Origin of the sequence: Mariniflexile aquimaris (assembly GCF_042676825.1) — a bacterium.
In the GTDB taxonomy this organism is placed as follows: Bacteria; Bacteroidota; Bacteroidia; order Flavobacteriales; family Flavobacteriaceae; genus Mariniflexile; species Mariniflexile aquimaris.
Window position 1 is genome coordinate 633884 of the sequence record NZ_JBHTIB010000008.1, and the last position, 57671, is coordinate 691554.

General features: G+C 34.3%; 27 protein-coding genes (2 of these 27 running past the window's edge). 25 read left to right on the forward strand and 2 right to left on the reverse strand.

The genetic code is table 11. The annotated features are described in order from the left end of the window. The 4 genes from ACFQ0I_RS07615 to ACFQ0I_RS07630 form a co-directional block, all read left to right on the forward strand. A protein-coding gene (locus ACFQ0I_RS07615; protein ID WP_379940912.1) for a SusC/RagA family TonB-linked outer membrane protein crosses the window boundary here: on the forward strand, positions 1–926 show its 3' end. It extends 2227 nt beyond the left edge of the window; the window shows 926 of its 3153 coding nt (coding positions 2228–3153); the start codon falls outside the window, past its left edge; its stop codon occupies positions 924–926. A 21-nt stretch (positions 927–947) separates the two neighbouring features. Beyond that, positions 948–2465, forward strand: a complete 1518-nt coding sequence (locus ACFQ0I_RS07620; protein ID WP_379940914.1) for a RagB/SusD family nutrient uptake outer membrane protein — start codon at positions 948–950, stop codon at positions 2463–2465. Between the two features lie 10 nt (positions 2466–2475). Then, complete coding sequence (locus tag ACFQ0I_RS07625; protein WP_379940916.1) at positions 2476–3606, forward strand: IPT/TIG domain-containing protein; 1131 nt, start codon at positions 2476–2478, stop codon at positions 3604–3606. A 63-nt stretch (positions 3607–3669) separates the two neighbouring features. Beyond that, on the forward strand, positions 3670–5070 hold the full coding sequence (locus ACFQ0I_RS07630; protein WP_379940917.1) for an endo-1,4-beta-xylanase: 1401 nt from the start codon (positions 3670–3672) through the stop codon (positions 5068–5070). Between the two features lie 552 nt (positions 5071–5622). Here ACFQ0I_RS07630 and ACFQ0I_RS07635 read toward each other — a convergent pair. After that, entirely contained in the window at positions 5623–7845 is a 2223-nt protein-coding gene (locus tag ACFQ0I_RS07635) for a beta-glucosidase (RefSeq protein WP_379940918.1), read from the reverse strand. Positions 7846–8915: 1070 nt separating this feature from the next. Between ACFQ0I_RS07635 and ACFQ0I_RS07640 the strand changes: the two genes are divergently transcribed. The 18 genes from ACFQ0I_RS07640 (at position 8916) to ACFQ0I_RS07725 (ending at position 51340) form a co-directional block, all read left to right on the forward strand. Next, a complete protein-coding gene (locus ACFQ0I_RS07640) occupies positions 8916–9956 on the forward strand; it encodes a GntR family transcriptional regulator (RefSeq protein ID WP_379941057.1) in 1041 nt (346 codons plus the stop codon). Positions 9957–10083: 127 nt separating this feature from the next. Next, positions 10084–14130, forward strand: a complete 4047-nt coding sequence (locus tag ACFQ0I_RS07645) for a hybrid sensor histidine kinase/response regulator transcription factor (RefSeq protein WP_379940920.1) — start codon at positions 10084–10086, stop codon at positions 14128–14130. Between the two features lie 451 nt (positions 14131–14581). Continuing rightward, a complete protein-coding gene (locus tag ACFQ0I_RS07650; protein ID WP_379940922.1) occupies positions 14582–17755 on the forward strand; it encodes a SusC/RagA family TonB-linked outer membrane protein in 3174 nt (1057 codons plus the stop codon). 12 nt (positions 17756–17767) lie between these two features. Beyond that, positions 17768–19639 carry a RagB/SusD family nutrient uptake outer membrane protein gene (locus ACFQ0I_RS07655; protein WP_379940924.1) on the forward strand — a complete coding sequence of 624 codons (1872 nt, stop codon included), beginning with the start codon at positions 17768–17770 and terminating at the stop codon, positions 19637–19639. A 43-nt stretch (positions 19640–19682) separates the two neighbouring features. Further along, positions 19683–22721, forward strand: coding sequence for a SusC/RagA family TonB-linked outer membrane protein (locus ACFQ0I_RS07660; protein WP_379940925.1), 3039 nt, complete (start codon positions 19683–19685; stop codon positions 22719–22721). Between the two features lie 26 nt (positions 22722–22747). Continuing rightward, the gene (locus ACFQ0I_RS07665; RefSeq protein WP_379940926.1) at positions 22748–24466 is read left to right on the forward strand and encodes a RagB/SusD family nutrient uptake outer membrane protein; all 1719 of its coding nucleotides are present in this window, start codon (positions 22748–22750) and stop codon (positions 24464–24466) included. Positions 24467–24504: 38 nt separating this feature from the next. After that, entirely contained in the window at positions 24505–25641 is a 1137-nt protein-coding gene (locus ACFQ0I_RS07670; RefSeq protein WP_379940928.1) for a DUF5627 domain-containing protein, read from the forward strand. Positions 25642–25844: 203 nt separating this feature from the next. Next, positions 25845–29366, forward strand: coding sequence for a sulfatase-like hydrolase/transferase (locus ACFQ0I_RS07675; RefSeq protein ID WP_379940929.1), 3522 nt, complete (start codon positions 25845–25847; stop codon positions 29364–29366). Between the two features lie 95 nt (positions 29367–29461). Next, the gene (locus tag ACFQ0I_RS07680; RefSeq protein WP_379940931.1) at positions 29462–30829 is read left to right on the forward strand and encodes a family 43 glycosylhydrolase; all 1368 of its coding nucleotides are present in this window, start codon (positions 29462–29464) and stop codon (positions 30827–30829) included. A 46-nt stretch (positions 30830–30875) separates the two neighbouring features. Further along, positions 30876–33149: a glycoside hydrolase family 3 N-terminal domain-containing protein gene (locus ACFQ0I_RS07685; protein WP_379940932.1), complete on the forward strand. Its 2274-nt coding sequence runs from the start codon at positions 30876–30878 to the stop codon at positions 33147–33149. 1 nt (position 33150) lies between these two features. Next, positions 33151–34284 (forward strand): glycoside hydrolase family 88/105 protein, encoded by a 1134-nt coding sequence (locus ACFQ0I_RS07690; RefSeq protein ID WP_379940934.1) that lies wholly within the window; start codon positions 33151–33153, stop codon positions 34282–34284. 21 nt (positions 34285–34305) lie between these two features. Continuing rightward, entirely contained in the window at positions 34306–35877 is a 1572-nt protein-coding gene (locus tag ACFQ0I_RS07695) for a T9SS type A sorting domain-containing protein (protein ID WP_379940936.1), read from the forward strand. Between the two features lie 300 nt (positions 35878–36177). Beyond that, positions 36178–39156 carry a carbohydrate-binding protein gene (locus ACFQ0I_RS07700; protein WP_379940938.1) on the forward strand — a complete coding sequence of 993 codons (2979 nt, stop codon included), beginning with the start codon at positions 36178–36180 and terminating at the stop codon, positions 39154–39156. Positions 39157–39335: 179 nt separating this feature from the next. Beyond that, a complete protein-coding gene (locus ACFQ0I_RS07705; protein ID WP_379940940.1) occupies positions 39336–40202 on the forward strand; it encodes a T9SS type A sorting domain-containing protein in 867 nt (288 codons plus the stop codon). Between the two features lie 307 nt (positions 40203–40509). Then, positions 40510–43917, forward strand: coding sequence for a T9SS type A sorting domain-containing protein (locus ACFQ0I_RS07710; protein ID WP_379940941.1), 3408 nt, complete (start codon positions 40510–40512; stop codon positions 43915–43917). A gap of 30 nt (positions 43918–43947) precedes the next feature. Beyond that, the gene (locus ACFQ0I_RS07715) at positions 43948–47406 is read left to right on the forward strand and encodes a glycosyl hydrolase (protein WP_379940943.1); all 3459 of its coding nucleotides are present in this window, start codon (positions 43948–43950) and stop codon (positions 47404–47406) included. A gap of 160 nt (positions 47407–47566) precedes the next feature. Further along, on the forward strand, positions 47567–49123 hold the full coding sequence (locus ACFQ0I_RS07720) for a T9SS type A sorting domain-containing protein (protein WP_379940945.1): 1557 nt from the start codon (positions 47567–47569) through the stop codon (positions 49121–49123). A gap of 564 nt (positions 49124–49687) precedes the next feature. Beyond that, positions 49688–51340 (forward strand): GH39 family glycosyl hydrolase, encoded by a 1653-nt coding sequence (locus tag ACFQ0I_RS07725; protein WP_379940947.1) that lies wholly within the window; start codon positions 49688–49690, stop codon positions 51338–51340. A 96-nt stretch (positions 51341–51436) separates the two neighbouring features. On the opposite strand, the gene ACFQ0I_RS07730 is transcribed toward ACFQ0I_RS07725, so the two are convergent. Continuing rightward, on the reverse strand, positions 51437–52309 hold the full coding sequence (locus tag ACFQ0I_RS07730) for an AraC family transcriptional regulator (protein WP_379940949.1): 873 nt from the start codon (positions 52307–52309) through the stop codon (positions 51437–51439). A gap of 197 nt (positions 52310–52506) precedes the next feature. Here ACFQ0I_RS07730 and ACFQ0I_RS07735 point away from each other — a divergent pair, with 197 nt between their 5' ends. From ACFQ0I_RS07735 to ACFQ0I_RS07745, 3 genes are all read left to right on the forward strand, one after another. Beyond that, positions 52507–55755, forward strand: a complete 3249-nt coding sequence (locus ACFQ0I_RS07735) for a family 78 glycoside hydrolase catalytic domain (RefSeq protein WP_379940951.1) — start codon at positions 52507–52509, stop codon at positions 55753–55755. Positions 55756–55768: 13 nt separating this feature from the next. Then, positions 55769–57178, forward strand: coding sequence for an L-arabinose isomerase family protein (locus ACFQ0I_RS07740; protein WP_379940953.1), 1410 nt, complete (start codon positions 55769–55771; stop codon positions 57176–57178). A 170-nt stretch (positions 57179–57348) separates the two neighbouring features. Beyond that, positions 57349–57671: the 5' end (the start) of an alpha-L-rhamnosidase-related protein gene (locus ACFQ0I_RS07745; protein WP_379940955.1), read on the forward strand. It continues 2053 nt past the right edge of the window; the window shows 323 of its 2376 coding nt (coding positions 1–323); its start codon is at positions 57349–57351; its stop codon lies beyond the right edge, outside the window.

Consider the following 57671-nt stretch of genomic DNA (forward strand, 5'->3'; position numbering starts at 1 on the left):
GTGAAATGCTAAACAAGGGTATCGATATAACTTTGAATACTAGAAATTATCAAACAAAAGATATATCATGGAATTCTACTTTCATATTCTCAACGTTTACTAATAAATTGACAAAATTTTATGATGGTACAAAACCACTAACCGCCAATATTCCGCAATCTGATGGAGAATTGCTTTATAGTTACGTGGAACAAGGAAAATCTCTGGGACAAATTTACGGATTTGTTACAGATGGTATTTTTAGAACCCAACAAGAAGTTAATGAAAGTGCTATTCAGGTGCCAGGTAAAACCAGTGTAGGAGATATTAAATTTAAAGATATAGATGAAGATGGAGAAATTACACTAAAAGACAGAACTTACATTGGGTCTGCGCTTCCAAAATTTACCTTTAGTGTCAACAATAATTTTAGTTATAAGAATTTTGACTTAAGTGTTGTGTTAAACGGTTCATACGGAAACAAAATATACAATCAAAATAGATTTTATACAGAAGCATTACGTTTCATAGGAGAAAATCAAACTACAGATGCACTAAACCATTTCGTTGTAAACTATTTACCAGATGGTGTTACTTTAGACGACGCTGCCAATTTAGCTCAAAACACAAATATTCCAAGAATTGATTTAGGAAATGGAAATGCCAACACTCGTGTTTCAGATCGTTTTGTAGAAGATGGGTCTTATATTAGAATTCAAAATATTACGATGGGATATAATATAAGCTCTGATATTTTAGATCAAACTAATTTCTTTACTAAAGCTAGAATTTACATTTCCGGACAAAACTTATTTACGTTCACAAAGTACTCCGGTCTAGATCCTGAAATAGGAAGTAGAAATTCAGATATTCGATATGCAGGACTAGACGTAGGTAGATATCCTTTGGCTAAAACAATAACATTAGGGGTGAACCTAACATTTTAATAACATTAAAGTTTAATTATTATGAAAAAGCTATTAAATAAAATATTAATGCTAGCTACCATGATTCTTTTCTTAGGATCGTGTTCAGGAGATTTTACAGATTTGAGATCTGAGAATTCACTATGTACAGATTGTTTGCCTCCTGGAGCATCTCCTTATGAAGGCATTCAAAATGGTTTATACACTAAAGGTTGGTTTGATTATAATTTTAAGGGTATGATAACCCAAGGTGATACATATGCAGGTAATGTATGGGCAAATGACGGTGAATTTAGACCCTTTGCAGAAGCATCTGTATTAAACGACAATGCCGTTTTAAATAGCAATTGGACCGGATTATTTTCTGTAGTAAACCAATCGAATTCTTTAATCCAAGATTTAATTAAGGACAAGGAAAATATCCCTGAAGATGCTTATATTCAAGGGGTTGGTGTTTCTAAATTTATGCGAGCTACTGCCTATTTTTATTTAGTACGAATTTGGGGGGCTGTTCCAATTTATGATGAAAACTCTTCGGGTATCAATGCGTTTAGAAATTTAGAATCGGATGTTTACAAATTTATTGAAATGGATTTGGAAGATGCCGCGGAAAAATTGACAGCGAATCCAAAGGTAGGACGAATTGGAAAATACTCGGCAATGGGTATGTTGGCAAAAGTGAAATTAAATTTAAAAAAATATGATGAAGCTGCTCAATTATGTCGAGAAGTTATAAATAGTGGAAAGTACGATTTATTAGAAGATTATGGTAATTTATTTAATAATCCTAATTATAACAATAGTAAAGAAAGCTTGTTTTCTTTACAATGGACCGTTAACTGTAATGAATGGGGCACTCAAAATACCGAACAAGCTTTTATCGTGCCATCAGGCTCTGGTATTACTGGTGGGGGTGATGGCTGGGGTTCTTACATGCCAACCATTGATTTACCGGGATTGTATGAATCAGGTGATAAAAGAAGAAAACCGTCTATTATGGTTGATGGTGATGTTTATCCAGAGTTACTAAGTAAAAAAGGAGGTTATACTTTTGATAAATTACCTTCCCAAACAGCCTTGAATTTTCGAAAATATATAGTGGGTTCAGCAGATGATGGATATAATGTTTGTTTTATGCGAACAGATCAAAACACCAATATGTTACGTTATGCAGATGTGCTGTTAATGATGGCCGAAGCCAAATTAGGTGCAAATGCCTCTACATCAGATAGTGAGGCGCTGTTGGCTTTTAACAAAGTGCGTTCTCGCGCAGGTTTAGGCTCTGTTAGTACCATTACACAATCTAGTTTGTTTAAAGAACGCAGAATTGAATTTTTATTAGAAGGTCAATATTATTTCGACTTACAACGTAGAAATAGACAAGATGCATTGGCAGAAATAGCTGCCCAAGAAAGAGGTTTTTATGGCGATGGAGCTAGAACTCAATTAGTTTCTATCAAAATTGCACCAACAAATGATTACTTTACTTTACCACTTCCAGCAGGTGCTATAAGTATTAATGTTAATCTTACTGCCGCTCCAGTACCTTTTAATTTTTAATTATTAAATTATGAAAAACATTTTTAGAATAAACACAATATTAATAGTACTCATTTTTGTATTATTCGCATGTTCAGAGGAAGAAGCTGGGGTGCCAACTATAAATTCTTTTGTTTCACAAACTAATCCTAATGCCTCTGGAGTCCCTGGCGAATTGCTTAAGATTGAAGGAACAAATTTGTCTGGATTAAAACAAATAATTTTAGATAATAAAATTGAAGTGTCTTTTAATCCTAATTTGAATTCTAGCGTAGCGATATTTTTCAATATACCTAACTACGATTTTGATAATCCTTATAATTTTGGAGTTCAACCTATCAAGTTTATAACTGCTAATGGGGTGATTGAATCTCAAATTAATATTATACAACCTGCACCCGTATTTGGTAGTTTTAGTGCGCTTCATCCAAAAATAGGTGATAAAGTTACCATAAAAGGACGTTGGTTTGTTGATATTGTTTCAGTTACATTTGGTGGAGAACCATTAGCTTACACTTTAGTTTCAGATAAAGAATTATATTTTACAGTACCTACCAATGCCACGGCGGGTGCAGATGTTGTTATAACAACTTCAGCAGGTAGCACGCCTCTTGTCCCTCCAGGTCCTGGGGTAGTAAACACAACGTTTTTAGATATCAATTTTGGTTTTATCGATTATTTGTTTGAAGATTTTGACGGTAATGGTTTGTACACTAGTACATGGGGATATTATGGTGATGCAGGTGCTTTTACAGCAACAGCATCAGGTCAAACCGGTAATTGTGCACAATACGATTATAATGGAGCCACAGCAAATGGATATAATGGATGCCAGAATAATGAAGCAGGGGTATTTTTGCCAAGTACAGCAACTGCCGCTTCTAAAGTAACATTTAAAATGATGGTAAATGCTAGCGCTGGTTCTTCATTTGATGTGATTCTTGATACTTGGGCATATCACTTTACTATTACTACAAGTGGATGGCAAGAAGTTTCAGCAGTCTTAGATCAATTTGGATCTGGTTATAATCCTGGAAATGCCGCAACAGATACTAAAAAAGTAGATCCGTCAGGTATATTACAAGTTAAAGTTTCTTTGCCTAATAATGGTACAGCTTCAACCTTGAAATTTGATGATATTAAATTTAGAGTCGAAGAATAAGAAAAAAATGAATTTTATTAAATGATACTATTCATAAACAATAACGGTTTTAAAAAATATTAAATGAAACTAACTAATATAAAAATGGGAATCGCTCTTTTGTTAGTAATGACATTGTTAAGTTGCAGTAAAGATGATGGTAATGGTCCAGATCCAATTGAAGTGTTAGGGATTCCCTTTGCTTCAACGGCTAGTAATATTACAGATACTTCTTTTCAGGCAAATTGGGTTTTGGTGGCTAAAACCGATGGTTATTTATTAGACGTATCAACAAATAGTAGTTTTTCTACTTTTGTTGCAGAATTTAATGCATTATCAGTAACAGGTAACACATTTGTAATTACTGGACTTTCGCCAGCTACTTCCTACTACTATAGAGTAAGAGCCAAAAGAGGTGTTGAAGTATCTAATAATTCTAATATTATAGCGGTTACAACTACAGGTATCGTAGCTGAGGATCCAACGTTTCTTAAAGTGAAGGCAAACGCATTAGCTAATCCTTTTTTTGTAGGAGTAGCGGTAAAGTCGCAACAATTAAGTACTGGTAGTGCGTATGATGTAGTTCTTAAAAACGAATTTAGTAGTCTTACAGCCGAATATGAAATGAAAATGAATCCCATTTCTACAGGTAGCGGATCTTATAATTGGGTGGCAGCAGACAAAATAGTTAAATATGGAAATGATAATGGCATAAATGTGCATGGTCATGCTTTAGTTTGGCATAATGCCGTTCCTAATTGGTTAACTAATTTTTCGGGTACTAATGCAGAGTTCACGATGGAAGTAAAAAAATACATCACAGATGTGGTAACTCGCTATGCTGGAAAAGTAAAATCATGGGATGTTGTAAATGAGGCTGTTAATGATAATGATGGTGGTTTAAGAAATACTATTTTTCTTCAAAAGATGGGGCCTAATTATATTAAAGACTGTTTTCAGTGGGCTAGAGATGCAGCAAATGCTGCTGGGGATACAAATTTATTGCTTTTCTATAATGATTATGCGACTTCAACTAATATTAATAAACAAAATAAAGTTTATACAATTGTAGAAGATTTAATGGCAAATAACCTTATAGATGGTGTTGGTTTTCAAATGCATAACACATATCTGAGTCCTACGAAAATACAAATGGAGACCGATATTAATAGAGCTGTTGTTAAAGGCTTAAAAATTCATGTTTCTGAGTTGGATATTCAAGTGAACCAAAACAATGATATTACTTACCTCACTGAAGAAAGAAATTTGGCTCAAAAAGCAAAATATTTAGAGATTGTTAAAATCTATAATGCTCTTCCTGCTGCTAATAAGTATGCTTTAACAGTTTGGGGATTTAAAGACAATGAATCTTGGATTCCTTATAGTACAGATTTGAATCATCCAGGGAATGACTGGCCCCTATTATATGATAAAGATTTTAAATTAAAAAGTGCACATACAGGATTTTTAGAAGGATTAAATTGAGTTAGTTTAGTTGTTTAGTTAAGGACATCGTTTAAAAAGCAATATTTGAACGATGTTTTTTTTTATGTATTTTAGGTTTTAATCGACTGAAAATAAATGAAAATTTTGCTAGTTATTTAAAGGGTTAATGGGTGTTTTAGAAGTAATTAAACCTTTGTTTTGTATAGGTTTTCATGGTGTGATTTGTAATATTGACGGGGAAATTTTTAAGAATTACAATACCTCTTTTTAATTAAGTTAGCGTTATTTTTGGCTGTAACAATAAATGAAGGGAGATAATTACTCGGTTGTTATCCTGTAGTATAGTTGTTTTGCGAAGATGTGTTTTTGGATTGTATTACGAGAGTTGCCTTAATTTTTGCCTTCAACTTTATAAAATGACTATGAAGGAAATGCATAAATTGGTACTTATTTATATTAGGTTTATTTAAATAACTTAACTTAGGGTTGCATTATTTCTTATTATAACGAAAAAAGCTATTTAAAAAGTTTGGGTTAACGTGATTGACGTTCGAACCTCATTTAAATAGCTTTTTTTTAGTGTATTTAAATTTACTTTATAGTTATATTAATTGTTTTATTAATATTATTAGAAGCGTTCCCTAGATAAACCATGTATTCTCCTTTTTCAAGATTCCAATCAGAAATAGATTCATCATAAAATGCAAGATCCGCTGCGTTAATAATGATTTCAGTAGTTTTTTGCTCACCGACTTTTAAGTAGATTTTTTGAAATCCTTTAAGTTCCTTTAATGCTCTTTTTACTTTAGATTTTGGTTTACCTACATATACTTGAATAACTTCGGCACCATCTAAATTACCAGTATTTGTAACTTGGCAGGTTACCTTTATTTTGTCGGTTGGTTGGTATGTTTTTTTATCCGTTTTAATATCAGATATATTAAAATTAGTATAAGAAAGTCCGTAGCCAAACGCATAAAGTGGATCTATTTTTTTTGTTTCATGCCATCTGTAGCCAACTAAAATATCTTCTTTATAGGTTTGTGTGTAATTTATGCCGGGGTACGACGATTCTCCAAATGCGTGTGCTGCATTATCCTTCAATTTTACAGGGAAAGAAAATGGTAATTTTCCAGAAGGGTTTACATCCCCACTTATTACATCGGCAATACCATGTCCAGCCATACTGCCAAGGTACCAGGTTTGCATAACGCCATTAACGTTGTTTAACCATGGCATTTCAACCGCATTACCTGATATTAAAATATACCCAACATTTTTGTTTACACTTAAGATGTCGTTAAGCAGTTCGTCTTGGCCAAAAGGTAAATTAAACTGTTTTCTGTCGGCACCTTCACAATCTTGTAAATGGCTTTTATTCAATCCTCCAAAAAACAAGACTATATCTGCATTTTTTGCAACTTTTATGGCTTCAACTCTTAGCGAGTCGGCATTAAGTTTAGAAGGAATAATGGCATCATAAACCGATGGACCAGTAGCGTACCCCATAGCGTGTACAATAGTTGCGTTTTTATAGCGCGCTTTTAAACCTGCTAGCGGTGAGATTTCGAATTGAGGTTTTAATTCTGAAGAACCTCCACCAGCTGTCATAGAGCGGGTTGCGTTTTCACCAATGACAGCTATCGTTATGTTTTCATCTTTTACAGGAAAGAAATTGTTTTTGTTTTTAAGTAAAACAATACCTTCTTGTGCCACTTTACGTGCAATATCGTGATGTTCTTTATTATTTACGCGACCCCAAGGGCGATTAGCACTCATATTAGTTCTATACATTAATCTTAGTATGCGTCTAACTTTATCGTTTACAACGGCTTCATCAATTTCTCCAGATTTTATTGAATTTAAAAATGGCGTAGCCAAATAATAATCATCGTAGTGATTGGCTGTTGATGAACCTAAACCATCTGTACCGGTTCCCATTTCAATATCTAATCCAAATAGGGCAGATTCATAAGTGTCGTGTGCGCCACTCCAGTCGCTTACTACAACACCATCAAAAGCCCAGTCTTTCTTTAATATGTTATTCAATAATAATTCATTGTGGCAACAGTACTGACCTCTAAATTTATTGTAAGCGCCCATTATAGACCAAACACCTCCGTCAATCACCGCAGCTTTAAACGCTGGTAAATATATTTCGTAAAGGGCTCGGTTGCTAACTTCAACACTTACCTCATTACGCCATAATTCTTGGTTGTTTAGTGCATAGTGCTTAACACAAGCAGCCACACCGTTTTTTTGAACACCTTTAATATATGGAACGACCATAGTTGAAGCTAGAAATGGGTCTTCGCCCATGTATTCAAAATTTCTTCCGTTAAGTGGTGTTCTGTAAATATTAACGCCAGGACCAAGTAAGATGTCCTTTTTTCGGTATCTGGCTTCTTCACCAAGATTATAACCATATTCTCCTGATAATTTAGGATTAAAAGTTGCAGCTAAACAAGTAAGTGCAGGAAAAGCTGTGATGGAATCATTGGTCCATCCGGCATATTCCCAAGAGTCCCAACTTATTTCAGCTCGTACGCCATGTGGACCATCAGACATCCATATTTCTGGAATCCCCAGTCTTTCTACTCCTTTTGTGCTGAATTTAGATTGTGCATGGCACATGTCTACTTTTTCCTTTAAAGTTAATAAGGATATGATACTGTCTATTTTAGATTCTAAGACGTCAATTTTTTGCGATTTTGTATCATTGTTTTGTGCGAAAGTTTTAGGAGCGTTTATTAAAAAACTAATTAAAACTAATGCTGTTTTTAAAGCTTTTGTTATTGTTTTTTTTGTGTTCATATATAACTTGTTATTAGTTGTATAAAATTAGTTTCTTCTTAAAAAGAAATAAATATTTATGATGCAATAATTAAAACAAATGTTGCAATTAGTTCATTTCGTGCTTTCCATGGTTTATAATTTGAGCTTTTTAATTATTAAAACCATATTATATTTACAACAGGTTGAACTAATATAAATCAATTCAGAAGATCTCATTAAATAAGTTACTAAATCGGCTACCAAGAAGTAAATAGATGTTTAATTATTAGTATTAAATTAATAAAGAATTTATAAGGTTTGAATAAAAATTAAACTTGTTAAGATGTATTGAGTTTATTTTAAGTTTAGAGGTCTCGTTAATTTTTTTATTTGAATTTTGTTGAATGGTATAATTAAATTAAAGCAATTATTTCAATAATCAGAAAACTAAAAAGTGCATACGTTTTTGCATACGATTTAATAATTTTTAGGGGTTTTGAGCTTAAAATTTGTGCTTAAATCAATTTAAGAGAAGTGCTCATAACCTGAAGCTCACTGGTTCGAGTCCAGTTCCCGCTATAAAGATAAAATCCTCTAAAATCTGGATACGGCGGGCAAAGTGAGCCACTTTAATCCGCTCTAGAAGTTATTCTATATCCATTTTTTACAGCTTGTTGGCTAATTATTGTAATTTTGAAGTGTATTATTGTAAGAAAACAAAAATAGTTTAATAGAGTTCTTCTAAATTACGTTTGTTTGAGATATCAGTGAAAAAAAAATTAAAATGATTTCTAAGGATTTATTTTAACTAAATATAATTTATAAAAATATTAATTTTGATTAATCAGGTCATAAGTTATAGCTGATATAAGGACAAATCAAAAAACTCAGACTTTATTTCAATTTTAATACCTAATATATACTTCAAAAACTCTCAAAGAATAACTTTCAGAATTATCATAACCTCACCAACTTAATCCTATTTATTAGTGCTTCTTAGTAAATTTAAGCAGTATCGGTATTTTTGAATACCCTAATACGAATTTTAAAACTCCTAGTAACTTCTAAATTGCAGTCACTAATTTTTTAAAAATTGAGGTATTATGGAAATGATAAAACATATTGATATTAATAAGAATTCTAGAGTTCCAATGTATCAGCAAATAGTTGATTCCATTGTTAACAATATATCAGTGGGTAATATTAAGCTCAACGAAAAACTACCTTCAATTAATACAATAAGCGAAGATTTCTATTTATCACGAGATACCATAGAACGGGCGTATAGTATTTTAAAAGAGCGAAATATTATTGAGTCAATCCCACGAAGAGGTTATTACGTAGTAAATACCGAGCAACATCACAAACTAAATATTTTGTTTTTGGTCAATAAGATGAGTACATATAAAATGAGAATTTATAACTCGTTTTTAAATAAAATAGGACTTAACTCAAAAATTGATTTGGTTGTATATCATAACGACGAATCTTTATTTCTTAATGCATTAAACATTAGTAAACTATCCTATGATTATTATGTGATAATGCCCCATTTTAAAACGCAAAACCTACAGCACATAAGTTTAACAGATGCCGCAAGCGAAGCCTTAAGGCTTATTCCAAAAGATAAATTGTTAATGTTAGATAATATTAAGCCCTCTGTATGCAATGATGTTTCTGCGGTTTATCAGGAGTTTGATAATGATATTTATGAGGCATTAAATGTAGGATATAATAAAATAGCAAAATATAAAAAGCTAGTCTTGGTATATCCAGAAAAGTCTGTGTACCCATACCCTAGAAGAATTTTACATGGGTTTAGAAAGTTTTGTATAGAAAAGGAAATCGATTTTGAAATTCTGAATGATGTTTGCGAAGATATGGTTTTAGAAAAAGGCGATTTATTCATTACTATTGAAGAGTCCGATTTAGTTAATTTAATAAATCAAATAAGAGCAAGTAAACTTGTTTTAGGTAAGACTATAGGTGTTATTTCGTATAACGATACACCGCTTAAAGAGTTGTTGGGCATTGCCGTAATGTCTACAGATTTTAAAGTGATGGGAGAAATCGCAGCACACATGATTTTAAACAATCAAAAAGGACGTTTTAAAGTGCCTTTTAATTTTATCGACAGAAAATCTATTTAATTTTTTTTTAATACTAGATTCTATATAAGCGAACTAGATAATTTTTTTCAACGCTATAATTAATGTAAAAGTAATTGACCTTTAAGGATGCAAATTCTTTTGTTATCTTTACTTTTTAGTCTATCGGATGAAAAGATTTATTATAGCATCAATTCTTTTGTTTTTATCGAGTTTGTGTTTCTCACAAAAGGAGATCTACAAGTTCGATCACGTTACTATTGATCATGGTTTGTCTCAGAATTCAGTTATTGCTATTCATCAAGATAATTTAGGGCAAATTTGGCTAGGAACTAGAGATGGATTAAATAAATATAATGGTAAGGAATTTACGGTTTATAGGTACGATAGAACCAACCCGCTTTCAATAAGTAACAGCGATATTTTATGTCTAGAACAAGATAGTAGTGGAAATATTTGGGTAGGTACGGCCTATGGCCTTAATAAGTACGACCCTAAAAAAGATGTTTTCACAAAATACTTCCATCAAAATAACGCTTCAACTCCTTTAGATAATATTATCTGGGCATTAAAAGAACTCTCAAATAAAGAATTATGGGTTGGGACTCCTAAAGGAATTTCAATATATAATAGCACAACTAATTCATTCAAATCAATATTAGATGGAAAACAAATTCTTTCAATTTACGAAACTAAAAAGGGCGACGTTTTTGTTGGAACCAAAAATGGATTAAAACAACTTATTAGTAAAACAGGTAAAACCTATCAATTTAAACATATAATAGGTACTGAAGGTCTAGATATTCAAGATATTACAGAAAACTCTTCGGGTGTTTTGTTTCTTGGAACAAGAACTCAAAGTGTTTTAAAATATGATATAGTAAAGCAAAAGGTAGCACCCTATTTTTCAGAAGACATCTTAAAAGGCAAGAACAGAAATGTTAGGCAAGTGCTTTTTGATGATGAAGAGCATTTATGGATAGGCACTTATAATGGACTTCAAATTGCCAAAAACAGCAAAAGTTTAATAGTATTAAGTCATAATATTAACGACCAAGAGTCTATTAATGATAATTTTATAAAATCTATTTATAAAGATAAACATGGCTCAATATGGATAGGAACATATCATGGTGGTGTTAGTATATGGGATAAATCCAATGTAAATTTTATTAATATTATTCAAAAACCAGGTGGTTTTGGCTTAAGTTATAAAGCTGTAAGTTCTATTATTAACTATAAACATTTTATATACTTTGGAACCGAGGGAGGAGGGATTTCGGTATTAAATACAAAAACGCTAACCTATCACTATATTAACACAACAAAAACACCCGCACTAAAAAGTGATAATATAAAAGCCTTATACATTACGAATGATAATTTACTTTGGATTGGAACTTTTGAAAACGGATTGGTGGTCTATAATCTGGAAAAGGAGCAGTTCGATACGGTAAAATTAACGAAAGAACTACAAGATTTTCTAAAGAATGTCGGGGTGTATTGTATCCAACAAGAAGCTAATGGTAATATGTTATTTGGTACAACAGGTAAAGGTGTTGTAAGATATAATGTGCTTAATAAATCATTTCAAATATTTGATAAACGAAGCAGAGGTTTATCCAATAATATTGTTAGAGGGTTAAAAGTGGATTCAAAAAATAATATTTGGGTTAGTACTATTAATGGTCTTAATGTTATAAATGAAAAAGGAGCCATAAAAACGTATTTCTATAATAAGGATTTAGATTCAGGTTTTTACATGACTTCAATTTTTGAAGATTCTAATGGGGTTTTATGGGTAGGTAGCGATGTTGAAGGTTTATTTAAACTTGAAGGTAATAGTTTTAAAAGCGTAGATTTAAAAATAGATAATGCGCCGTTAATTGGTGTTAGAAGTATTGTTGAAGATGGCAGAGGTTTTTTCTGGATTAGTAGTTCAAACCAAGGCCTTGTATATTACGATCCTGTTGGTAAAAATGTAATTGCCAATTATACTCAAAAAGAAGGTTTAGCAAATAGCCAGTTTAATAATAACGCTAGTTTGCGAATGGGTAATTATAATTTGTTTTTTGGAGGATCAAATGGCGTTACTTATTTTGATGCCAGCGATTTTGTTAAAAATAACTATGCGCCACAAGTAATTATTACCGATTTTAAAATAAAAAACAAGTCGGTTTCGGTGGATGATGATACTAAATTACTTTCTCACACCATAGCCTTCACTAACGATATCGAATTGTCTTATGAACAAGGTAATTTTAATATTTCTTTCTCAATTCCAAATTTTATAAATTCCAATAGTAATAGTTATCAGTATCGCTTAAAAGGTTTAGAAAACGAATGGAACGAAACATCACAAAATTCGGTTAACTATACCATTCAGAACCCGGGAGATTATATTTTTGAAGTAAAAGGTGTAAATAACGATGGTGTTTCTAATAGTGTTCCTACTACTTTAAACATTCGAGTTAACCCCGCACCCTGGCGTACATGGTGGGCTTTCTTAATATATGGAGTCGTAATTTTTATGGCATTATATTATTTATTAAACATTTTAAAATCAAAAGAAAAACTGCGTCATCAGTTAAGTTTAGAAAAATTAGAAGTAGAGCACACAAAAGAAGTTAATAAGGCGAAATTAGAGTTTTTCACTAATATCTCTCATGAGTTTAGAACCCCGTTAACCTTAATACTCGGGCCCTTACACCAGGTTTTAGAAAACTATAAGGGTAGTAGCACAATGTATAAAAAGCTAAAAGTTATCGAGAGTAGTGCTAATCACTTGCTACAGCTTATTAACCGTTTAATGGATTTTAGAAAGTTAGAAAATAATATAATTAGCCTTGAGGCGGCCGAAGGCAACATTGTTAAATTTCTTAAAGAAATATATTTGTCTTTTTCTGTGTATGCCAAAGACGGAAATTATAAGTATCATTTTTATACACCTTCCGAAGAGATATTAGTGTATTATGATAGATATAAGTTAGAGCGTGTATTTTATAATTTAATATCAAATGCATTTAGATATACTCCTAAAAAAGGAACCATAATTATAAGGATAATAAAAGAGGACGATGTTATACGCATTCAAGTAGAAGATTCTGGTGTAGGTTTAGCAAAAGAATATCAAGATAAAATATTTGAACGATTTTTTGAATTACCAATAAATAACAAACCAGATAGCGATTATAATAAAGGTACAGGTATTGGTTTATCGATAGTTAAAAATATTGTCGATTTACACAAAGGCAAAATTAGTGTACGAAATAATGAAGTTACCGGTTCTATTTTTATGGTAGAACTTCCTTTAGGTAGAGCGCATTTAGAAGATTCTGAAATTCTTAAAGATTTTAAATTTAGCGATGATTTATCGCAGTATGTAAATCAATTAGAAGAGCAACCTACAATAATAGAGAAAGAAGATTTTTTTGAAGAATTAGATCCAAAACTAAAACCAACCATCCTACTGGTTGAAGATAATAAACCGCTTCGCAAATTTATGCGCGATTTATTACGCGATAATTATCAAATTTTAGAAGCAGAGAATGGTAAAGTAGCCTATAAAATGGCAATAAAGGAATCTGTCGATTTAATAGTTAGCGATGTTATCATGCCAGAAATGACGGGCACAGAATTATGTGTTACAATAAAAGAAGATATAAGAACAAGTCACATACCGTTAATTTTATTAACCTCTCGTTCGTCGTTAATATATAGATTAGAAGGTTTAGAAAAAGGTGCAGACGATTATATTAGCAAACCATTTAATGTAAAGGAGTTTAAACTTCGAATAAAAAATATTTTAAATTCTGTAGCACGTTTAAAACAAAAATTAAATTCGAGTGATGTAATTCCTTCCGAAGACATTTCCATATCCTCGCTAGATGATAAACTTTACAAAAAGGCTTTGCAAATTGTAGAAAATAATATTGGAAATGAACAATTTGATGTGCTCTTTTTTTGTGAAGAACTCGGTGTAAGTAGAACCGTGTTATTTAAAAAAATAAAAGCCTGGACAGATTTTACCCCAAACGAGTTTGTTCAGCATATAAGATTAAAAAAAAGTGCTCAGTTTCTAGAACAGGGTCATATGAATATTTCTCAGGTTAGTTATAAATTAGGTTTTAAAAACCCTAAATACTTTAGTAAATGTTTTCGTAAAAAGTTCGGGAAAACACCAACCGAATACATGAAGACCTTTACAGACTATTAATGTCTAAAAGGCTTAACATACCTTCATTTAGTTAAAGTCTATAAAAACAATCGTTTTTAATAAAAATAACAGGAAATAGGTATTTTTCTATACCTATTTGGTACTTCTGCACTCTTGTTATCAGGTAAATTTGAAATTATATTGTGAAAATTTTATCAATTTTTCAAAATTTCACGATTTCACTAATGAATCTAAATTTTAATTAAGCTTAGGTAAAATGAAATTAAAACAAACAAAATACTTGGAAACGTTTTTGCTTTTTGTTGTTGTAATCATGATTCTGGTGATTTTGCGTTTACTGTAATATTTTTTTTTGAGTAATCAGTACAAACAAGGACAGAGTTGGATTTGCTAATTCGTAAAATTGTTTTCGATTTAAAATTCAATATATTTTATCAAACTAACTATTTACTAATAAATAACATAATTTATGTTAAAACTTAAACTAAAAATGAAACAAAAAACTATTAAGCAAAAATCTGCTTCTGGGTTACCATTTTTGTTGATGCTGGTCTTTCTCAGTTTGTCAGCGTTTAATGTAAGAGCCCAAGAAAGAATTTCTGGTGTTGTTAAAGATGTTGGTGGGATGCCATTACCTGGTGTTACCATTATTCAAAAAGGAACCACCCGGGGTGCTGTAACAGATTTTGATGGAAACTATTCTATTGAATTAACATCAGCAGGTCAAAAAACTTTAGAGTTTTCTTATATTGGTTTTAAAAGCTTGCAAATTGAAGTTAAAGGCCAGAAAATCATTAATGTAACTTTACAGGAGGATATAGCAACCCTAGATGAAGTTGTTATTGTAGGTTATGGTACTCAAAAGAAAGAGTCGGTAGTCGCAGCAATTGTCCAAGTAAAAGGAGAGGATTTAATGGAAAGAGCGGCTGGTATCTCTAATGTTGAAGAAGCATTACAAGGAAATTTACCGGGTGTTACCACTATACAGGGTAGTAGTATTCCTGGACGGTCCGATATGCAAATTTTAATTCGTGGTCAAGGTACTTGGAATGGTTCTGGGGCACCACTTGTTCTTGTAGATGGTGTTAAGAGGTCTATGACTGATATAGACATGAATGATATTGAAAAACTATCGGTGCTTAAAGATGCTTCTGCTACAGCTGTTTTTGGTGTAGAAGGTGCAAATGGTGTGATATTAGTTACTACAAAGCGTGGTCAAACTGGTAAAGCACAATTGTCTTTAGCGGTTAATACAACCTTGAAATTTGTTTCAAAGCTACCTGAGAAGCTAAATTCTTATGATGCCATTATGCAGTCTAACAGTGCTATTTTAAGAGAATTACCAATTAATTCTGTGTCATGGGGCGATTATACACCAATGGCAATTGCTGAAAGGTATCGTAATCCTTTAACTCAGGAAGAAAGTTATATATACCCTAATGTTAATTGGGAAGATGAGCTTCTAAAAGATTTTGCTCAAGATTACAGGATGAATTTATCTGTTAGAGGTGGGGGTAAAACGGCCAAATATTTTGGAAGTTTAGCCTATCAAACAGTAGCTGATATTTTTGATGGTAAAAAATATGATAACGGTAAAGGGTACTTGGGCGAATATAAATACGAACGTTTTAATTACCGTAGTAATATTGATTTTAGTATTACAAGTACTACGGAGCTTTCAGTTAACCTTTCTGGTTACTTAGGAACCCGTGAAAACCCTAGTAATTTAAATACAGTAGTAAATGGTATTTACGAAATAGCTCCTAATGCTTATACCCCAGTATATCCAGATGGTTTATATGGGCTATTAAAGGATGATACTTTTGGTTTTTCTAATTCTATTGTTAGTTTAACCAATACTGGGTATGATACGTTTACCGATTTTCAGGTAAATACAGATTTTATTCTGAAACAAAAACTTGATTTTGTAACAAAAGGCTTGTCTTTTCAAGGACGTTTTTCATTAGATAATAATATGACAAGTCGCCAACAATTAAACGATCCCGGTGCAAATGGTCTTGAGAATGTGGTGTACAGGATTTATGATGGAGGCCAAGAGAGCATTCTGTCTCCAAATGGTGTTAATGACTTCAGTTTTGTGCAGTTCCCTTGGACGGTTGGTGCTTCAGAAATAATAGATAATACCACTAACGGTATTCAAGGTAGAAGGCGTAATATGGTTTATGACTTTTCATTCAATTATGATTTCACATTTGCCGATAAACATGATGTGTCAGCATTAGCCTTATTTAGAAGACAAGAAACTGCTACAGGTAGTGTGTTCCCTACAAATCGTGAAGATTGGGTTGGTAGAATAACTTATAATTATGATTCAAGATATTTTTTAGATGTTAATGGCGCTTATAATGGGTCTATGAAATTTGGCCCAGGCTATCGTTTTGATCTCTTCCCTTCTTTAGCCCTAGGTTGGACTGCGTCTAACGAATCGTTTTTGAGTAAGGCAAAAGATAATTGGTTAGACAAACTTAAGTTAAGAGGGTCTTATGGAATTGTTGGTGATGATAAACCTGGTGCAGATTTCGCATATTTAGGTGTATGGGGAAATGGTGGATCGGCATGGTTAGTGCCAAGTGTTTATGATGGCACGGGTGATAGATCACCTTACATTTTCTATACTGAAGAAGGTGTTGCAAATCCTAACCTTAAGTGGGAAACAGCTATAAAGTATAATATAGGAGCAGAGTTGTCTTTATTTAAAGGCTTATTTACTGCTGAGTTTGATTATTTTGCAGAAAATCGTGAGGATGTTTTTGTTAGTGGTTCTGCACGTAGCGTACCAGACTGGTTTGGAGCGGTGCCTCCTCCTGTTAATTCAGGAAGTGTAGAGGTAGAAGGTTTTGAAATTGTATTGGGTACAAATTATACCTTTGAAAGCGGGTTAAATCTTTTTGGTGATTTCAACTTTACGCAAGCAAAAAATTTAGTTACAGCAAGAGATGATGCAGCGGCTACACCTTTTTACCAAAAGCAAGCAGGTTATCCAATAGGCCAATCAAGATCGGCAATACCTGCGGGCATACTTACCAATTGGGACGATGTTTATATGTCAACCCCAACAATTACAAATCAGGGTGAAACTCGAGTAGGTTATTATGATGTGGTTGATTTTGATGGCGATGGTGTTTATGATAGTGCCTTTGATAATGCACCTTTTGGCTATACATCGAGTCCTCAAAGAACCTGGAGTGCTACGGCAGGAGCTCGTTATAAAGGCTTTAGTTTTTCAGTTCAGTTTTATGGAACTCAAAATGGTCAGAGAAGTTATGGCAACAGAACATTTACTAATCAAACAGATTTGATTTTTACTCAAGATATAGATTATTGGACTGTAGATACGCCTAACAACACAGATACGCAGCCTGCATGGAGAGCAAATGCTGCTACCAACCCTAGAGATAACTGGTATGATACATCTTTAACAAGACTTAAAGCGGTTTCATTGTCTTATAATATACCTAAAAAAACCTGTGAAAAACTTGGGATAGGTTCTCTTCAAATTTTCGCAAATGGTAATAATTTGTTCTTATGGTCCGACCTGCCTGATGATAGAGAATTTAACGGTAATGTCACTGCAGATTCTAATTTCAGAGGGGATTACCCAACCTTAAAGAGGTTCAACTTCGGTTTTAATATGAATTTTTAAAAAGAAAAAGTGATGAAAAATTATAAAATAAAAATATTAATTGTCTTGGGGCTTATAATGTCTTTCTCATGTGAGGATTACTTAGACAAAGCTCCAGAATCAATCATAGACCAAGAGGTTGCTTTTTCAACCTTCGACAACGCACAAGGATTTGTTGAAGAAATGTACGCCTTAGTGGTAGATTATGGAACGGGGGCGCATACCTTCCAAGATTATTTATATGGAGATGACGCCTATGGTAATAGAACCTGGAAAGGAAGTTATCAAATTGATAATGGAGACTTGGCAGGTTTAAATAGAGCTAACTATAGTTACTTAACTAGTTGGTCGAATAGTACGTATGGAACCAGTAACGCGAGTACTACTCAGAATAATATTTCTAGAAGACCTGGTTTATGGGACGGTAGTTTAAGAGGTATTCGTAATGCTAATATGGTGCTTGCCAGCGAAGATTTAATGGTTAATTTAAGCCAAGAGGAAAAAAATATAATTCTAGGACAAGCCTATTTTTTTAGAGCATTTTTTCATAACGAGATTATGAAATTCTGGGGTCGTTTTCCTTATATAAAGGAGGTGGCATCTGGCGAGTTTACACCACCACGTCCTGCAACCTACAAAGAATGTGCTTTAGAGGCTAATGAAGATTACAAGAAAGCCATTGCGTTGTTACCAGTTGATTGGGATAATGAATCTTATGGGCAAAAAACATTAGGTGAAAATAGGGGTAGGCTCACTAAGGGTACTGCTTATGCTTTTCAAGGTAAAAATCTCCTTTTTGCTGCAAGCCCTTTAATGCATTTTAATAATCAACCGGGAATAGACACCTATACTTATGATACCGAATTAGCCAATATGGCTGTAGAAGCTTTTGCAGGAATACTTAAATTGAAAGACCAAGGGCGTTATGCCTTAGCAAGTTGGGCGAACTATGACGAGGTGTTTTGGAAAACACCTACACCAACTGCATGGCCGGGTAGTACCGAGTTTATTTTTGCTGCTACAGGGGGTGATAAAACTACATTGCAAAGGTTTATGACAGCCGGTGTAGATAGAGCTATCCATGGGCAAAGTGGTTCAGAAATCGTGAGCCCTACTCATAATTTTATTTATAACAATTTTGGAATGGCCAATGGTCTTTCTATAGAGGATGATTTAAGTGGTCAATACGGGCCAACAACATATAACCCTCTTAGACCTTTTGAAAATCGTGATCCACGTTTTTATAGATGGCTTATTGTAGATCGTGATGTTATTGGAACAAAAGCAACAATTCCTGCTAATCGAAGAACTGCAAAACTTTATACTGGAGGTTTAAACCGCAGTACTGGTAGTGATAATCAGCCATCAACAACAGGATATATGCATAAGAAATTTTATCCTAGAAGTGACGATGGTGAATTACATAGTATATGGAATAATATTATTAGTCAATATGTTGGAATGCGTTTGCATATGAGACTTACAGATGTTTATTTAATGTACGCTGAGGCACTACATGTTGCAAAGGGCGCCACTACTGCTCCTGCTTCTTACCCGTTAACAGCAGAAGGTGCTATTAATGCATTACGTAGTAGAGCAGGAATACCTAACGTACTTCCATCCATTGTATCTAATAGCAATAAGTTTATGGATGAAATAAGACGAGAAAGAAGTGTTGAGTTAAGTTATGAGGCACACAGATGGGTAGATATTCGCCGTTGGGGAGTAGCACATGAAGAAAAGTATAGAAGAAAAACATCTCTTGAATTTCCTCAAGACTGGTCATCATTCTCAGATAATTTACTTGTTGAAAGAGTATGTGAATACCCTAAACACTATTGGATACCATTTGAGGCTAAACAAACTCGGATTTATGAAGGCTTTCCTCAAAATCCAGGGTGGTAGTTTTATACAAATTCGTTTTAACTAATATACTAAAGAAAAAAAAATGAAGATAAATAAATTATATAGGTTGTTTACTCTACTGTGCTTAGCCGTGTTTTGCTTTGGCGGTATTGCCACAGCTCAAACAAAAGGGACAGAGATAAAAGCAACTGTGATTGATAAAGAAGGAAACCCTTTAAGCGGTGTAACTATTTTTGCCCCACTTGGCGTTCAATCAACAACAGATGTTAATGGACAATTTCAAATTACTGTACCTAATAATGAGGCTGTAGTAATAGAAAAAAAGGGCTATGAGTCAAAATTCATCGATGTGTTTGATATAAATGGTGACATTACTTTAGAAAAATCACCTTTCTTAGCATCAGAAGATGATGAAATAAAGATGGGGATTATTACTAAAGACCGACGTGATATTATTGGCGCTGTATCGTCAATAAATACCAAAGACCGTTTAACCTACGACAATACACAGTGGGTTAGAGATTATATTAATGGCTTAACCTTAGGAGTAAGAGGCTCTGATAATATTAGAGGTTTAGGAAGTGCCGTTTTTGTTATTGACGGTGTATTTGGTCGTGATCCAAATATTTTGAATATGGAAGAGGTGGAGCAGATAACCGTGCTTAAAGACGCAAATGCTGTTGCCTTATACGGTAGCCAAGGTAGAAATGGCGTTATTATTATTAATACCAAACGTGGGAAAGTAAATAGAAAAGAGGTAAAAGTGAATGTGCGTTCTGGAGTTAAGGTGCCAATGGCCTTGCCTAACTATTTAGGGTCTGCACAGTATATGGAACTTTTTAATGAAGCATTTTTTAATGATGGTGGAGTACTTGGAAACCAGCCATTTTCAAATGAAATTATTGAAAATACTAAAAGCGGTATCAATAAGTACAAATATCCAGATGTTGATTTTTACTCAAATGATTACATACAATCTTTTGTAAGCAACACAAGTATTATCACCGAGTTTTCTGGTGGTGGTGATAAATCACAGTATTATGTTAATTTAGGCTGGAATACGGAACAAGATTGGGTAAAAACCAATCCTGATGCCAATGCGGGTAGTAACCGCTTTAATGTTAGAGGTAACATAGATTTTAAAGTAAACGATTGGATTACAAGTAGCCTTGACGGTATTGCTATAATTACCTCAAATAAAAGTGCTTTAACTAATTTGTTGAGTGCGGGAACTACTTTCAAACCTAATTCTTATTCACCTTTATTACCAGTTAATTTAGTGGATACAACTGGAAATCCGGAGCTTGCTGCACTTTTAGCATCAGCAGGAAAATATGGTGGTATGTTACTAGGCTCAACGCAGCAGTTTGGAAATGATGCACCTATTGCTAATATCATTGCAGGGGGATATCAAAATAATGTATTTCGTGCTACTCAGTTTAATAACGCTATTAATTTTGATTTATCTAGAATCACAAAAGGGCTGTCTGCAAAAACGTATTTGAGTTTTGACTTTTATGACTCGTATAGATTGTTCAATCAGAACGATTATCGAGTGTATGAGCCTACGTGGGCGGATGATAGAATTGTAGGTTTAACACCATATGGTGATCCTGATTTAAAAGATTTAACAGAAAATGTAAGTTCTAATGGATTCATATCCCGATTAGGTTTTTATGGATTGGTTAATTACCAAAATAACATTACTGAAAATTCTTCTATAAACACAACGTTCTTAGGTTACTATAATTCACAAAAAAGTGATGGCGTAATCCAAACTAATATTGATTCCCACTTAGGGTTTCAAATAACTTATGACTTTAAGAAAAAAATATTTGCTGATTTTAGTGGGGCATACACACACTCCATCAAATTGCCTGAAGGTAATAGAAACGGTTTATCACCAACATTAGGTTTAGCTTATGTTTTAAGTGAGGATTCGTTTTTAAAAGACAGTAAGTTTGTAAATTACTTAAAATTAAAAGCTACAGGTGGTATTATTAAGTCTGATGTAGGGATTGATGGTTATTATTTATATGATGAAAACTACTCTCAAGGGTCTAACTTTACCTGGGCAGATGGAAATTCTAACCGGAAACAAAACCTTTCGCAGGGAGCAAACCCTGATATGGGATTTGAAGAACGCATCGACCTAAATGTAGGTTTAGAAACTTATTTAATGAATTCATTGTGGTTAGAGTTTAATTATTTTAATACAGAACTTGATAAACAATTAACTTTCTTGAATGACAAATACCCGTCTTATTACAATACATTCAGACCTTATGATAATTTCAATAAGAATTTATATACTGGTTTTGAATTAGGGATGAATTTCAATAAAACCTTTAATGATTTTTCAGTTGGTATAGGAGCCAATATTTTGTACAGTCAAACAGAAGCAGTAAAACGATCTGAAACAAATGAGTTCGATTACCAAAATAGAGTTGGTAGAGAATTGTCAACAATTTTTGGATTAGTTGATGAAGGTTTCTATTCTCAGGCTGATTTTGATGGAAACGGGAATTTAAATACCGGTTTGCCAGTGCCTAACTTTGGCGCAGTGCAACCAGGCGATATAAAATATAGAGATCAAAATGGCGATAGCATTATTGATAATGACGACAATGTTGCTATTGGACAGTCTAGTAGCCCATGGACTTATGGTGTAAACCTAAACTTAAAGTATAAAGCATTCAATCTATTTATACTTGCTACAGGACAAACTGGTGGCGATGGTAATAAATTAAGTAATAGTTTTAACAATTACTATGGCGTAAATGGCAATGATAAATATTCAGAGGTTGTATTAGGGCGTTGGACACCTGCCACTGCAGCAACTGCAACGTTCCCAAGGTTGTCGTCTCAGACCAATCAAAACAACTTTAAAACATCTACATTTTGGTTGTACGACACTAGTTTCTTCGAAATTAGTCGTGCGCAGTTAACTTATGAATTTACAGATGATTTATGTAATAAAATAGGTTTGGATGATTTTAGTATAAATCTTTCAGGAACGAATCTGTTTGAAGTCGCTAAAAATAAAGATATTCGTCAATTAACTATTGGCGGAACGCCTCAAAGTAGAGCGTACACTCTTGGTTTAAGAATGTCATTTTAATACAATACAAAATAGAGATAAATAAAATGAAAAATTTAATAAAATATATATTAGTTGGGGTAGTTTTTACCGGCATGATTGCCTGTGATAACTTGGAACCTATCGATGAAAATAGGTTAGACTTTGATTTTGTAAATTCAAATCCTGCAGCTGCAGAAGGGATATTATTACAAGGGTATTCTGGTATAATCAATCAATTTGTATTTTCTGATGCGGCCACCGATGATGCTGTAAATAATGTTTTGGATGACAATTACAAACGTATGGCTCTTGGTGAGTTGTCAGCTCAATTTAATCCGGCTTCGCGTTGGAATAGTTTTGAGCGCGTATTCTGGGTTAACCGTTTCTTACAAATTATTGATGCTGGTGAGATAGTATGGAACAGAGATGAAGACATCAATGAACTGTTTAAACTTCGTATGAAGGGAGAGGCACTAGCGCTTAGAGCCTTGCATCACTTTTATGTGTTGCAAGCACATGCAGGTAAAGGGCCTTCAGGTGAATTATTGGGAATTCCATATTTTACGGAGTTTATAGAAGCTGATGGTAATTTTAATACACCACGATTGTCTTTTGCAGCTTCTGTTCAGGCGATTATCGCAGATTTTGATGAGGCACTTACGTTGTTGCCAACAGATTATTCAGATAGTCAAGCTTCTGTGGATCCTTGGTATGCAAGTTATGATTTTGGGAAGTATAAAGTTGTTAATGGTGCTCAATATAACTTACGTATATCTGGTAGAATTGTAAAGGCACTTAAAGCACGTTTGGCGTTGTTTGCGGCCAGTCCATCGTTCTTGAATGGTCAAAATGGGTACTATACTTTGGCAGCAAATGCGGCAAGTGAAGTGTTGAATACTAGAGGAGGTGTTTCTGGTTTATCATCAAATGGTGTTGAATTCTATACATCAGATAATATAGATAATGCCGAAATACTATGGCGTGCATCTATTGCTGGTAATAGTTCAACTTACGAAAAAAGAATGTTTCCACCTTCTGTAAATGGTAGAGGAGAGATAAATCCAACTCAAAACCTTGTAAGTGCATTTCCTATGAAAAATGGATATCCAGCTACTACGGCGAATGGTTATGACCCTCAAAGCCCTTATGCGAACAGAGACCCACGATTAGAAAAATACATAGTTCTTAACGGATCGTCTTTTGGAGGAGGAACAATTAAAACTGGTGTTGGAGGCGGTATTGATAGATTGGATTCAATCCCTCAATTTTCCACAAGAACAGGGTATTATCTTAAAAAGTTGTTGCGTCCAGATGTTAGACTTAATAATGATAACACCTCAGTTGATAAAAGACACTTTGATGTTTATTTTAGGTATACAGAGTTGTTCTTAATATTTGCAGAAGCAGCTAATGAAGTTGGTGGTCCAGACCAATCAATTAATGGCATGACAGCGCGTAACGTTATTGCTGCTATACGACAAAGAGCTGGTATAACACAACCAGATGCTTATTTAGCAACAATTACAACTAAAGAAGCTATGAGAGCGCTTATAAGAAACGAACGCCGTTTAGAACTTAGTTTTGAAGGTCATAGATTCTGGGATCTTAGAAGATGGGGATTAGATTTGAATGAAACAGCAAAAGGTTATTTTAACGATGGAACTAGTTATGTAGAACTTCCTTCCGTTGAAAACAGAAATTATCAATCCTTTGCCACTTACATGCCAATTCCTAACGATGAAACGTTGAAGTTTTCAGAACTTTTACAAAATCAAGGTTGGTAAGATAATTTGTACTTTATAAGAATTAAAAAACATTAGATATGAAATTAAAAATAATTATAATATTCGCTGTTGTCCTTGGTTTAATGGGATGCGAAAACCAGGACATAGAATTTGACGATTTTGGTTCAACTTCAGTGTATTTCCCATTTCAAACGCCTATTAGAACTTTAATATTAGGTGAGTATGATTTAGGGTTTAATGAAAATGATAATAACGGTCGTTTCGAAATCGGTGTTACCATGTCCGGAGTTTATGAAAACAAGAAAAAAAGACTGGTATATTTTGAACTCGCTCCTGAGTTGATAGACGCTACGTTATTAGGTGTAGATTCGGTAAATGTGCAGATATTGCCTTCTGCATATTACACCATCGAACAATCAAGTCCGGTAACTATTCCTGCCGGTTCTATTAAAGGGCGTATACCCGTACAACTTAACGATGCGTTTTTTGATGACCCGCTTTCGTTTGCTGGCGATAATGAGGTGCACTATGTAATTCCACTAAAAATTACAGATTATGAAGCATTGGATTCTTTACTAACAGGTGTGCCTTTGGTCGATAACCCTATCAAGATATATTCAGATCATTGGAAAACAAAACCCAAAGATTATACACTTTTCGGTATTAAGTATATGAATAAATACCAAGGGATGTATCTAAGACGTGGTGAGGATAAGGTTGTAGGAACTTCTCAAAAGTTTACAGTTTTAACTGGAACTACAGAAACAACCAATATTGATGGCTCCACAGTTTATAAAGCTGAATTCGTTGAACGCGATGAAGTAACTCCAATATCAACTGCAGGAAGAAATATAGCAATTAGTACTAATCTTGTTAGAAGGCCAGGTATTGCGAGCAATAGCACTGTGTCTTTAAAATTAACATTCAATGCTAATGAAGAAATAACAATAAGTAATGCTGATGACAATAGTAGTGTTGCTATAACAGGTTCTGGAAAATGGGTAGTAGATGGCGATGAATGGGGTGGAAAAAAGCGAGATGTAATTTATTTAGATTACCAATATCGAGACCTTGAGGTTGTTGAGGAATTGGTATTTGGTACTGTACGATCTAGAACAACAGTTGATTTGATGCATACGGTTAAAGATACTTTAGTGATTAGAGATAGAAATGTAAAATTCGAAGAATTTACAGTTCAATTAACAGGATTGTAATTTTCATTTGATTTCTTACAAACTGAAATTGAATATTTATTCGTTTTAAGTTAAATAGCCGTCTCATAAACTAGAGACGGCTTATTTATTTAATTCTTTCGGCATAGAGCAGGACAGAACTTAATCGTGTTTGGTTTAATTTTAGACATTATTCTGTATTTTTTACAACATTTTAATTAATTCTATAAAATAATAAATTTCTCATGTTTAAAAATAGTATCCTATTAGTAATATTTACTACGTTATTTAGTTTGAATGTTACTAATGCTCAAAAAACAAATAATCAAGATAAACCAAACATCATTTTCATCTTAACAGACGATCAACGTTTTGATGCTATTGGTTATGCAGGAAATAAATATGTGCAAACACCAGAAATGGATAATTTGGCATCTACTGGCACCTATTTTAATAATGCGATTGCTAGTACACCCATTTGTGCAGCAAGTAGAGCAACACTCTGGACAGGTTTGTATGAGCGCTCTCATAACTATAATTTTCAAACAGGAAATATTAGAGATGAGTATATGAATAATGCCTATCCACAGCTTTTAAAAAGTAATGGGTATTACACAGGTTTTTTTGGGAAATTTGGTGTTAAATATGCAGATTTTAAATCGCAATTTGATGTCTATGATGATTATGACAGAGATACAAGATATAAAGATAAAAGAGGCTATTTTTACAAAACGATTGATAATGATACCGTCCATTTAACACGATATACTGGACAGCAGGCTATCGATTTTATAGATGAATCGCCAAAAGATAAGCCATTTTGTTTGTCATTAAGTTTTAGTGCGCCACATGCTCACGATCCCGCTCCCGATCAATATTTTTGGCAAAAAGAATCAGACCAATTGTTGGCCGATACCACCATTCCTGGTCCCGAATTAGCCGACGATAAATATTTTAATGTACTTCCTAAATTTGTAAGAGACGGATTTAACAGATTACGTTGGACCTGGCGTTATGATACCCCAGAAAAGTATCAGCATAGCCTAAAGGGGTATTACAGAATGATTTCTGAAATCGATAATGAAATCGCTAAAATAAGAGCAAAATTAAAAGAAAAGGGATTAGATAAAAATACCGTAATTATCGTAATGGGCGATAATGGCTATTTTTTAGGAGAGCGTCAATTAGCTGGTAAATGGCTTATGTATGATAATTCTATACGCGTTCCTTTAATCATTAACGACCCTAGGATAAATAAACATCAAGACATTAACGACATGGCACTTAATGTGGATGTGCCTGCTACCATCGCCGATATTGCTGGCGTTCCATTACCAAAAACATGGCAAGGTAAAAGTTTACTTCCAATCGTAAAACAAGAAACAAATACTATTGGTAGAGACACCATTTTAATCGAGCACCTATGGGATTTTACAGAAATACCACCAAGTGAAGGGGTACGTACTAAAGAATGGAAATATTTCAGGTATGTAAATGATAAAAGTGTAGAAGAATTATATCATCTTGCTAAAGACCCTAAGGAAACTAAAAACCTAATAGCACATAAAAAATATCAAAAGATTGCAGCAGCATTACGATCTAAATGCGATGAGCTAATAAAGGAGCATAGCGACAAATACAGAAATCCACCTATTGATTTAACAATAGAATTAATAAGAGAACCAAATGATGGCGTTAAAATTTTAGATACCAAGCCAGAATTTGGATGGACGGTGCCTTCAGAATCAAAATATCAATCGGCCTATCAAATTTTAGTAGCTGCATCAAAAAAAGATATAGATAATAATAACGGTCCTATTTGGGATAGCCACGAAGTGCGCTCTAACCTTTCCTCAAATATAGAATATAAGGGAAGTTCTCTTGAAATTGGAAAAACTTACTATTGGAAAGTTCGTATTTGGGATGAAAATAACAGATTGGTAGATTATTCCCAACCACAGCAATTCACGATGGGTAAAAGTGATAATTACATGCTTTCAACCGAGAATAAAACAGTGGTAAGCAAAATAAAGCCTGAACTTTTTGAAAATCGAGGCAATTTCCATTTTATAGATTTTGGTAAAGCCGCATTTGCAACTTTAGAGTTTAATTACAAAGCTAAAAAACCACACACATTAACCATCAGAATTGGTGAAATGTTAGATGGACAAAACATTAATAGAACACCTCCTGCCAAAAGTAATATTCGTTATCAAGAAGTTAAGGTAAATGTTGTTCCTGGTAAAACAAGATATCAAATAGCGATTAAAGCAGACGAAAGAAACACCTTACCTAATAAAGCGATTGCTTTACCTAAGGGTTTGCCGGTTTTAATGCCGTTTAGATATGCAGAAGTTGAAGGAAACAAAGAACCAATTTCAGCATCCGATTTTGAACAATTAGCATATCATACCTATTGGGATGAAAAGGCAAGTAATTTTGAAAGTAATAACACGATTTTAAATCAGGTATGGGATTTATGTAAATATTCAATTAAGGCAACCACATTTAATGGGTTGTATGTAGATGGAGAAAGGGAACGTATCCCTTATGAAGCCGATGCATATTTAAATCAGTTAAGTCATTACACGACCGATAGAGAGTATGCCATGGCAAGACGTACCATCGAGTATTTTATGGAACATCCTACGTGGCCAACAGAGTGGCAACAACATGTAGCCTTGTTAATTTATGCCGATTATATGTATACCGGCAATACCGAATTAATTGAGCGCTACTACGAAGCTTTAAAACATAAAACGCTTTACGAATTGTCTAATGAAGATGGTTTAATTACTTCAACAAAAGTGACGCCCGAATTTATGTATAAATTAGGGTTTAAGGAAGGTTACAATAAGCCACTTACCGATATTGTAGATTGGCCATTAGCAAACTTTAACGGAAGTAAAACCAAAGGCGAACACGACGGTTTTGTATTCAAACCTTATAGCACAGTCATTAATTCATTTTTCTATGAAAACATGAAAATTATGGCAGAATTTGCAAAATTACTAGGGAAAACAGAAGAATCACTTGATTTTGAGTATCGCGCAGCTAAAGTTAAAAAAGCAGTTAACGAGCAAATGTTTAACAAAGAGCTAGGTATTTATGTTGACGGCATTGGCACAGACCATAGTTCGTTACACGCCAACATGATGCCTTTAGCTTTCGGATTAGTGCCAGAAGCGCACTATAAAACAGTGTTAGATTTTGTGAAATCCCGCGGAATGGCCTGCAGTGTATATGGTTCTCAATTTTTAATGGATGGCCTTTATAATGCCGGTGAAGCCGATTATGCCTTACAATTATTAACCAGCACCGATAAAAGAAGCTGGTACAACATGATTCGAGTGGGCTCTACAATTACTTTAGAGGCTTGGGATTTAGAATATAAAAATAATTTAGATTGGAATCATGCTTGGGGAGCAGTACCGGCAAATGTAATTCCTAGAGGATTATGGGGTATTAAGCCTAAAACACCTGGTTTTGGTATCGCCAGCATTAAGCCTCAAATGAGTAATCTAAAATCAAGTAGTATAGAAGTGCCCACGGTTTTAGGAACCATAAAAGCAGATTACAAATATAAAGGTGCAAGATTACAAACTTATGAAATTGAGATTCCTGCAAATATGGTTGCTGAATTTTCATTAAATAATCTTGATGGTAAGGATTTGATACATAATGGAGAAAAAATTCCATCTGCATTTGATTCTATCAGATTAGCACCAGGTAAACATATTATTGAATTAAAAATAAACTCGTTTTAAATTTCTGGAAACTCAAAATATCTAGCCATCGATCAAATTGTTTGGTTTAAAAACGATAAAAGTTTAAGAGAAATTACATGTAAATGCGTTAGTTGATGGCTAGTAAATTAAAAATATTGAATAATAGGGTATTGAACGTCATGTTCTTTATGGCTGTGTATGTTTTGGCAGCTCAAAACCCTATTGTTCCAAATAAAGGTCTTAACGATCCACATGTTCATATTTTTAATGATACAGCTTATGTGTATGCGTCTCACGATAAATCCATCGATAATAAAGAATTTATAATGGAAGATTGGTGGATTTGGTCTTCGCCAGATTTAGTTAACTGGACTGAGCGTAGTAGGTTAAACCCAGAAAACACTTATATAGTGAAGCCGTTTACTAGTTGTTGGGCAACCGATGTTGCAGAAAAAAACGGTAAATATTACTGGTATTTTTCAGAAGGAAACCAGCAAACCGGAGTGGTTGTAGGTAATTCACCTGTAGGACCTTGGTCAGATCCATTAAAAAAACCGTTGTTAACTTCAGATTTAACACCAACCCACGAATACGACATGGCGGTTTTTGAAGACAAAGGTGAACATTATATCATATTTGGGGTATGGGATTATTACATAGCCAAGTTGAATGACGATATGATAAGTCTTGCCGAAACGCCAAAAAAGATTATTATCAACAATCCGAGAGGTCCCTATAATCCGGATGGGAAAAACATAGAAAAACCTACAGATGACAAACCATTTGTACACAAATATAATGGTAAGTATTATTTGTCTTGGGGTTGTTTTTATGCCATGTCCAATAATGTATATGGCCCATACGATTACAAAAATTCAATTATTCAAAAAGAAAGTTTTGCAAAAGGCTACGATAGTCCAACCTGGCCAAATGGGTTTTTACAAGGGAGGCATGGTTCTTTTTTTCAATGGCACAACCAATGGTATTATGCCTATTGCGACATCAGTCAAACAGGCAATCGCTATTTTAGAGACACCTTTCTAAGTTACGTTCATTACAAAGAAAATGGAGAAATGGCAACAATTCGGGTTGATGGTATTGGTGTTGGAAACTATAATGCTAATGTTCCAAAAATTGAAGCTGAGGATTATTTTAAGTCAGACGGATTTGTAAAGAAAGAATTAGGTAGTGGCTTTGTTGTAGAAACAAATAAAAAAACAAGTGCATTACATTTTCCTAATGTGGCTAGATTGGAAAATAAATCGCTACTTAAAATGACATTAAAGGCGTCTGCTGGAGGCGAATTTACAGTTCAATTAAGGAACAATGATGCCCAAGGGGACTTAATTACTGAAAAGAAAATACGATTGAATGCATCTCAAGGTGATTTTAGTGAAATAACTATGAAATTAAAATCAATTAAGAATAAAAAAAATATCTGTTTTGTTTTTAAGCAAAAGGGTGATAACGTATTGGTAATTGATTCTTTTTCAATACAATAGTAATTATTAAATATAGTAAACAATAGAAATTAAAATATAATTAGAAATGAATAAAATAGTTTTGTTGCCTTTAGTCTTTTTGAGTTTGTTTTTTCAAGTCAATTGTCAATCAAAAAAGTCTTTTGAAAAATATAAAGATGCGTCCTTATCTGTTGATGAGCGCGTTGAGGCCTTATTGCCGTTATTGTCTTTAGAAGAAAAAGTAGCCCAAATGCGAATTTTTCATGCCAATATTGGTGTGGATGCTGATAGCAAAGGGAATTTAAAACTATCTGATAAAGTCGTTGAAAAATTAAAATTGGGAACAGCAGGTATTAAAAACCCTGGTGAACATATGGACGCCGTTGCAGCTGCAAAATTCAATAACGTACTTCAAAAATATATTATTGAAAATAATCGCTGGGGAATTCCAGGGTTATTTGTTACCGAGTCTTACAATGGCGTGGATGCCGAAGGTTGCACCAAGTTTGGAAGACCTATAAATTCTGCAGCGTCGTTTAATTCAGATTTGGTTTATAAAATTTGGGATGTTGTTGGAAAAGAAGCGCGTTTACGCGGGATGCATATGTGCCATTCTCCTGAAGCCGATTTAGTTCGCGACCCACGTTTCGGCAGAATGTCTGAAGCCTTTGGAGAAGATACGTATTTAACAACTCAAATGGTAACAAATGCCATAAAAGGCGTGCAAGGAAACTATGAAGGATTAGGCAAAGGCACGCATATAGGTGCCGTGGCTAAACATTTTGCTGGTTATGGGCAAGTTTTGGGAGGTACTAATTTTGCTGCCATCGAAATTTCTGAACGTACTTTAATTGATGAAATCTATCCGCCTTTTGAAGCGGCAGTTAAAGATGCAAAAACACTTGGAATTATGGCATCACATGGCGATTTAAACGGCATTGCTAGTCATGGTAATCCAGAATTATTAACAGGTGTGTTAAGAGATCAATGGGGTTTTAATGGCTATGTGGTTTCCGATGCTAACGATATTGGTCGTTTACATTATTTTATGAAGGTTGCCGAAACGCCAGAAGCAGCGGCCTTATTGGGCTTAAATGCAGGTGTTGATATCGATTTGTATGCAGAAGATGCTTATGCGCTTCTTCCAGAAATGGTAAAGAAAAATCCTGAAATTGAAACCTTAATCGATAGATCGGTAAGACGTGTTTTAAGAACGAAGTTTATTCTTGGGCTTTTCGATAATCCATATATAAAGATTTCTGAAGTTGAAAAAGGGGTTCGTGCTAAATCGTCTTTAGATTTGGCGAAGGAATCAGATTTAGAATCCATCATTTTATTAAAAAATGAGAATAATATATTACCGCTCGATAAAAATAAGCCAACAAAAATCGCACTTTTAGGGCCTTTAGTAAAGCCTTCAACAAAAAAAATGTTCGAAACTGCAGCAAGCTCTAATGTTTCATTTATCGCCGAAAAAGGGTTTGATTTAACCGATGGAAAAGGTGGTGCACCTAATTTGTTGGAAAGAGATCCTGTCGCCATAGAAAAAATGGTTGAAATGGCTAGAAAAAGCGATGTTGCCATTGTGTTTGTAGGTGGTGATGAATTCACTTCTAAAGAAGCGTTTTTTACGAATGCCATTGGAGACAGAGCAAGTATAGACCCAGTAGGAGCGCAAGACGAATTGGTTGAAAAACTGAAAGCTACAGGAAAACCTGTTATTGTGGTATTAAAACACCGTAGAACTTTATCTATTAATGTATTTTCAGAACAAGCGGATGCTATTCTGGATACTTGGGATTTAAGTGAATTTGGCGATGAATCAACTGCGAGAATTATTTTTGGAGATGCTTCACCGTCAGGGAAATTACCTGTAACCGTACCAAGAACTATTGGACAGATCCCTTTTCATTATTCAATGAAAGAAATAAATTATAAAAAAGGATATTTATTTTTAAAAGATGGACCGTTGTATCCGTTCGGTTTTGGGTTAAGCTATGCTAAGTTTGAGTATTCTAATTTGAAATTATCAAACAATGATATGACAGCTAATTCTGAAATTGAAGTAACGGTAGAAGTAAAAAATACCAGTATTGTAAAAGCGAAAGAAGTCGTTCAAATGTATATTAAAGATGACATTGGCTCGGTTACGCGACCTGATAAAGAATTAAAAGCATTCGAAAAAATCGAATTGAACCCAGGCGAATCCAAAGTTGTAAAGTTTAAAATACATCCTAAAATGTTAGAATTTACAGGACTTAAAATGGAGAAAACATTGGAAGCAGGAGATTATACCGTAATGGTTGGAACCTCTTCACAAGAATATTTAAAAACATCGTTTAAACTTAAAACAAATTAAAATGGTTAAAGTATCAGTAGTTAAATTTATTACATTTTTTGCAGCTGTAAATTTATTATTGGGGTGTAAAGTTTCAGCCCAAACCAATACCCTCGACAAAAATTTCATAAAGGCTTCCATGATTAAAGCATTAGAATGGCAAGAAGCGCATCCAATTTTTGCGATTGCACCTACCGATTGGACAGCTGGAGCTTATTACACAGGTGTTGCGAAAGCGCATCAGGCCACCAAAGACCAAATGTACATGGCAGCGCTTAAAAATCAGGCTTACTGGAATAATTGGCAGACGTATAGTAGGTTGCATCATGCCGATGACGTTGCTATTTCTTATAGTTATTTGTACATCGATATAAATGATGGTAGACGAGATTTCGTGGATTTAGAACCAACAAAAAAATTCTTAGATGCCCATTTATTTGAAGATAATGTGTGGAAAAAAGGAACAGATAAGAGTGAATATGGCAGAACTATTTTGTGGTGGTGGTGCGATGCCTTATTTATGGCACCTCCAGTACTTAACCTTTATGCGAAGCATACAAAACAGCCTAAATATTTAGACGAGATGCATAAGTTTTATATGCAGACCTATAATCAACTGTATGATAAAGAGGAGCAATTATTTGCACGCGACATGCGATTTGTATGGACAGGTTCAGATAAAGACCAAAAAGAGCCTAACGGAAAAAAAATATTTTGGTCGCGTGGTAATGGGTGGGTAATTGCCGGTTTAGCTTTAATTTTAGAAGATATGCCAAAAGAGTACGAACATCGTCCTTTTTATGAAAACCTGTTTAAGGAAATGGCAGAGAAAATTATATCAATACAACCCAAAGATGGCGTGTGGAGAACGAGTTTATTGTGTCCTGAAACCTATAACCATGGTGAAGTAAGTGGCAGTGCCTTTCATACCTTCGCTTTAGCATGGGGTATTAACAATGGCTTGCTAGATAAAAAGTATACGCCTGCAGTAAAAAAAGCTTGGAACGGTTTAGTTAAATGTCAACATAAAGATGGTCGTGTAGGTTGGGTGCAAAACATTGGAGCATTTCCTGAACCGGCATCTTATGATAGCTATCAAAATTTTGGAACAGGTGCTTTTTTAATGGCAGGGAGTGAGATTCTAAAAATGCAATAACAATTAGTAAATAGATAAATTATGAGAATAAATATAGCTAAGAAATTCGTGCTTATTTTATCGCTATTATTTTTTGGCTATGAGGTAAATGCGCAAGTACTATGGTATGGAGATCCTAATTTATCTGTTAACGATAATTTTAGACGATTAGATTCTGATGGTAATAGTAACCCTACAGGGACTGAATGTGTTGATGATCCAAATAATGTGCCTTTTGTAACCACTCCTGTTGATGCTGAGTTTGGTAAATTTTGGCGTGTTACGAAGCCAACATCCAGAAAACGTGCCGAATTAGCAAGAACTACAGGAGATGTAAATAGTTTTGTTCCACAGAATGGTGGCACCTACTATTACGGATGGCGCTGGCGCATCAATGCGACACCTAATCTTACAGGTGGTATTGCAGTTTTTCAATGGAAGACTGACGATGGTGGTGATATCAATAATAATAAACAGAACTATCCATTTAATATGGAATATGATGGGACGTTTTTAAGTCTCCATGCTTTTGGTCCAGCTGAACCTAATTGGAATAGACCTGGGTCAATAACCCAAAGAAGGACCACATTATGGAAACAAGCAGTTTCAGAAAACCAATGGGTAAGTTTTGTTGTTAAAGTAAATGTAGCCGATTCGTACGATAGTGTGAATAATCGATATCAAGGTTATATAGAGTTTTGGTTTAATGGTGTACAGCAAACATTGTCGAATAGCGATTTTGATCAATATCAAGTAGTGCTCGCAAATGCTAATACAAGAGCCTATCATAAAACATTTGATGGTATTGAGGTGTACCCGAAGTGGGGAGCTTATAATCAAAACGCCTGTGATTTTGAAGTGATTACAGATTTTGATGACATGCGTGTTGCTTCAACATACCTTGAAGCACTTCCTAGTGGTTCAAATGGTGGAAATCCAACCAATGGTTTAGAAGGAAAATATAAAATTAAGCACAGTATAACGGGGAAGTATTGGACTGTAGACATTGCAAATTCAAATATTATTACAGCCGATGAAATTTCGCCAAATAATGATGCACAAATTTTTGAAGTGAAATCTGTTGGTTCTAATGGTTATTATAATATTTCATGTACACTTACGGGATGGGATGCAGTAAGATTTGAATCGCTTAATGTTTATCCTACTACAACTGCAACTCCAACTACAGATACAAATAACACAAGAATTTTTGAGTTTGTTTCTAACGGTTCTGGCGCATACGATATCCATACGCCACAGACAACTACTGGAAGGTATGCATATGATAATTCGGGTGATGTTAATTACACAAGTTCAGCTACAGCTAACACGAAATGGCTATTAGAAAATACGAATCCACTTAGTAATGCAGATTTTGATAGAAATTCAGTTTTCATTTCTAACCCAATAGATAACGAAATTATAATTGATGGATTAGAAAAAAAAGTCAATAAAATTGAAGTGTTTAACATAGATGGCAAAACTATAGTAGTGAAAAACGTAAAAGGGGCATCATCTATACGAATAGACGCTAATACCTTAACCAGTGGTTTATACTTTGTTAAATTTTACGGGGAAGCATCAATATATACAAGAAAAATAATCAAAAGATAGAACCTTAAAAGTAGTGCTATTTGTGAGCAAAAAACAGTTTGATTTTCTATAAAGTCAAACTGTTTTTCTATTTATAAAAGAGATTTACTGTTTAAACTTACTTGTGTTATTTTGATTCATAAATATATCAAGTAACTATAAATTAAAATAACAACTTGTTTTCCATTCTAAATGGTTTACAGTACAGAACAGGATAACAACTGTTTTTTTTATGAATACCTTTATTAATTGCACATAAGGACAAGCTAGTTAGTGGCTTAGTTTTTAAATTGAAAAACACATATTAATTTATATATAATCATGAAGAAAACTACGCCATCAAATAAGCAATTCTTTAAATATTGTTTCTTTTTTGCATGTATCATCTGCTTCCTTTTAAAAGCCGAAGCACAGAGCTATCCTTTTAGTTTGCCAGAAACTATTACGGCCACTTTAAATGTGCAGACTTCTAATAAGGAGCCTTTTAACAATAGGCTAATCGGGTATAATATTCAAGGGTTTAAAACACAAGCACAAAAAGATTTTGTGAAGTTGGTAAATCCAGTTACTATACGTTTTCCTCATGGCGTGTGGGCCAATTTTTATAAATGGCAAACAGATGGGTATCAAGATGATGCTTATGACAATAGAGATCACGAAGAAGCACTGCAAACTTTTGTATGTTGTATTAAAGGAGATATAGATGGAATTGCTGAATTAAATGCAGACCGAAAAGCAATTAATAGCGGTAAGGGTTATGATATGATGTGGACGTATTCCATCAATTTTGATGATGGAGCAAGTAGTGTATCCAGAGCGCAAAAAGACATTGGTCTAGGTTTAGAAGTTAATGCCGTAGAATTAGGGAATGAGCATTTTTGGTTAGGTCAACGTTCTTTAAGAACTGAAACTCCAGAAATGTATTTAGCAGCGGCATCTGAGGTTTCCAGTGCTTTAAAAACAGCGTTTCCAGATATTAAATTATCAATACCATTAAGTTGGAGAAGAAGCCACGAAGCCTATAATAATACTATTAAAGGCAATGGCAATTATTTTGATGCTATTTCGCTTCATAAATATATGGGCGCAGATCCCGATGTACCAGGTGAAAGTGATAGTGCCTATAGCTCCTTGTTAACGGCAAAATTACAATTAGAAGAAGATGCCAACTGGGTGCGGAGTTTTGCTCCAGGAAAACCTATTTGGTTAACCGAATGGGGCGTTTCGGCAGGAAGCAACGATAATGTACACGCTGCCGCTTGTTTAGGTATGGCAGATGTGTATATGTTTATGTCCGAAAATCAAGATGTATACGAACGCGCTAACTGGTTTATTTTTAATAGAGTGCTTAATGCCATGGTGGTGCTTGATAGTAATAAAGAACCCGTATATCCATTGCAAAAAAGAGGCTATTTATCAACCTACGAAATTATACAAGATGTTTTTAGAGACGCAACCATGCTTGATGGAATTGTAACTTCTTCGTCTCAATTAACAGTTTCGAGAGGTTCTGTAAATGCCATAAATGCCAGAGCTACAACAAATGAATTTGGCGAAACCAAAGTAATTGCCGTAAATCTTACGGACAAGCCCGTAACCTTCGAATTGAAATTTGATAATGTGGTTTATACAAAAAGCTTTAAACACGAGGCCTTGGTATTTGATAATTTAGGAGTCGTAGCCAACATCGATTATTTTTCTAACCCTTTACAGTTAATAAAAGAAGGTACAGGTACCATTACATTGCCGCCATTATCGGTGAGTAAAATTTCTGGAATTTATTACGATGAATCGATAAAACTAATTCCCGGCATTATTGAAGCCGAAGATTACAAAGCAGGAGGAGAAGGTATTGGTTATTCTGATACGACGCCCGATAACACCCTAAGCCCAGGTGTAGATACCGATGGTGTGGATGTAGGAATGGTTAATGGAATCACTTACGTTGGTGATACCCAAAATGGCGAGTGGTTGAAATACGACGTCAATGTATTGAATACGGGCGATTACGATTTTGAATTTCTATATGCTGCCCAAAATTCGGGAGCATTAGTGAGTATAGAAATTGACGGTGTGTTATTGTTTGATAATTTTTCATTACCGCAAACAGGAAGTGGTACAGATTTTCAAAGCGTGACGAAGTTTATCGTTTATTTAACCAAAGGGCTTCACGAACTAAAAATCAACGTACAAAATGCTGGTTTTAATTTAGATAAACTGAATATTACCTATCTGCCTCCACTAGAAGCACCCACTTTTGTAACACCAAAAAATATAGATAATATAGAGCCAGGAAATAATATTGAAGTACAGGCTACAAGCACCTTAGCATCAGGAAATTTGGCTAGTTTAGCGCTTTATGTAAATAATAATTTAGTTAGAAGTATTACTGCTGCGCCATTTACATGGGGTTATAGTGGGCAAAATGATGTGTTATTAGAAAACATAGCTAGCGGAAATTACACCTTGAAATTAGTGCTAACCGATACTCATAATAGAACCATTGAAAAATCAATAACAGTAACAAGCAATACTTACCCAACCCGACCATTTTCAGGGTCACCACATACAGTTCCCGGAACGATTCAACTTGAAGATTATGATTTTGGTGGACAAGGTTTCGCATTCTCCGATGCCGATGTTGGTAATTCTGGTGGTGTTTATAGAACTCAAGTTGGGGATGATGTAGATGTTTCGGTAGGAGGCACCAATTATATAATAAGCGATTTAAAACCCAATGAATTTACAAGATACACCATTAATGTAACAGAATCTGGACGATACGAAATGATTGTAAATTTCAGAACGTTTTCAACAACTTCAAAATCCTTGGCGGCGTATTTGCTTCCTAAAGATTTATCGTCCTCAACAGAATTATTTTACGACCGTGGCGGCTCCACAACTTCAGGAATTATCAGGTCGGAAGATCAAAGTGGCTCTGTTGTATTTCTTGATTATAAGTCTATAGAATTTGATCTAAATGCTGGTGTTTTTGTTTTAGAATTTAGGATTCCGCAAGGTGGAAACGGGCCTTCTTATGATTATATAACCTTAAATAAAGTAGCTTCCTTAAGTGTTAATGATGTTGCACAAACAAGTAAAAATTTAAAAGTTTACCCAGTGCCTAGTAATGACGGTAGATTTAATTTAGACAAGTACACAGAATGGAAGGTTTACACGGTATTAGGAACCCAAATAGCTAACGGAACAGGTGTTATAGTCGATATTTCTAAGTTTTCAAAAGGGATCTATCTGTTGAAAACACAAGAAGGTATAATGAAGCGGTTAATATTCCAATAATTTTTTTCAAAGTAAAAATAAATGCTAAAAGCTTAAAAACAATAGGGCTTTAAGCAGTTAGGTATGATAAAAATTAGCCACAATAAGACACTATTTGTTAGCTAATCAGGACAATACAGGACAACATTTTTAATTGTACTTCATAATTTAGGGGTATTAATTAATTAAAACTATAACTAATGAAAAAAATTACTTTAAAAATTACAGCATTTTTATTGCTAACCTTGTTTGCGCTACAGGTGCAATCGCAAGAAATAGCACCCTTAGACAGTGATGGGTACGGTTTTTTTAATACAACTTCGCCGGGAACTTGGAAAATTAAATTGAGAGATCAAGTTGATGGTGAGACTCTTTTCTTAACTGTAAACAATAATCTTAAAGCGGTGTGGACTACGGAACTTGAAAATAATCATCCTTCTCAACTTTGGATCTATTCTGAATATACTGCTGGCTCTAGTAATTTTACTATCGCTACTGCAGTTCCAGCTATTGCAGGTCAAGTTTTGAAAGCAGACGTTACTTCCACAGGTTTAGAACCTGATTTAATTATTGGTGCACCTGGTGTACAAGATGAGATGCAGATGAGAAAGTTTTCTAATATTGAAACTGGCTATGCTAGTAATAACAGTTTGCCTGGTCAAAATGCGATTTTACTTGCAAGTGATAAAACTGGTACGGCTTGGGCAACTGCTCCAAATAATGTTAGAATCGGTTCGACACCTGTTAAAAATGCTACTATTAAATTAGGTCAAAGTCAGGTTGCATTGAGGTTTAAATTTATTTCTGCACCATTAAGCAATAATAAATTTGATGCTAGCTCAATTTTTATTTCTAACCCAGTTAAAAATCAATTAAACATTAAAGGACTTACAGACAATGTAAATAAAGTATCTATATTTTCATTACTTGGTCAGGAAGTATTAAGTAAAAAAGTAGACGCACAATCGTCTATTAATATAGATGTTAGTACACTTTCAAAAGGTATGTACATTGTTGAACTATCAGGAGACTCTGGTAAGTTTACAAAGAAGATAATCAAACAATAAGTTAGAAATATAATTCTTTACTTTTTAAAAGACCATTTAATTAATCTTAAATGGTCTTTTTTTGGTCTATATATTTATTAAAAATAAATAATGTTGTTCAAGCTTATTTTATTAATGAATATGTGAATAATTATTTGATCTTCAAATAGAATTAATTATAACAGACAATACAGGACAGTATATCTTCTTGAACCTTTTAATTTTAAAAGATTAAGGATAACAACTTGTAATCTTAAAATCCATGGGTTGTTATTATAGACTAAACGAGTACTTCAATATTTTAGATGACTCAAATAGCATATTTAAAATGATAAGAAAAATACAACTTTTAGTTTTCTGTATTGGTTTTGCAAATACGTTAAACGCTCAAATTTTCACGCAAGATTTTAGTGCTTCAACAAATGTTTCAAGCTATGTAAGTGCAACACCAGATTCTGGTCAATTTAATGGGATATCTCCAGATGGGGCAAATCTTATTACAACCATCAATAACGGTGCTTTAAGATTTAATAGAACAGGTACAGCTTCTATTTATGCTTATCGAAATTTCACATTTAGTACAAATCCAACGTTTGTGCAATTTAAAATGGATTTTGAAGCGTCGGGTAATACAGCTGGGACACAATCTCCAATTTTTAGTGTATTTATAGGCAACGGATTTTCATCAGCGTCTAGTGGAACTACCTCTGCTTATGCAAGTCGATTTGGAATCCTTGTCCAATCTACACCTGGTAATTTTAAAATTGGTACGGTAGATAATATTGGCGGAGCTCCTCAGTCTGCTGAGTTTACGGGTAAGCAAACTATTACCTATGTAGTAAACAACTCTGGTAGCGATCAAACTTATACAGGGCCAGATGCTAGTATAGAAGCAGTAGCCAATGGCAAAATGGATGTTTGGGTTGGAACAACAAGAGGAATTAATGATTTTTCTTTAAAAAACACCGCTTCACCTACAGCTGATATAACAGGATTTAAAATTCAAGCAACTTCAGCTTCGGGAACCGGAGTTTATGATTTTGATAATATTGAAATGAGGGATTTAATAAATGATCCTGTTACCCCTCCTACAATAAATTTACCCGATACCCCGCCTTCATATTTAACATTAACACATCCATTTATTTGGGCTTCTTATCCTGAAAGACAACAAATTGTTGATAATATTCATCAATATACTTGGGCAAGCTCTTTATATAGCCAACTAAAAGCGCGTGTTGATGCTGTAAAAAATGCACATGAATCAAATCCGGCAGCAACATTAAGTGCCATTCCAGCAATTCCAGGCGTGCTTGCAGATAGAACAACACATACCGATATTGTCGCTTCAATGAATGAGGCTTCCATAATGTATTATTTAACCAATGATGCCAGTTATGCGCAATATGCCGCTGATATATTAAGTCATTATATGAAATATTTGGCGGTACAACCTGTTCAAAAATATCAAGAAGTTACCGATGGTCTTATGTTTAATGATGGGTGGTTAGAATCTCGAACTTTATTTCCGCGCATTGCCTTGACTTATGATTTTTTATATAACTATGTAAATGATGCGAATAATACGGTCTATGATTTAGCAATGGGAACAAACATTCAATTTAACGATGCCACAGCGCAAACCACGGTTGCTAATTTGTCAGATATTGTGTTTATGAGTATTAGAGCGCCAAAAAGTAATCACTCTGTTTTAGCTGGTAATGGTAACTTATTTAATCTTTTAATGATATCAGATGATACTAAAAGAGAACAATATTTTGATCGATTCTACAATAATACAAGCGAAACGTTTGATGCCTATACATGGACACTAAATAATTTTACTGAAAATGGGGTGTGGCCAGAAACCTTTAGTTATTCGAAAGAGTCTCATGCGCTTGTTATCCAGTCCATGAATGTTATCGATCGTTACAAACCAAGTTTGGATTTGGTAAATAATAACATACAAATTTTAGATGGTTACATTGGTTATGCCAATTGGATTTATCCTTCAGATGAGTTAATGCGTTTTGGCGATACCGGAACAGAAGGCGATATGAATGAAGGCTACCAATGGATACTGCGCATTGCAAACCGAAAAAATCTACCAACGTATTCGCAATTCGCAAAGCAAAACCTAAAGTATTATTACGAAAAAGCTGGGGGTTATAACCCTCAAATTGTAACCGATAGATTAGAATTTACAAGTCCTCTACAGCTATTATGGGGCGAAAATGTTGAGGAAACCCAAACCGTTGTGCCTCCTAATACGGAATCCACATATAATCTAAAACATGCAGGAATCGTGGTTCAAAGAAATTATAATACCCCAGATATAATAAACGATGGTATGATGTATTATTCTGGTGGAGCGGCCTATGTGCATACCCATTCAACAGGAATTGACATGGAATTGTATGGTAAAGGACAAATTTTTGGGGCTGAAAGTGGTAGCGGATCCTATGGATCTGATGAACACGAAAATTATAGAGTGCGTCATGCTGCCCATAACACAGTTATTGTTAATGGTTCTGGAAAACGAGGAGGAAACAATTGGCTGACTAAAGTCGCAAATGTTGATTTATTGGATTCGGAACCTAAATCTTTTGGCGTTCCTATTGCAACTAACTTTTCATTTTCAACACAATATATCAATGATGCTTTTAATAGTTGTGAACAACAACGTACTAATAGTATCATTCGTACAAGTGCAACAACAGGGTATTATTTTGATATTTTAAGATCAAATGGCAAAGTATCTAATAATTACCATGATTATATTTATCACAATATTGGTGATGCTGTATCCTTAACATTTTCAGATGATACAAATGTTCCATTAAGCACTTCTACTAAATATGCCACCGATAGTGTTGGGGATGTTACAGGCTGGACATTTTTTGAAAATGTAAATTCATCAGCTTTAACAACGCAAGCCGTAAACGCAACCTTTGCTTTAAATACGGTTAATAAATACATGAATGTTTTAATTCCAGAAGGTATTAACCGCGAATATGCCACGGCACTCGCCCCTTATACAAAAGGAGCGCTTAACGGGTATAGTAGTAAGCAAACACCTGTTATTACCATGCGTAAATATGGTGAAGCTTGGAATGAACCTTTTATTGCTATTTACGAACCATCGGGGATTGCAGCTAGCACCATAAAATCGACCTCGTATTTGTATGATAATGCTAAAGTTATAGGCGTAAAAGTAGTTTCGGAAGTAAATGGAAAACAAATAACAGACGTGATTATTTCCAACGATAATGATAATTTGTCTGTAAATTTATCCAACTTAAACATTGCTTTTACAGGAAGATTTGCAGTGGTAAGAACGCAGGTAAATACAGGAAGTACAGATGTATCCTTATATATGGGTAAAGGGCAACAGCTAACTTTTATGGATCAAACCATAAATGGCGATAGCGATGGAAAAGCCTATTCGGAGTACAGTTTAAATTACGAATTATCAACAAAAGATATAAGTTTAGCTAAGCGTGTAGTCGCATATCCTAATCCAACTACTGGTATAGTGAATATAGAAGTCCCAAATGCATCATATACTAATATTAGTATAGAAATTTACAATTTGCAAGGTCAGTTAATAAAATCGGGCAAACACAACATTTCTGACGCTAAGATTCATTTAGATTTAAGTGATGTTTCCAAAGGTATTTATGTGCTCAAGCTTAATTTAGATAATCCTAAGTTTATTAAGGTAATTAAGAAATAAAATGGTTTAACATAAAGAATGAATCAATATATGAAACGCAATATTATTTTTTTGGCAATTGGGGTAGTTGTTTTTGGATACCAAGCCATGTGTCAGAATGTGTCAATTAATTCAGATGGTTTAACATTCCAGACATTAAGCGAAAACTTTAAAAATCCTTCGCTCGCATACCGTCCAGAAACCTGGTTTCACATTAATGGCAATAACATTAGCAAAGAGGGTTTAACCCTAGATTTAGAAGCGATACAAGAAGCAGGGCTTCAAGGCATTCATTTATTTAATAAAGCAGGTCAACCTTATCCAAATGTTGAACCTATTAAAATTTTATCGCCTGAGTGGGAAGACATGATTCGTCATGCGGCAGATGAGTGTAAGCGATTAGGTTTAAAATTCACCATGCAAAACTGCCCAGGATGGTCTATGACAGGAGGTCCTTGGGTTCCAGCGGAAGAGGCGCAGCGCGAATTGGTTGAAACAACATACAGACTAAAAGGTAGACAGAATTTTTATGAGGTTCTGGAAATAGATTCGGTATTCACAACAAAAGATTATGATTATAAAGATGTTTTAGTGCTTGCTTTTCCAACGCTTCAAGGTGATGATTTAGCTCCACATAATCCGTTAAAAATTGAAACCAATAATGCATTAATACCTTGGGAAGATATGTTCAATCCAGCGTCTAAAATTATTGTTGACGATAAAACAACAAAATTAGACAAGCCACTCGAGGCATATCGTGAAACAGGAATTGCTAAAATTAACACAAATGACACTTGGGTAAAAACAACATTTAAAAACCCAATAACCTTGCGATCCATTGTTTTTCCGCCGTTGCGACATATCATTATGGATTCACAGTATCCACAAGTGGATGTTAATGTAAAGGTTCAAGCGGTCATAAATAACCAATTAATCCACATTTCAACCATTAATTTACCTGATGCCAATTGGAACGATAGGCAGAAACATCTCACCTTAGCAATTCCAGAAACCACATCGAAAGAATTTGTTTTCACTTTTGAAGGTGAACATGTTATTCAACCAGAATTTATACGCTTATCTTCAAAACCAAGATTGCATAATCATGAAGCGAAAGCTGGAAAAGCCTTCAGACGTCTTGAAAAGGACGTTACGTTCGAATTTCCAAATAATACCATAATCACTTCCAATCAAATTATTAACCTTTCTGATAAATTAACACCCGAAGGAAAATTAAATTGGAAAGTGCCAGAAGGCAATTGGACCGTGGTGCGTTTTGGGCATATTAATATGCGATTAACTAACAAACCTGCAGTTCCCGAGGCTACAGGTTGGGAGTCCAGTAAATTAGATAAAAAAGCCATTGAAAATCACTTAAGAAATGGCATGATAGGTAATTTAATTAATGATGGCGGACCCATTGGCGACGGTAAATTACATGGGCTTTTAATTGATAGCTGGGAAAGCCATATACCTACGTGGACCATGAATTCTGAGGACATGTTTACAGAATTTGAAACGCGCAGAGGCTATAGTATGAAGCCTTATTTACCCGCCACTATGGGATATATTATTGAAAGTCCTGATACGACAACAAAATTTTTAAGAGATCTTCGTCAAACCATGGATGATGTTTATGTTGATAATTTCTTTTCTCATTTTGCAACCGTTGCCCACGATATGGGCGCTAAAGTTTATACTGAAGGCGCTGGTGGCGAAGTGTTGCCAATCGACCCCATGCGGTATTATGGTGTTAGCGATATTCCTATGACGGAGTTCTGGTACCCTTCTGCACCATCCGCTCAAAACGAATATGCAAAACCAATATATAATGCGGCTTCTGCAACACATTTGTACAACAAGCCCGTATTAGCTGCCGAAGCTTGTACTCAAGTTGGTGTAAAATGGAACGAGCATCCGTTCGCCGTTAAATATTTAATCGATTATAATTTTACAAAAGGAGTTAATCATTTAGTGTTTCACACGTTTTCACATACACCGCAAAAAGAAGTCTATCCAGGATCTAGTTTTGGGGGCAACATTGGTTTTCCTTTAGTAAGAAATCAAACTTGGTGGAAGTACATGCCTGATTGGACCGATTATTTAACTAGAAACCAATACATGCTGCAACAAGGGGAATATGTAGCCGATGTACTTTGGTATTATGGTGATAATTTTGAACGTCCGCCATTTGATTTAGATTATTTTCCGAAAGGCTACCGATTCGATTATTTGAATGCTGAAATATTACATGATAAATTGAGTATTGTAGATGGTAAACTTCATGTAGAACATGCAGGCGACTATCGCGTTATATTATTACGAGATTCTAAAGACATGTTACTTTCTACAGCACAGAAATTAAAGGAATTGGTATTAGCTGGTGCTGTAATTCTAGGAGATAAACCTACAGATTCACCGAGTTTAATGGATGATAAAATGGATTTAAAAGCCTTAAAATCTATTGCCGATGAGTTATGGGGAACAAGTAAAAGCGGGGTTAAACAAGTAGGCAAAGGAAAAGTATATTGGGGAAAATCTATCGATGAGGTTTTAAATGAAGAAAGCATTCTGCCAGATGTAGTAGTTCCTAAAGATTTAGATATTAATTGGATTCATCGCAAAACAAATGATGCCGATATTTATTTTGTTGCTTCAAAAATGGATAAACCCATGGATGTAGCCTTGAGTTTTAGGTTACAAAATGTGTATCCTCAAATTTGGGATGCTTTTACAGGCGAACAAAGGGAAGCAAAAATTTGGAGCAAATCAAGTGAACGCACCAATGTCGTATTGTCTTTACCCGCAAGCGGAAGTGCCATTATCGTTTTTTTGAAAGGTGATAAACAACCCTATGCTTCAAAAGTGAATTTTGGTAATGAGGTCATTTTGAATGCGGAAACAAGATGGTTTAGAAGTCATGATACAGCAGATTTGTCTAAATTATCATGGATAGGAGAAAAACTGATGGCTTCTAAAACAGGGAGCTATGACTTTTATTTGAATGACAATAAAATAACCAAAAATATTTCGGTTAAAGAAAGTTCACTGCAATCACAATGGACATTAAAATTCGACGAAGGTTGGGATACTCCAGAATCTATTGAAATGCCATATTTAAAATCATTAACCCAACTAGAAGATGAGGCTGTAAAGCATTATTCTGGTACCATAACATATTCTAAAACAATTAAATTAAAGCATTTAGGAGAACAAACCCTGTTAGATTTAGGCGAGGTTTATAACATCGCAGAACTTTGGATAAATGATAAAAAGGTAGGTGTTAAATGGGCAGCACCGTTTATTTTTGATATTTCGGACTACGTGCAGAAGGGTGATAATAAAATTGAAATTAAAGTAACCAATACTTGGAGAAATCAACTTATTTTCGATAATTCCCGCACTAAAGAAAATAAAAAAACTTGGACTACAAATCCACCCAAAACAAATGAAACCGAATTAGAGGTGTCAGGTTTAATAGGTCCAATAGTTTTAAAAACAATGCCTTAATTTAATTTTGGCTTGCTTTAGAATACGCTTTCAGTTGGTTACATTTTAACTAATAATTATTGGTTTTGTCGAAAAATCAAAATATTAAATTTTAAAACAGGATAATTCAGGATAGAGATTTCCTTAAAAATTTAGAACTTTAAAAAATTTAATTATCGCTATGAAAAAAAATACTTTTAAATCCATAATATTTTATGGTTTTGCGCTGTTTTCACTTTTTTTAACAGCACAGACAGCGCCTGATGAAGATACTGGGCCTATTACAAGATGTACTACAGAGGGAACAAATACAGTTAGAGAAACAGATATACCTAACCCTGTAAATGTGGGGACTATTGATGACCGCAGTTGTTACGCCAATTACAAAGAAAGTAGTGTTTATGGAAAAACTTGGGGTGTATACAACATAACATTTGATTCGAATGATTTTGATGCAACATTGCAACCAAGAATAGAACGCTCATTAAGCAGGTCTCAGCAAACAGGTGTGGGTAGTTTTGCAAAATTTACAGGAACCTTTAGGATTCTTGAAGTTGGTGATACAACAGGAACCAGTAGTGACGGTACGTATATAGCTCAAGCTAAAGGAAAACACACGGGTGGCGGTGGCTCTGCAGATCCGGCTATTTGTTTGTATTTGGCTAAGCCCGTTTATGGCACAGGTGCCGATGCAGGTAAGCAAGTGTCTTTCAATATTTATGCTGAGCGAATCTTGGTTCGTGGTGGAGAAGGAAGCAGTGGTAGAGAAATCCTTTTCCTTAAGAACGTAGCTAAAGATGCCGAAACTAGCTTCGAGTTAGAGGTAGGTTTTAGAGAAGACCCAAACGATGCCACTAAAAAAATTCATTATTGCGACGCTATAATTGGAGGAGACGCTTTTAATTGGAATATCCCTTCGCCAGAAAGAGGAACAGAATCTGGTATTAGATATGGTGCATACAGAGTTAAAGGGGGAAGAGCTCAAATTAGATGGGCAAATACAACGTACGAAAAGGCAGAAGTTGTGGATTCTAACCCACCTCCAACTACAACAGGAGACGTTTACAGGCTGAGAAATGTAGCTACCGGGAAATACTTAACAGATGCTGGCGCAAGTGCTACACCAGTAACTATGGGTGATTCGGGTGAGGCACAAAACACACATTGGACGTTTGTAGATAGCGGCATTTATTATAATATTGATAGTCAAACCTATGGAATACTACGTGCACCAGGTGCTAGTGGGCCAGGGGGTGCTTATGTAGTTGTAAGTACAGCAAACAATCCACCATCAAGTGATGGCGATAAAGTTTGGACAATACATTTCAACGAAACCGATGAGACATATAGATTTGAATCTGGCAGTAGCGGCAGATTCATGTATCATGAAGCAAATGGAAGCGTAACCCATATTTCAGTTCCAGAGACTGATGATAGAAGTAAATGGGAGGCCATAATAGTTAGTGGGTCTCTTAGCACTTCAAAAAATGAAATAAATACATCATTTATTAAAGTATACCCAAATCCTGCAAATGATAAGTTCGTTTTAAATTTTAAAGGTTTAGGAAAGGCTTCAGTTAGTATTTACGATATTTTAGGAAAGCCAGTTTATACAACTACAACTACCAGTGATAAAATTGAGATTGAGACTGGTAGTAAATTTCAATCGGGTATCTACCTCATTAAAGTATCGGATGAAAACCAAAAGGTTTATCATACCAAATTAGTAATACGTTAATTTCAAGTTTCTAATCATAAAGCAGAAAAAATAACTTTTTTCTGCTTTATGATGTTATTTAATTTAAGATACTTGAGAACAAGTTTTTAGGATGATTTCTAAATTTTCTTGGAGACATACTAGTTTATTATTTAAAAAGAAGATTAAAATAGTATTAGGATTCATAGCCAAGGTAAAGTAAAATTTCTTTGTGGCTTTTGTCTATTGTTAACAGTAATTCTTTATAACGTTCAGTTTTTATTCAATTATAAAACTGTAAAGGTGAACTACCAGTTTGTTTTTTAAAATCTATTCTAAATTTTGATTAACTAATATTCAGTTCCCTAGACATTTTTTTAAATTTATGCTTAGTTGTAAGTTTAAATATCGTTTTCAAAAAAAAACTAAATTTTCTATTACAATTAGTAATGTGTTGATTATTGGTAAGTCATATTGGTGCGAATAGGGAAATCTATTAAAGAAGGAATTTTAAAAATTCATATAAAAACTATATTAAGGCATTACAGGATACCAAATGTTTTTGAATTAAATATATTTGAATAGCATAAAAATTTAATCTTTTTTATGAAAATTACTTTACTAAGTTTTTTGTGTTTTATGTGGATGACTCTTACCAATGCACAGGTGAAGTTATCTACCGATTTTACAAGTGAAGCCAAAAGAAACCTTCCAATTCATAATGTTTGGAATACAGCCAATAGAATTAGCCCAAGAAATGGGTCTACTATTCGATCAGGACTCAAGATGAACCTTGTTAGGATGATTGGCGGGATAATAAAAGTTGTAAATGGAGTTCCTCAAAAAGATTTAGATTTCGATCCATGTTTATATGATTCAATTAATAACGTTTATGTTTATAGGTGGGAACCCCTCATTGAAAGACTCGATAGAATTCTTAATTCGCAAACTGAGATTCTTCAAATTGCATTAGATCAACCACCATGGGCATTTCAACATGGCTACACATTCATCCCAAATGGCACAAGAGATAATATTCACTTTCGCGAAAATGAAAGAATGTCTAAATACGGTAACTCACTTCCGCCTGCCGATAAACAAGCCTATCATGATTTTATAAAAGCATTAATGGCTAAGTTAGTTGAGACTTATGGTGAAGAAAAAGTATTGTCTTGGCGATTTAGAGTAGGTTCTGAAATAGAAACTCCAGAGCATTGGTACGGCACTAAACAAGATTTTATAGAACATTTTGCAAATACTGAAAGTGCAGTAAGATCTGTTTTACCAAATGCCATGGTTGGTTTGCATACCAGAGAACATGGTTTTCTTAAAATAGGGAAGATGTTAAATTATAAAGGAGAACCCTTTGCATCCTTTATAGAAGACCTTATTGATTATAACTATACAAATAATATAAAGTGCGACTTTTGGGGGATATCAGATTACATAAAAATTGGGGACAGTAGTTCCAGGGACATGCGTGACAAGTATACTAAAAGTTTCGCTCCGCTCATTGATAACCCAAAATGGAATGCTAACACAACAATAGATCTCATGGAATATAGTACTGTAACAACTATGAATGGAGCGGATGGCAGAGGTGTACTAATTACTTGTGAATCCACACATAGGGATATTGTAGAATTGGTTTTGTCCAACACTTTCTATAAAAACTACGGCTTAAAATTTATTTACAGATGGTCAAACGGAATAGGTAGCGAAGATCCAGATGGTATTAAAGAGTTAAAGACCATGTTGGGGATGATTCGCTATGAAACCAATATAAGTGGAAATCCAAAGACCTCTACTAACGAGTTGGATGCTATTTTTGCTAAAAATGACAATCAAAACGAGTATGATGTTTTAATTTATAATTACAATAGCAACTCAATTAACTATATAGAAAGTGAACCTGTTAATGTTTCTTTCATTATTGATTTTCCTGTAGGAACCACGCTGTATTACAGAAGTAAATCTTATGGCAAAGAGAATAATAAACTTCAAAATTTTTTAGTAAACAACTTAAATTTTGTGAAAAGTGGTTTTGATAATAAAGGAGCTCCAAATAGAATATTAACAGCTGAAGGATATAAAGCCTATAAAAATTATGAAAACCCTCACCCTCCTATATTTACGGAATGGAAAAGTGTTATCACCACAGAACGAAGTGATGGGAAACCTGGATCTGAAGTGAGTGTAAGTACAAAAATTGGATCTTTTGCATTCGAAAAATTCGAATTTAGGTCTAACTTCTTTTAGGGAAGAAGATAGTTTAGAGTTAAAAATTAGCTGATTAACATATTCACAAAAGCAGAAAATTTAATTTTCCGCTTTTGTTTTAATATAAAAAATATTTTATTTCATATTTCTGAACTGTCCAGGTGCGAAACCTGTTTTCTGTTTAAATAACCTATTAAAATAATAATCAGATTCAAAACCAAGTTCAAAGGCAATTTCCTTTTGACTTTTAGTGGAATTTAAAAGTAACTCTTTCGATTTTTCTATTTTAAGAAGTAAGTAGTATTGTAGTGGAGAAACGCCTGTTTGTTTTTTAAAATCCGATCTAAATTTTGAATAACCGACACCTAATTCTGAAGCGATTTTGATTAAATCAATCGATTTGTTGATGTTTTGATACATGAAGCTTTTTGCACGAGACACCATTGAATTAAGATTTTCAATGTTAGTTCCTCCGTGTTTTATATTGTAAAGTTCAGCCATTAATTGAATACAAATACCTGAAGCCAATCTTTGAAATCCAAAAGGTTCTTCATCAAAAAGTTTAAAAAGTTCATTGAAATAGTTTAAAACAGCAGATTTATCGCATTTAGAAATAATAGGTTCGTTTGCGTTAAAAAAACCATTCGATAAAAATTGTTCAGCTATTTCTCCAGAAAACCCAACCCAACGCTCTGTCCAGCCTGTTTTTATTAGAGGTTTGTAGCGGTGCCATATCCCCGGAAATAGTAAAAATACATCGCCATCAGAAATTTTTAAAGCGCCTGTTTCATTACTTTCAAAAACACCTTCGCCTTTAGTAATGAGTACCAAATGAAATTCATCCAAAACTCTTCCCTTATCCCAATTAAAAACATAATTTTCAGGATGGTCTTTTGAGGGATACTCCTTGTTTTTTTCAATAATGGTTCTTCCTAGGCTATTTATATAAAATCCCCACTTTTTGTCTTGGTCAAAAACGATGAGGTATTTTCTGTATATATTTTTCATGTCATTTTGTGCAATAAATATATCAGTTTGTTAATTTTTTTTGAAGTTTAATTTGTTGATTTTTATAATCCTAAATATACCCATTTAAGGGTTTTAATATACTAAATGTTATTTAAATTATAAATTATTTGAATTATATAAATTGATATCAAAAAGTGCTTAAATATTTTAAAAAGAAGGATTTTAAAACGTACAAAATGATTAGAGTTTACAAATTAATATGCTTATTTCTTATAATAACTATTTCACACAGTTTTGCGGCAACTCAAGTGGAGTTAACCGACCTTAAATGTGAATATAGAACGAATCCGTTAGGTATTGACAATACCACGCCTCGATTTAGTTGGAAACTAATAGACGATAATCATATTCGAGGACAAAAACAAACAGCCTTCCAAATACTTGTGTCGAGCAGTTTGGAACTTTTGAATAAAAATAAAGGCGATGTTTGGGACTCAGGAAAAGTAATTACAGATTCATCAGTAAATAATGCTTTTAAAGGTAGCCTATTAAAATCTTCAACCAAATATTATTGGAAAGTACGTGTTTGGGATGTTTCAGGAAACCAATCTAAATGGAGTGAATCCGCTAAATTTTCCATGGGACTTTTAAATACTTCAGACTGGAAAGGCGATTGGATTCATAAACTCGACCAAAAAAAGACCGACCATAATTGGTATAGAAAAACATTTAAACTCAATGAAAAAGCTACTTCGGCTTTTGTGTATGTAGGCTCTTTTGGCTATCACGAATTGTATGTAAATGGCAAAAAGGTAACTGATAATGTGATGAATCCGGTATCGTCTTATATGAAAAAACGCATTCCTTATTTAACCTATGATATTATGGAATTCTTAAACAAAGGCGATAATGTCATCGCCATTTGGCACGCCGCAGGTTGGGCACGATGGGACCGCATTACAGAATACCGCAACCCACCGTTTGTATTTAAAGCGCAAGCCAATATCACAACAAATAAAGAGCAAATAGTTTTAGCAACGGATGAAACTTGGAAATGTAAAAAAAGCCACAGTTCTTATTATGGCGATTGGGATATATTAGATTTTGGAGGTGAAACCATAGATGATAGGTTAAAGGAAGACGACTGGAATACTGTTGCATACAATGATGCTGATTGGGCTAATGCAAGGATTTATAATGCTGAAAAATTAAATGTATCACTCGAAGAAATAAATGATTCTGTGGAGGTAAAAGAAGATAAACTAATAGGTAAAGGTAAATTTCAAAATAGAAAGTTCAGCCCAATTACCGCGCAACTCAGTGCGCAAATGGTAGAGCCTCAAGTTAAGTTTAGAGCGATTAAACCTGCCGCCATCACTAAAAATGAAGATGGCACGTATCGAGTAGATATGGGTGAAAACTATACTGGTTTTTTTGAAATGACCTTATTTAATGGTAAAGAAGGTGATTCTATTTTATTTGAAATTAGCGATGTAGAAGATGTGCGCTCTAATTGGAAGCAAAAAAGCAAATACATTTTTGGGAAATCGGGTAAAGGCACCTTCGCAAACCGATTTAATGTAGCCGGTGGGCGCTGGATTACTGTTTACGGCCTAAATTACCAACCCAATTTGGCCGATGTTAAAGGTTATGTAGTTACAAACGACCGTAAAATTATCAGTAAGTTCCATTCCTCAAGCGAGCTCCTCAACAAAATTTATAAGATTAATTTAGATACCTACATCGCAAATACTATGGATGGTATTTTGGTGGATTGTCCGCATCGAGAACGACGCGGTTGGGGAGAAGTCACCGTTGCCGCCATGTATGGTGATGCACTGCCAAATTTTGAAAGTGGTGCTTATATGGACCAATATTTACAATATACCCGCGATGCACAGTTGCCTGACGGACAGATTCGCGGTATTGTAAATGAAAATGACCGTCCTTTTTTAATGTGGAAAGCCAATAGCCCGTTAACAGTTTGGGAAACCTACAGAATGTTAGGCGACAAAAAAGTGTTGGAAGACAATTATGAGTCCATGCAAAAATGGATGACTTGGATGTTTGAAAATTCTAATTATAAAACAGGTGGTGCATTAATTACTGGGAAACAAGAGTCGAGAACTTTCCCTGGTTTAGGCGATTGGTGTACACCACGAGGTAATTTCTGGACCAGTAGTAACTCGCCCGAAGCCATACATTTTAACAATTGCATTTACGCAGTAATGCTCGATAATGCAGAAAAAATGGCATTAGAATTAGGTAAAACCGATGATGCCAAAACATATGCCAATCGTTTAAAAGTTCAACGAGAAGCCACGCATAAAATGACGTATAATCTAGAAACCGGACAATATGGTAATGGGCAACAAGTCAATCAAGCTTTTGCTTTGTTATCTGGTGTTACCCCAGCGTCTGAAAAGCAAAAAGTATATGATAATTTAGTAGATAACGTCCTTTATAAATTTCCATATTACGATACGGGTAGTTCAGGTCAAGCATTGTACACACGCTATTTTATTGAATCGGGTGAACGTATGGATTTAATTTATGAGCTGTTGCAAGACAAGCATCATCCAAGTTATGGGTATTTTATAGAACAAGGCAAAACGGTATGGCCAGAGCGTTGGTCTGCTGTTGGAAATAGTCAAATTCATACATGTTACACAGGTATTGGTGGTTATTTTATCAAAGGTTTCGGTGGAATTAGACCAAACCCTGAAAGTTTAGGAATGCAAAATATGATTATAAAACCAGCATTAGTAGGCGATTTAACCTTTACAGATACTGAATACGAAAGCATGTATGGAAATGTGGTAGTAAACTGGACTAAGGAAGATAACGCTGCAATTTTTCATATTGAAGTTCCTGTAAATACAACTGCTAAAGTGTATTTGCCTGCTGTTGATAAGGAAAATGTTAAAGAAGGTGATGTTTTAGCAGAAAATTCAGAAGGAGTCAATTTTGTAGGTACTGAAAAAAGTGATGCTGTTGGAAATTACGTAATTTATAATGTAGCATCTGGTGTTTATGATTTTAAAGTGAATGAACTTCCAAAAGTGTCATATCCAGAGCCGTTAAACAATTTAACAAATTTAGCTTCAATAGGAAGAATGAATGCATCATCCATGTTTATTGAAACTGAAAAGTTACCAGGTTTTGAAGCTTTTAAAGCAAATGATGATAATATTGAAACACGTTGGTTGGCTAACGACTTAAATAATCAATATTTAGAGGTGGAATGGGTAAAACCACAAACTTTTAATAAAGTGGTTGTTGATGAAGTTGAAAATAATATTTCAACATATAAAATTCAATATTGGGAAAATGGATCGTGGAAAGATATTGTAAGTGGAACAAATTGTGGAGCTAATAAAGAGCATAGCTTTGAGTCAGTTACTGCTTCAAAATGTAGAATTTTTATTGTTGAAGCTAAAAAAGCACCATCAATTTCAGAGTTGAAAATATATCAATCTAATTAAAGAAAAAAACTAAATGAAAGTAGGATTATATGGCATTGGATTAGATACCTATTGGCCACAATTTAAAGGACTATTCGAGCGGTTAGAAAGTTATCAAAATCAGATAGCCAATAAAATGAACGAATTTGGCGCAGAGGTTGTAAATGTAGGGTTAATTGATTCGCCCATAAAAGCAAGAGAAGCGGCTGATGTTCTCAAGAAAAACGATGTGGATATGGTGTTTTTGTATATTTCAACATACGCTTTGTCGTCTACAGTGTTACCAGTAGTACAAAAATTAAAATGTCCTATTGTTATCTTAAATATCCAACCAGTGGCTGCTATTGATTACGAAAAATTTAATGCAATGGGCGACCGCGGGTTGATGACCGGCGAATGGTTAGCTCATTGTCAAGCTTGTTCTGTTCCCGAAATTGCTAATGTTTTCAATCGTGCAGGTTTGGATTACGAATTTGTAACAGGCTATTTAGGTGAACAAGCTGTTTGGGGCGACATTCAAGATTGGATTGATGCTGCGAATGTAGCTTCAATAATGAATAACAATAGATTGGGAGTTTTAGGACATTATTACTGCGGAATGTTAGACGTGTATTCCGATTTAACAAAACAATCAGCAGCATTTGGGACGCACATAGAAATTGTTGAAATGTGCGAAGTAAAAAAATACAGAGACGAGGTAACTGAAACAGAAATTAAAACAAAAATTCAAGAATTTCACAACACTTTCGAGGTTGCTTCAGAATGTGAAGAAGCAGAATTAATTCGCGCAGCAAAAACATCCGTAGCACTTGATAAATTGGTAGAAGCTCATAATCTTGGTTCTTTAGCTTACTATTACGAAGGCGAATCGGGTAATGAATATGAAAATATAGTAACTTCTGTTATTGCCGGAAACACCTTGCTAACTGGAAAAAATGTTCCTGTTGCTGGTGAGTATGAAGTGAAAAATGCTCAAGCCATGAAAATTATGGATGCCTTTGGCGTTGGTGGTTCTTTCTCAGAGTTTTATGCCATGGATTTTAATGATGATATCGTCATGTTAGGGCATGATGGTCCTGCTCATTTTGCCATTGCCGAAGGGAAAGTTCAGTTAGTGCCGCTTCCTGTATATCATGGAAAACCTGGTAAAGGTTTGTCTATTCAAATGACTGTAAAACACGGTCCAGTCACTTTACTTTCAGTGGTTGAAGGTAAAGATGAAGTCTTTTTATTAGTTGCGGAAGGTGAATCGGTTGAAGGTCCAGTCCTTCATATAGGTAATACCAACAGTCGGTATCGTTTTTCAATTGGTGCACGTGCTTTTATGAACGAATGGTCTAAACAAGGGCCTTCACATCACTGTGCCATTGGTGTTGGTCATATTGCCAATAAAATAGAAAAGCTAGGGAAACTATTGAAATTAAATGTAGTACGAATTTGTTAATATATGTATCGTAATGCAATTCTTTTCTTTAAATACCATACAACTGGTATTAGCAACAATGATATTGTCTAGGCATATTTTTTTATTGCTAATAACCAAGACAATACAGGACAAAAATCATATATCTAAGATTTAAATTTATTTATTAAAAGAAAAAAAATACAGGCACCGTGAATTTCAAAAACCATATAATTATTCGATTTTCTTTAATTTTAAGTTTAGTGCTATTAACATCGTTTTCTTTTGCTCAAACACCAAACTGGCAAGGCGCACAATGGATTTGGCAACAAGACGAGGGGCCATCCAACACCTGGATGAGCTTCAGAAAAACAATAAATATAAATGAAGTGCCGAATAAGGTAGAGGCGTTTATTTCAGTCGATAGTAAATTTTGGTTATGGATTAATGGCGAAATGGTACTCTTTGAAGGAGGTTTGTCAAGAGGTCCAAGTCAAGCGGGTAGTTGGGATAGAAAAAACAAAATAACACCAGC

Coding starts and splice junctions, on each gene's coding strand:
- ACFQ0I_RS07690 (WP_379940934.1), top strand. CDS start 33,151: ATGGTTAAAGTATCAGTAGTTAAATTTATTACATTTTTTGCAGCTGTA.
- ACFQ0I_RS07620 (WP_379940914.1), top strand. CDS start 948: ATGAAAAAGCTATTAAATAAAATATTAATGCTAGCTACCATGATTCTT.
- ACFQ0I_RS07710 (WP_379940941.1), top strand. CDS start 40,510: ATGATAAGAAAAATACAACTTTTAGTTTTCTGTATTGGTTTTGCAAAT.
- ACFQ0I_RS07725 (WP_379940947.1), top strand. CDS start 49,688: ATGAAAATTACTTTACTAAGTTTTTTGTGTTTTATGTGGATGACTCTT.
- ACFQ0I_RS07665 (WP_379940926.1), top strand. CDS start 22,748: ATGAAAAATTTAATAAAATATATATTAGTTGGGGTAGTTTTTACCGGC.
- ACFQ0I_RS07660 (WP_379940925.1), top strand. CDS start 19,683: ATGAAGATAAATAAATTATATAGGTTGTTTACTCTACTGTGCTTAGCC.
- ACFQ0I_RS07730 (WP_379940949.1), bottom strand. CDS start 52,309: ATGAAAAATATATACAGAAAATACCTCATCGTTTTTGACCAAGACAAA.
- ACFQ0I_RS07715 (WP_379940943.1), top strand. CDS start 43,948: ATGAAACGCAATATTATTTTTTTGGCAATTGGGGTAGTTGTTTTTGGA.
- ACFQ0I_RS07705 (WP_379940940.1), top strand. CDS start 39,336: ATGAAAAAAATTACTTTAAAAATTACAGCATTTTTATTGCTAACCTTG.
- ACFQ0I_RS07740 (WP_379940953.1), top strand. CDS start 55,769: ATGAAAGTAGGATTATATGGCATTGGATTAGATACCTATTGGCCACAA.
- ACFQ0I_RS07630 (WP_379940917.1), top strand. CDS start 3,670: ATGAAACTAACTAATATAAAAATGGGAATCGCTCTTTTGTTAGTAATG.
- ACFQ0I_RS07650 (WP_379940922.1), top strand. CDS start 14,582: ATGAAACAAAAAACTATTAAGCAAAAATCTGCTTCTGGGTTACCATTT.
- ACFQ0I_RS07680 (WP_379940931.1), top strand. CDS start 29,462: ATGGCTAGTAAATTAAAAATATTGAATAATAGGGTATTGAACGTCATG.
- ACFQ0I_RS07655 (WP_379940924.1), top strand. CDS start 17,768: ATGAAAAATTATAAAATAAAAATATTAATTGTCTTGGGGCTTATAATG.
- ACFQ0I_RS07635 (WP_379940918.1), bottom strand. CDS start 7,845: ATGAACACAAAAAAAACAATAACAAAAGCTTTAAAAACAGCATTAGTT.
- ACFQ0I_RS07625 (WP_379940916.1), top strand. CDS start 2,476: ATGAAAAACATTTTTAGAATAAACACAATATTAATAGTACTCATTTTT.
- ACFQ0I_RS07640 (WP_379941057.1), top strand. CDS start 8,916: ATGATAAAACATATTGATATTAATAAGAATTCTAGAGTTCCAATGTAT.
- ACFQ0I_RS07670 (WP_379940928.1), top strand. CDS start 24,505: ATGAAATTAAAAATAATTATAATATTCGCTGTTGTCCTTGGTTTAATG.
- ACFQ0I_RS07720 (WP_379940945.1), top strand. CDS start 47,567: ATGAAAAAAAATACTTTTAAATCCATAATATTTTATGGTTTTGCGCTG.
- ACFQ0I_RS07735 (WP_379940951.1), top strand. CDS start 52,507: ATGATTAGAGTTTACAAATTAATATGCTTATTTCTTATAATAACTATT.
- ACFQ0I_RS07695 (WP_379940936.1), top strand. CDS start 34,306: ATGAGAATAAATATAGCTAAGAAATTCGTGCTTATTTTATCGCTATTA.
- ACFQ0I_RS07675 (WP_379940929.1), top strand. CDS start 25,845: ATGTTTAAAAATAGTATCCTATTAGTAATATTTACTACGTTATTTAGT.
- ACFQ0I_RS07700 (WP_379940938.1), top strand. CDS start 36,178: ATGAAGAAAACTACGCCATCAAATAAGCAATTCTTTAAATATTGTTTC.
- ACFQ0I_RS07685 (WP_379940932.1), top strand. CDS start 30,876: ATGAATAAAATAGTTTTGTTGCCTTTAGTCTTTTTGAGTTTGTTTTTT.
- ACFQ0I_RS07645 (WP_379940920.1), top strand. CDS start 10,084: ATGAAAAGATTTATTATAGCATCAATTCTTTTGTTTTTATCGAGTTTG.